Here is a 57,671-nt window from a genome sequence, read left to right as displayed (position 1 = left end):
TACCGGCGATTTTGAATGTGATTCGTTCTATTAAGGATCAGGGTGATAAAACCATTTTGCTGATCGAACACAAAATGGATATGATTCTTGATCTTTCTGATTCCATTATGGTGCTATTCAACGGCCAGCTGCTGGCAGACGGAACGCCGGAAGATATTATGCAAAATGAAACCGTACAGCAAGCGTACCTGGGAGGATATGAGGATGGCAAATCTGTTAGAAATGCGTGACGTGCATACCTTTATAGGCGAATACCATATTTTGCAGGGCGTCAATTTCACAGCCCCAAAAGGCCAGGTCAGCGTATTGCTTGGACGCAACGGAGCCGGTAAGACAACGACACTGAAAACCATTATGGGCCTTCATCCCGCAAAAAGCGGAGCTGTTTTATTTGAGGGACAGCCGATTGAAAAGCTGCCTACACACAAAATTGCCAAAAGCGGTCTTGGATATGTACCGGAAGATCAGGGCATCTTCTCCACACTGACAGTGGAGGAAAACATCCGGGTTGCCATGCTGGATCAGTCAGATGCGACAGCGAAGCGGGTTGATTATGTCTTAACACTTTTCCCGGATCTGAAAAAGTTCTGGAAAAAAGACGGCGGCAACCTCTCAGGCGGACAAAAACAGATGCTCTCAATGGCAAGAGCCTTCGTTCAGGACAGCCGGCTGCTGCTGATTGATGAACCGTCTAAAGGACTTGCACCCGTTGTGATCGGGACAGTGATCGAAGCAATCCATGAACTGAAAAAACAATCGACTATTGTACTCGTGGAACAGAACTTCCGGATGGCGTCAATAGTAGGTGATACTTTTACGCTCATTGATGACGGCCGGACTGTTCATACCGGTGAAATGGGCTATCTGGTTGAAAATGAAGAAATGAAACGCAAATACCTCGGGATTGGCTAGGGAGGGAAACTGATGGAACTACTCATTAATTTATTTGTTAACGGCCTGTCAACGGGCATGCTGATTTTTTTACTCGCTGCAGGACTAACGTTGATTTTCGGGCTGATGAGCGTACTGAACTTTGCGCATGGCGGACTGTTTGTATGGGGCGCCTTCTCAGCTGTATGGGTCTATGCCACAACAGGCAGCTTTATGCTGTCGATTCTCGGAGCTGTAGTAACAGGCGTTGTGCTCGGCTTTGTGACAGAAAAGATTATTATCACCCCCGTTTACGGGAATCATGTCCAGCAGATTCTGATCACGCTCGGTTTTATGCTGGTGCTGACAGAAATGATTAAAGTTGTCTTCGGGCCTAATCAGCTTGCAGCCAAGGTGCCTCCATACCTTGACGGTAGCTGGGAGGTTGGTGATGTCATCCTGATTAAGTACCGGATGTTCATTATTTTAATCGGCTTTGCTGTGTTTGGCGTTATTCAGTTCATTTTAAAGCGTACAAAAGTCGGCTTAATTGTACGGGCCGGCGTATTGAATAAGGAAATGGTTCAGGCACTTGGGATCAATATTAAGCAGGTGTTTCTTTTTACCTTTATTGCCGGAGCAGCACTTGCTTCTCTGGGCGGCGCACTGATGGCGCCCTATTCCGGAGTTGTTTATGCCGAAATGGGTCTCGAGTTCGGCATACTGGCTTTTATTGTTGTCGTCATTGGCGGCATGGGCTCACTGCCCGGATCTCTGCTGGCCGCGATTCTGGTCGGCCTTGCCGGAAGCTTTATGGCTTATTATGTTCCCGCTTTATCGCTTGCCGTCAATATGATCCTGATGGCACTCGTACTAATTTTCAGACCGCAGGGATTATTTGCGGCAAAGGGGTGAAAGCATGTCAAAGGTATTATCACTGAATAAAAGCATTTATCTGATCATTGCACTTGCACTGCTGATCTTTCCATTTGTATCAGATTCGAGAACCTGGACGATTCTGCTCACACAGATTTTCATTTTTGCAATCCTGGCGATGAGCTATGATCTCCTGCTCGGTTATACCGGAATTGTATCATTCGGCCATGCAATGTTCTTTGGCATCGGCGCTTACACGACAGGGATTATGTTAGATACATTCGCGCCAACCCTGCTCTATTTTGTTCTTTCGATCGCTGTAGGATTTATTCTGGCTGCAGTTGTCAGCTTCTTCGTCGGCATTTTAACACTGCGACTGAAAAGCCATTACTTTGCTATGCTGACGCTTGCTTTATCCGGTCTGTTCCTTGTGGCAGCTGAGAAATGGCGCAGCCTGACTTATGGCAATGACGGCTTTACGTTCCGCGCACCCGAGATCTTTCAGGACCGGTTAGTCTTTTATCTGCTATCACTTGGCTGCCTGATTGCAGTATTTATCTTTTTAAAGCGATTTGTCTCATCTCCCATGGGACACGTGCTGATTTCAGTCAGGGAAAATGAAAACCGTACGGCCTCTCTCGGCTTTAACACGCTGCACTATAAAGTCATTGCATCCGTTGCAGCAGGTGTGATTGCCTCTCTTGCCGGATCACTTTATGCAGTCTCACTCCGTTTCGTCAACACGAGCGTCATGACAATGGATATTACGCTTGACGCCCTTTTGATGACGATTATCGGCGGGGTCGGTACACTTGTCGGCCCAATACTCGGCGCAGGTGTCATCGAGCTTGCCCAGCATTATCTGTCAGGGCTTGCAAGGGATTATCCGATCTTTGAACGCTGGATTATCCTGTTCGGTATTCTCTATATTATCGCTGTCATCTTCTTCCCGCGCGGCATTGTCGGCGGCATCCAGAGAGTGTTTGCAAAGCTTAGTGGCAAAAAAGTCAAAGCGGCCCGCCCGATCAAAAAGAGCGTGGTGAAATCATGACCGGTATTGCTGGAATCGGAAGCTATCTGCCGGACCGCTATATGACTGCTGACGAGATTGCAGAGCTGTCAGGTGTTCCGGAGACCGTGATCCGTGAAAAGATGGGCATTACAAAAAAGCCGGTTGCAGGACCTGAAGACCATACTGTTGAAATGGGTATACAGGCGGCTGAACAAGCACTCAAACAGGCAGCCATCAGCGCCAAACAGCTGGATCTGATCATTTATATCGGAGAAGAGCATAAGGAATACCCGCTCTGGACAGCTGCCATCTATATGCAGCAGCGCCTTGGCGCCACCCGTGCTTGGGGATTTGATGCGGCTCTCCGCTGCGGTACTACCATCATGGCCATGAAGCTTGCTAAAGATATGATGACAGCAGATCCGTCTATCCGCTATGTATTACTCGCCGGCGGTTACCGGAATGAAGACTTTATTGATTATCAGAATGAACGCACACGCTTTATGTTCAATCTCGCATCCGGAGGCGGGGCACTCGTGCTCTCAAAGGAAATGGCAGATAACGAGCTGCTCGGCAACTCAATCGTCACTGACGGCTCCTTTTCTGAAGACGTGATTGTACCTGTCGGCGGCACGAAAGCACCGCTCACAGCTGATGACCTGGCTGCAAACCGCTATAAGCTTGATGTCCCTGATCCACAGGGTATGAAAGCGCGCCTGGAAGCGAAGTCAATGCAGAACTTTCTGTTTGTCATCCGGGATGCGCTTGAAAAAAGCGGCTTTACACAGGCAGATATTGACTACCTCGGAATCCTTCATATGAAGCGTTCTGCCCATCAGTATGTCCTGCAGCAGCTCGGACTCCATGATGACCAATCAATTTACTTATCAGATTACGGCCATATCGGTCAGTTTGACCAGATTATCTCGTTGGAACTTGCGCTTGCTGAAAAGAAAATCAGACCCGGATCAGTTGTTGTGCTGGTCAGTGCCGGAATCGGCTATGCCTGGGGAGCGCAGGTGATTAAATGGAGGGAAGACGAATGACACTGAAAACTATACACCTGCAAAACGGCGAAGACATCACCTACCGCGTGCGTCCAGGCGGAGAAGAAGTGATCGTACTCGTACACGGGAATATGACCTCATCCAAACACTGGGACCTTCTCATTGAAGCACTCCCGTCAGACTATACAATATACGCTCCGGACCTTCGCGGGTTCGGTGGTTCAAGCTATCATGAACCAATTACATCAATCAAAAGCTTTTCTGAAGATCTTGCAGACTGGCTACAGCAGCTTGGACTGACCCGCTTCCATCTGGCCGGCTGGTCACTTGGCGGCGCTGTTGTGATGCAATATACGATCGATCACCCAGAAGCAGTGGCGTCCCTTATCCTTCTTGCATCCGCTTCTTCAAGAGGCTATCCTTTTGTGCAATATCTGGACCCTGATGACTTAACTAAGGTAAGACGGCTAACTACAAAGGAAGAGATTCAGCAGGATCCCCTCCGTACACAACATATTCAAGGGCTCTATGACAACAAGGACCGTGAAGGATTGAAAGCGGTATGGAATGCAGGCATTTACACACACAAACAGCCGGATGAAACGAGATATGAAGCGTACGTGGATGATATGCTCACGCAGCGTAATCTTGCAGACGTCTATTCAGCACTTAATACATTCAACATCAGTACCGTGTCAAATGAAGCAGCACAAGGAACAGGCGAAATTGATGCGATCAAAGCACCAGTATTGATCATCAGCGGAGACCGTGATCTGATTGTCCCGCAGCAGATGACAGATGAACTCGTCAGTGACTTCAACAGCCGCGCAAAACATGTTCAGCTCACAGATGCCGGGCATTCACCGCTTGTCGATCAGCTCGATGAACTTGTGCGTGTGATGGATGCGTTCATAAAGGAGGAGAAATAATGCGACTTAAAGATAAAACAGCCATCATTACAGGCGGGGCAAGCGGCATCGGCAGGGCAGCTGTTGAACGCTTTCTTGAAGAAGGAGCCCGCGTCGTGATTGCTGATTACAATCAGGACCAGGGTGAGCAGCTCGTCTCTGAGCTGACAGATCATCAGGGACGCGTGGCTTTCTGCCAGACAGATGTCTCAAATGAAGCACAGGCAAAAGCAGCTGTCGCTTTTACATTAGAAACCTTCGGACGCATTGACATACTGGTGAATAATGCAGGTATCACGCGTGATGCAATGTTTACCAAAATGACAGAGGATCAGTTTGATCAGGTGATGGATATTAACGTAAAAGGCGTCTTCCATATGACACACGCAGCGCTCCCCCACCTGATTGAACAGGGTTCCGGAAAGATTATTAACACCTCCTCTGTAAGCGGCGTCTACGGAAATGTCGGACAAACAAATTATGCAGCGTCTAAAGCTGCAGTGATCGGCATGACAAAATCGTGGGCAAAAGAGCTCGGCCGCAAAGGTATTCAGGTGAATGCTGTTGCCCCAGGATTCACCGCCACACCGATGGTTGAGAAAATGCCTGAAAAAATTATCGGTCAGATGACATCTGTCGTGTCCCTTCAGCGGCTCGCCAAACCACGGGATATCGCAAATGCCTATCTGTTCCTGGCTTCAGATGAAGCTGATTATGTACACGGACACGTACTGCACGTAGACGGCGGCATTATGATGTAGAAAGGGTGACTCTCATGAGCGCAACAACTCACTGGCTTCAAAAACGCATCAGCATGACACCAGCGGCTCCAGCGCTCGTGGACATTGATACGCAGGATTCCTGGACCTATCTGGACCTCGGCAGTAGGATTGGCTGCTGGCAGACATACCTCTCCCGCTTCAATATGAAAAAAGGAGATCGAATTGCGTTTCTCGGTGCCAACACGATCCACATGTTCCCGCTGCTTTTTGCCTGCAGCTATATGGGACTCGTTTTCACCCCGCTGAACATACGGCTGCACCCTGCTGAGATAAAAGCAATTCTTCAGGATGCTGACCCTGCGCTTGTCATTACAGATGAAGAGATGAAAAACCATATAGAACACAGCACATACCATGTGATCCAGCTTGATGATATCCTACAGGAAAAGCAGGATCAACCAATGACGGCCGGTGCGGCAGAGCCTGAAGCCATCTCTGTCATGATCTATACAGGCGGCACCACCGGCTCTCCAAAAGGCGTTATGCTTTCTAACCGTGCGATTGAATGGAACGCAATTAACACGATCGTTTCATGGGGACTGACTGAAGCAGACCGGACACTTACCTATATGCCGCTTTTTCATACAGGCGGACTGAATGCACTGGCCATGCCAATTTTAATGGCAGGCGGTCAGGTCATGACCGGCAACAAATTTCAGCCTGAAAAAGTGATCGGTGAACTGAATGATTATCAGATTACGATCGCCCTTTTCGTACCGACCATGTATCAGATGATGATCAATACAGGAAAGCTGGGGAACCGGCCATTTCCTTCAATGAAAACATTTCTCTCAGGAGGCGCACCGTGCCCGCTGTCGATCTATCAATATTTCGAACAGCATCAGCTTCCCTTTAAACAGGGTTATGGATTATCAGAAGCCGGTCCGAACAATTTTATGATGCCGCTTGATGACGCCCAGCGTTATAAAGGTTCTGTCGGCAAACCGATGATCTACGCAGATATCGGGTTATTTGATGAAGAAGGTCATGAAATCCAGACGCCGCATACGCCAGGGGAAATCCGGATTAAAGGACCCCATCTCTTTTCCGGTTACTGGCAGCGCCCGGATGAGTCAAAAGCGGCTTTCCACAATGGCTGGTTCAAAACGGGCGACCTTGCAGAACTTGATACAAACGGAAATTACACCATCAGAGGACGTAAAAAGGAAATGATTATCTCAGGCGGCGAAAATATTTATCCCCAGGAAATCGAAACTGTACTTAATCTGCTGGCAGGCGTCCGCGATCAGGCAGTCATTGGCCGGCACGATGACCAATGGGGTGAGGTACCGGTCGCATTTGTCTCCTTATCTGACCAACACTTAACCGTCAGTCAAATTCGCACGCACTGCCAGGCACATCTGTCCGGCTATAAATGCCCGGCACAGATTTATATCGTTCCGGAGCTGCCCAAAACAGCTGTGGGGAAGCTTGATAAGCGGATGTTGCAAAAGTGGAGTGAGGATGGTGAAGTAAGAGAAGGGAGAAATTCACTGCCGATTGATGCGTGAGTGCGGAATTACCTGCAGAGATCTTCATATTTGTCATAGTAAAAACGGAAATGGATATCCAGAGACACATCTCTGAATATCCATTTCCGTTTTTATTCATAAGCACCTACTTTAAATGTAAATGGCAATCGTCATCACCAGGCTAACGACTGTATAGAGAGAAGCTCCATAGAACAATACCCCTATGTAGGCTTTAAACCCTTCATTTTTCTCTACTCTTCCAACTGCCTGACTGGCTTCGAAGGTAAGTCCTCCCGATAAAAAGCCCCCGCTACTGCTGAAAAACAATAATACAGCTGTCAGTCCTACTCCGATGAAGAAGCTCCACTCAACATACGAGTAAGGGATGATTAAACTTCCAATCCATACGACGATCCCGATCAATACTGCAGTAACAATAGACCATAACAATAATTTTTTCAGTTTCACCAACCCCTTATATCATACGTATAAGAAAAAAACTGTAAAATAGTTTCAATTTTCTGCATATGTCCGTAAGGTTGATGTCGGTCGGGCTGGTAAACTTTAAAGTTCCAAAACAGGAAAACGCATGTCAATCTGATTATTTCTATGTATAAATTGAAAAACAGGACACAACAAGCCCAATACTGATGACTCCCCAAATAGTCGTTGCCCTAATGTACCAAATCACCGGTTTTACCGCAGCCGGATCGGCATCAGGGTTATTTTTCACGTACGCAAGCCTAGCTTTGACAGATCTTGAAGCAGCTAGGAGAACAATCAATCCAATCATAAAAAAAGCAATTGTGATCCACCATAATAAGTTCATTTGTGAGCCTCCCGGGTAATTGATTTTAAACGTTATGACTTTGGAAAAAATGGCTTATTAAATAACTTACACTTCATGCCTCATGCTTCTTAACCCTGTCGAGCAGCATTCTGAAAAGCACAATAATCGTATTGATCACAAAGATAACCACTGCCACAGCCAGTGCGCCTAATAAGTAATTAAAATCACCAGGAACAGTGATCTGCATGCCAATTGCAACACCTGTGAAGGACAATAGAGCATACCAGCTATATTTCCAGCGGGATTCTAAATGATGCTTCATGCGTCATCCTCCTGAAGTTTATATATAAAATGTCTTTATCTCCTGTTTTATAAGAATTTTTAAATACTATACCTGATTATACCATTTAACCTCCTTTTATGAAGGATACCTGGATATAAACGGATGTCAGTTCATCGTTCTCACGGGGTCTGATATGATAGATACAAAATCGCAAAAACATAGAGGTGCGCATGGAAACTGTACACTGGTTAATCAAAAAAGCACGTCAGAAAATCATGGACCATCAATATTTGATCAATGAAGTTCTGGCTGACCGATATAAAATTGAAAAGGTACTGCAGAATGGAAGCTACGGAATCATTTATTTGTGTGAGGACCTGCACACCGGCACACAATGCGTTGTCAAACAGATGCGTAAAAGCAAGGGAAAAGAAAACACAGAGAATTACCACCAGGAGACTACGATCCTGCAGCAGCTGAGTCATCCGGGGATCCCCGCACTCATCGAAACTTTTTCATTTGAGGATAAACAGTTCTTTTCAATGGAATTTGTTGAGGGAAAAAATGTAGAGGATACATTATTCGCAACAGGACAGCAGTATACAGAGAAAGAATGTCTGGAAATCGTTCGCAAGCTGACCGGAATCGTTTGTTATATACACCAGCAGGGCGTGTACCATGGCGATATCAGAATTCCGAATGTACTACTTCATCACAGCCACCTCTACCTGATCGATTTTGGCCTCGCCAGCAATCTCCATACAGATAAGAGGCTGAAAAAGCAGCAGGCACTGCTTGCTCAGGATGATTTTTTTGACGTAGGCGATTTTCTGCTTTTTCTTCTTTACTCCTCTTATGACGGCAAAATAAAAAAGAGAGGCTCCTGGACTGAAGAGCTCAGCCTCCACCCACAAACAACACTGCTGCTGAAACGGCTGCTGAATATAACCGAACCGTACCAGCAATGTGAAGAGATTCAGTCTGATCTAGAAAAGGCGATCAGCCAGCTTACCTGATAGACATGAAAAAACTCCACTTTGCAGAGCAGAGTGGAGTCTCTTTCAGCTGATGTGATGATCAGCTGCTGGAATAATGTCTATTGTTTTTGTAACGGCCTGAACCACCATACGGGTTGCGTCCGCGCCGGCTGCTACTGCTGCTCCCGCGATAGCCGCGCCTCTTCCCGCTGCTTGAACCGTGACGGTAATGCCTTCTGCGTCCACTGCTGCTGCCACGCTTTTTCAGTTCTTTGGAAATGCCTTTAAGAATTTTCTTAAACATTGAGCATCCTCCCTTTTTGAGGTGTTCCATATTTACAGGTAAAGACACCTTCTATCTAAAGCATAAAGCGGCGGGTGATTTTGCACAACTAATATCCTTTAGATATAGTTCTTGTCACAAAGGCTTCAAACACCATTACCACGGAAGATCAGCATTCCTGACCTCTCTTCTCCAAAAAACCTTTAATTCACTGATGATTTCCGGTGATAAGCGGCCTTCTGAAGCAGAACGATTCTGATTGAATTGCTGAATATCTTTTGCTCCGGGAATGATGGTGGAGACTTCTGTATGAGACAGAATAAACTGCAGTGCAGCCTGTGCCATAGAAACATCTTCACCTAAAATTGTCCGGACCTGTTCGACCAGCTTTCCTCTTTGCTCAATCTCATCAGCGCTCCATCTGCTTCTGATGCCACTGAACGTGCTGCCGGTATTATATTTACCACTCAGCCACCCTGAATCAAGTGGAACCTTGGTAATCACGCCTACACCTTTACCCGCAGCCGATTTCATCGCGTCAGCAGGCTCCTGATGAAAAAGATTAAACATCACTTCAATTACCTGACTATCCGTTTTGTTCAACAGCTCATACATCTCTTTTCCTGTATCCACGGAAGCCCCGTACGCTCTGATTTTCCCCTGACTTTTCAATTTTTTCAGCACTTCAAACTGCGGGCTATCACCATCGAGACTTGAAAATGGCGGGTTATGAAGCAACAGGCTGTCAAGATAGTCTGTCTGTAAACGCTGCAGACTGCCTTCCACTGATTCGATCAGCTTGTCAGGATCAAAGCTTTGTTCCCCGTTCTGGTGGTGGCCGCATTTACTGCTGATGATCACCTGATCCCTTTTTCCTTTAAAAGCTTTTCCAAGCAGTTCTTCACTTTTCCCCGAACCATAGTTAGGTGCGGTATCAAAAAAGTTACATCCGGCATCCATTGCCTCACTTACTAAATGAATCGCTGCAGCATCCGTCATGCTGCCCCAATCTTTTTCATTCCCTAACTGCCACGCGCCAAATCCCACCTCTGACACCTGAATTCCTGTGGTTCCCAAGTACCGTTGCTTCATATCGTTTTCCCCACTTCCTTTTACTTCTTTACTGATCTACTCGTTCCCGGTATTTATTCAACAGCTCATCGGAAATATGACAATAATCATCCGGACACTTATCGAGCCGGTCCTGATGCTCCTCTGCACTCCGAACATAATTCGTGAGCGGCAGTACTTCAACCGCAATACGGCCAGCATCATCTCTCTTTTTGATAAATGTCCGCGCCACTACGAGATGCCGTGGATCTTCACTATATACACCTGTTCTGTATTTCTCGCCAACATCAATCCCCTGTTTGTTCACACTATACGGATCAATGATTTCAAAAAAGTAGCCCATCAGTTGTTCCATCGTGACGACCTCTGGATCAAACTCAGTTTTTACGCATTCCGCAAACCCGTCGTAGTCACCATCAAGTGTACCCGTTGATCCGTTCGCTCTTCCCGCCTCAGTTGAAGTCACGCCGGGCAGCGTTTTGATAAATGCCTGCACACCCCAAAGGCAGCCTCCTGCAAAATAGACAGTTTCCATTTGGTTCACCTCAATATGTAAATGATTAGATACTATAGTTAATTGTATCATTCCTGCGATTCATCTTTTCAAAACGATCAATCACATCATTTAATAAAAAAGATCAGGCATCACATTCATCTGCCTGATCTCTACTCACTATGTTATTTGCGTGCCCATGCAGCAATCACTCTAATATCCTCAGGTGTAGTTCGGCAGCAGCCGCCAATGATCTGCGCACCTGCTTGATGCCACTTCTTTGCATCCTCTGCAAACTGATGTGACGAGGATTCTCCGCCCCACACCTTAGTCACTGCATCATACTCTTCACCTGAGTTCGGGTACACAATTACCGGTTTGTCCGTCCAGGTTTTTACTTCTTTAATCAGGGACTCAATCGTCTCCGGTGCTGAGCAGTTAATGCCGACTGCCACCACCTGGCCCTGATCATTCAGCCACTTCGCACAGTCAGCTATTTTTTCACCGTCGCTGATATGTAAGTGATCCTTCGCGCTGAAGCTGACCCATGCAGTCACATCAGGGAATTCCTTCAATACCTCAACGATCGCTTTCGCTTCCTCAAGACACGGAATCGTTTCGCACGCTAACAGATCAGCACCTGCTTCAACTAACACTTTGATTCTGTCTTTGTGAAAGGCAACCAGTTCATCAAAGCCTGCAGCATAATTACCACGGTATTCTGATCCGTCTGACAGATAAGCGCCATATGGACCGACTGAGGCTGCGACTAAAGGCTTTGGACGGTCCGGCTGCCCGGCCCAGAATTCATCGCGCGCATCTGCTGCAAGCTGCACTGACTTCATAATCAGATCGATGGCTTCCTCCTTGGAAAGTCCCCTTCGCTGGTACCCTTCAATCGTTGCCTGATAGCTGGCTGTGATCGCACAGTCTGCGCCTGCTTCAAAATAATCAAGGTGAACTTTTTTAATCAGCTCCGGATTTTCCATCAGAATTTTTGCTGACCACAGCTGATCATTCAAATCACACCCATAGCCCTCAAGCTCTGTTGCAAGAGCACCATCAAGAATGATGATGGGATAGTCTTTCAATATATGTTCAATCGGGTTCACGCCAAACCATCCTTTCTATCGCCAGATCTATTCCTCTGACCGCTTTGATCTTTTTAAAAATTGGTTCGTTCTTTCCATTTTCGCATAATTGAACATCTGATCAGGCATTCCTTCTTCTACAATCAGACCATCCTCCATAAAGACCACCCTGTCAGAGATTTCACGCGCAAACTGCAGCTCATGAGTCACAATGAGCATTGTTTTCCCTTCTTCAGCCACACTCTTAATCGTGGCAAGCACACCGTCCACGAGCTCCGGGTCGAGCGAAGAGGTTGGCTCATCAAATAATAAAACCTTTGGATTCAGGGCCATCGCCCGTGCAATGCCGACCCGCTGCTGCTGACCGCCTGAAAGCTGTGCAGGATAATGATCGAGCCGGTTGGATAGCCCGACTTTTTCAAGGATTTCAAGACTTGTTTCTTTCGCCTGCTCCTTTTTCAATTGTTTCACACTTGTTAAGCCGACCATCACGTTTTGCAGCACAGTCAGGTTTTTAAACAGGTTATACTGCTGAAAAACCATTCCGGTTGCCGTTCTTAAAGCCAGAACTTCGGACTTCCCTGCTGATTCAGCGTTCACTTTTTTACTATCAAGCTCAACAGTTCCGCTCGTCGGCTGCTCGAGAAAGTTGATACACCTCAGAAGTGTTGACTTCCCTGAACCGCTCGGCCCTAAAATCGATACAACCTCTCCTTCATGAATGTTCAAATCTATTCCTTTCAGCACATGCTGACTATCGTAATACTTATGAATGTTCTCAAGTTTAATCATCACGCAATCCCTCTTTCATATCTGCGGGCCCGCTTTTCAAGTCTGACCAGCAGCCGTTCGACAACGATACAAAGAATCCAGTAGACAATTGATACCGCGATATACACTTCAAAAAATGCCAGACCGCGTGATCCGAGAATTTTCGCCTGTCCCATCACGTCCACGACACCAATAATGAATACAAGGGACGTATCCTTAATCGTGCTGATGAACATATTTCCAAGGTTAGGAATCGCAACTGTCAAAGCCTGCGGGAAAATGATTTTCGTCATCATCTGCACCGGGCTCATTCCGATTGCTTTCGCCGCTTCAAACTGCCCGCGATCAACCGATTCAATTGCAGAGCGGATTGTCTCTGACAGGTAAGCTCCCAGGTTGATTGAAAACGCCATTAACGCGTACATCTCAGGTGATATACTGTTCACATCTGCCGATAAAAGCACACCGTATTCAATCTGCAGGTAATAGATCACTTTCGGTATCCCGTAAAACACAAGGTAGATCTGAACGAGTAAAGGCGTTCCCCTGATAAACGAGACATAGATTGATGTAATAACGCTCAATACAGGCACCTTATAAATTTTAATTAATGCCGTCGCAAGCCCGATGAACAGGCTGATCACCATAGAGCCCACTGCGATGCCAATCGTAATGGGCAGACGCGACAAAATCGTGGGAAAGCTCTCTATGATAAAGCTGATATCCAGTAAATTTTCCATTCTCTCGTACCCTCCGGACGCTTATTCAGGAATGTATTCTCCGCCTGTCCATTTCTGTGACAGTTCAGCTAATGTACCATCCTGCTTCAGTTGCTTTAGAATCGGGTCAATTAACGCCTTAAACTCCTCGCCTTTTTCCCCGTGCTTCAGCACAATGCCCATCTGATCATTCACAAGAGACTGTCCGACGATCTCAACGCCAAGTTCATTTTTCTCAAGTACAGCATTCATCATAATCGGGTCATTCACATACGCATCCACGCGTTCATTCTGTACATCCTGTAAAATCTCAGCAGGCGTTCCGCTTTCACTGTACGTTAACTCAATCGGAGTATCTGCAGTCTCGTTATACTCTTCAAGCAGCAGCGTATAGGAATCACCCGCGAGCGCACCAACCTTCTTTCCTTCAAGATCCTCAATGGTCTGAATATCCTCTCTGCCTTCCTTCACCGCAATGACTGTTTCAGCTGCAAAGTAGGACTCATCTGTAAATAAATACTTCTCCTCACGCTCAGGTGTTTTGGCTACTTGATCAGCAACCGCCTGAATTTTATTGGATTCAAGCGAAAGAAACATACTGTCCCACGGAACCGCAGTGAACTCGAATGTATAACCATCCAGCTCTTCATCGATGGCTTTCACCACATCAACGTCATAGCCTGTCAGCTCATTATTGTCATCTGCAAATGCAAATGGCGGATAATCATTCTGTGTCCCGACGATAATGACCTCATCACCGTTTGCCGCCGTGGTCTCCTCTGAAGAACAGCCGCTTAATACAACGGCCCCGGTTAGTAAAAATAGTGATAAAAATAAAGGTTGATGTTTTTTCATTATGTACGCTCCTTTTATACAGGTAATGTCAGTTCAAATGATGGTTCATCCCTAAAAAACAGTCTTCTTTTTGCGAAAGTCATTGCGCCCCTTTCGATATGAAAATTGAAGTGATATCTCCTGAAAAACACAAAAAAACCACTTCCAATAAGAAAGAGGTTTTAATCTGCTTCTTATCTCTCAGAATGACATCATTCTGCAGGAATTAGCACCTCTCATAAACATGATGGTTGCTGGACGTCATCGGGCCTGTCCCTCAGTCTCTCTGGATAAGTTATTTAGTTTTTTGATATGTACGATCGTATTGGACATCGCCCCTTCTGTCAACCAGATTTTTCAACAGTTTGCCAATTGCAATCAGTTTTCCACATTCAGGAATCCGTTTTCATTGCTTATAGAACGGCACTGATTTAATTTGTGAGTTCCGCAAAAAAATTTTACCGATTCGTCGCCTCTACAGACCCATTTGCAAAATAAACCATACAAGCTGCATCACATTGTTTTTCATCATAAGTTAAATAAACTGAAATGGAGGAGGGATTTTTATGTATGGCCACCAACCCTATCATGTCCAGTATCCTCACGACTTCTACCAGATGACCCCGGATCTCCAAAAGACAGCACCCATGCTTAGACAAACCGAAAACTACGGTGCGATAGCTGCGCTGAACGCTGCTTCCCTGACCTTACCTCAAATGCTGACTTATGCTTTGCAGGATGAGTATCTGGCGCAGGCAAGATACAATAACGTGATTGAGACTTTTGGCAATATAAGAACGTTTGAGCAAATCCGAGCAGCTGAAGTGAGACATATTATGGCGCTGTTGCCACTTTTTGAACGGTATCAGATACCCTTACCAATAGACGAATCCCAAAATTTCATTACAACCCCTGTCAGTCTGAAAGCTGCATTCGCATCAGGCGTTCAAGGGGAGATCGATAATATAGCGATGTACGACCGATTCCTGGCATTTAACATTCCAATTGATGTTAGTTTTGTCTTCTCCCAGCTGCGCAATGCTTCTTTGAATCATTTGGCCGCATTTGAAAGAGGGCTGGCCAGAGGGTAAGGAAGTGCAGTCTGGGTCAGACCCAAACTGCGCTCCAGCATACCCAGCGAAAAGCCGGACATAATAATGCTATCTAACATACTTTTTAGGAGGCTCCATATGAAACGTCAAACCGGTACCTATTACTGGCCGACCACCTTTCCTGATGCTCCGGCTTATCCGGCATTAGAAACAGACCTGTCCTGTTATGTGTTGATTGTTGGCGGGGGCAGCTCCGGCGCTCAGTGCGCATATTACCTTGCTGAACATGATCTGGATGTCATTGTGATTGAAAAATCAACGATCGCCAGTGGCAGTACAGTCACAAATACTGCGATCCTTCAATATTCCGGTGAAAAGATGTTTACCAGCCTGGTAAATACATTTGGTGAAGCCTACATCGCAAGGCATTTGCAGCTATTAAAAAAAGCGATTGATGACATTGAATCAGCAGCAAAAAGCAGTACGATTGATTGTGAATTCACCAGAAGAGATACCCTCTATTCCGCAAGCTGCCCTGAAGACGTGGACAAGCTGAGAAAGGAATATGATTATTTAAAGCAGCATGATTGTGAAGTGACTTTTTTAGAAAAAGAGGAGATTGAATCAAAGTATCCTTTTAGACGGGAAGCTGCGATTTATTCTTACAACGATGCGGAAATTAACCCATTCATCTATACCCATGCGTTATTTGAAGAGGCAGTCTCACAAGGTGTGCGTGTATATGAACGCACTGAAATGAATGGCCAGCACTTTGATCAGGGAACCGGCAATATGATTGTGACCACAAAGAACGGCTCTACAATAGAGGCACGGCACGTAATTTTTGCCACGGGATATGAAGGCATGGATATTAAAAATGAGAAAAAAGCTTCTTTTGAAAGTACCTTTACCGTTACCACAAATCCTGTTGAAGATCTGTCAGAATGGTATAACCGGACAATCCTCTGGGAAACCGCGCGTCCTTATTTATATCTTCGTACTACAAAAGACAACCGGGTGATCATTGGCGGTCTGGATGAAAACACAAATGAAGAAAGAGACAGAAAAAGTAAATTAACTCATAAAAAATATCAACTGATTGAGGAATTTAATAAACTGTTTCCTACTATCAGTGTAGAGCCTGAATATTATCTGGCTTCTTCTTACGGCGGGATTGTCGATGGGGTGCCAGTGGTCGGAAAATATGAAGAGTTTCCGGGATGCTATTTTATATTTGCATTTGGCGATAATGGCATGGTGTATGGGCAAGTGCTGGCGAAGCTTGTGGCAGAGGAAATTGCGAAGGGACCTAGTCCGGATCTGGGGTTGTATTTGCAGGAGCGGCCTCTGGTGAAGTCAATTTAAAACAAAGGGCAGTTTGGTTGTGTAGCAAACTGCCCTTTGTTAAAATCATCCTATTTATACCCCAAATGTATTTCCACCATTCACATTAATATTTTGACCTGTTATAAAACCTGCCTCTTCACTTGCTAAAAAACAAACCATATTCGCAATATCATCAGGTTTTCCCAGTCGGTTCAGAGGAACACCTTTGAGGTAACCCCTGGCGTTTTCTTCTGTTACTTCACCGTGACGTTCAACTGGAGTGAACCCGGGATGAACAGCATTAACAGTAATATTATGTGTTCCTAATTCATTCGCCCATGACCGGGTCATTCCAACAACTGCGGATTTTGCTGTAACATAATTTGAAAATTCAGGATTGCCTATTTCAATCACTTCACTGCCGATATTAATCACTCTTCCCCACTGTTTTTCCTTCATCGATGGCATAATTTCTTTTAAGAGAAGTAAGGGTGCTTTCGCTGTAAAGTGCAGCTGATCTAGATAATCTTCCCAGGATACATTTTCCAGAGATAACTCTGGCTGTGGACCTGTCGCATTATTTACAAGTATATCAATCGTCTGACCAAAAGCTTCCTGTGAACGACTAACCAGTTTTTTTACATCATCTTCACTTGTCACATCAGCCTGGATTGCGATTGCTTCTCCACCAGAATGCTGAATATCATAAACAATTGATTCGGCCTTTTCACGATTACTGTTATAATTAACCACTACCTTTAAACCATCTTCTGCCAGCTTTATCGCCATGCTTTTTCCAATCCCTCTAGAAGCACCTGTCACGAGAGCAACTTTACTTTTCATATACATCCTCCTCCAGTAGATGAACTTAGATATTGAATAGATATGACTTCATAAGTTCAATCAATTGTTTTAAATTTTTGTACCCATTCTTTCGCTAAAACCACATTTCCTCTATCTGTCATATGTACACCATCTGTAGTTAAAGGATCACCTCCATTATCTATCTCTTTTAAAAATGACTGGTGAACAGGGACCAGATTCACATGATATTCATCAGCCATCTTCTTCACAATTTCAACGTATGTTTTAAGTAGTTGATTACCTTTTGATGACGGATCCTCTTCGATGATTGAGGGTTCCATCAAAAAGATTAACGTTTCAGTTGAATGAATGAGTCGTTCTAATAACTTTCTGTAAATATGTTCGAACTTCTCTGGAGTAACCTGTTCTAAGCCCGGTGAATCCAGCTGCCTCCATACATCGTTTATGCCTATAGAGATGGTTGTATAGTCAGCTTTAGCTGAAATCACATCCTCGCCCCATCTGTTATCCAGATCAGTTATTCTATTGCCACCGACCCCCTTATTTACAACCTGAAAACTGTCGTTAGGATAGTCAGTCAATAATTGATCTTTAATCATCCTCACATATCCATTACCAATATGCTCAGGATCCTGCTGGCGGCCGCTTTCTGTAATACTGTCACCAACAAATAAGAAGGTTTTATTTTTTATCATATTTTTCTCCTGTCATTGACTGAGTCATATTACGTTTTTATCTATTAAATATCTGCTTCAAAGCTGTAATTTCACATTCTTCAAAACTGTTCATATGGATCGCTTCAATATTTTCCTCCAGCTGCTGAGTATTGCTTACTCCTATTAATGCAGAGGACACTTCTTGCCTTCTGAGTACCCAGGAAATGGCAAGCTGGGCCACTGACTGTCCTCTTTTATCAGCCAGATCTTTCAGTTCACGGACTTGCTTGAGATATTCATGTGTTACATCTTTTTCCGTCAGAGAAGCTGCTGGATTCGTAACTCGTGACCGTTCAGGTATACGAGCCAGGTACCGCTCTGTCAGCAAACCCTGATTGAGCGGCTGAAACACAATGGACCCTAAACCTTTTTCCTGTAGTACAGGGAATAGGGAATTCTCAGGAGACCTTTCCATCAGGGAATATTTTGGCTGGTTGACAACGAAAGGAGTCCTCATCTCTTTAAAAATGTCAGCCATTCGTCGCGTTGTCTCTCCTGAATAATTTGAAAGTCCAATATATAGTGCTTTTCCCTGTCTTACCGCCGAATCCAATGCATAAGCCGTTTCCTCTAAAGGTGTCTCAGCATCATAACGATGTGAATAAAAAATATCCACATAATCAAGATTCATCCGCTTCAGACTTTGATCAAGACTTGAAAGTAAGTACTTTCTTGAACCTCCATCTCCATATGGGCCGTCCCACATCTGGTAGCCTGCCTTTGTAGAAATCAGCATCTGATCGCGATGTGCAGTCAGTTCATCCTTCATCAGCCGTCCAAAATTCTTTTCTGCACTACCTGGAGGCGGCCCATAGTTATTGGCCAGGTCAAAATGTGTAATACCTCTGTTAAAGGCTTTAAGTACGATGTCTTTTGAATGTTGATAATCATTTACATCTCCAAAGTTGTGATACAGGCCGATAGAAATCGCAGGCACTTTCAGTCCGCTTTTTCCAAGGCGTCTGTAGATCATTTGTTCAGTCACCCATATTACCTCCGATGTATAAAGAAAGCGAAGTTTCGGACGCTGCCAAACTTCGCTTTCACATATTGTTTACTCCACTAAAAATGAAGCGCCGATGACGCCGGCATTTCCCTCTAAAGCAGCAGGTCTGATATTAATTGCATCTTTTAGTCCTGGGTATACATAATTTTTAACTTTCTCTTTTACCGGCTCTAAAATCATTTTTTCAGATTTCATCACACCTCCACCAATTACAAATACTGCCGGATTAACGATGTGAGTAATGTTTGCGATTCCGATAGCCAGTGCATCAACTGTTTCTTCAATCAGCTGCAAAGCACGGGTATCTCCTGATTCTGCGAGTTGAAAAACTTCTGCTGTACCTCTGGCCTGGAAACGTTCCTTACCTATTCTTCCAATTGCTGTACCGCTCGCATGCCCTTCCCATGATCCCGGATTTAAATTTGAGTGCTTGTATCCGTTGGGGTTAATAATCATGTTTCCAACTTCTGCTGCATAACCCTGGGCACCCTCAAAGATTCTTTCATTGATAATGAAGCCACCGCCAATACCTGTGCTGATGGTCAAGTAAAAAACACTCTCAAAACCTTTTCCACTTCCTGCTTTTGCTTCTGCTAAAGCAGCAGCGTTGGCATCATTCGTCAGGAATACTTTTGTATGAAAATACTCCCGGATCATATGAACGATTTGTACCTCATTCCATCCGGGTAGATTAGGAGGACTGAGGATCACTCCTTTTTTTGGGTTCAATGGACCCGGAGCACCAATCCCAATTCCCTTGATTTCCCTGCCTTCAGCAATTGCTTTAATCATTCTAATCATTTTCTGAATAGTATGGTTGAACCCAAATTCTGCTTCAGTCGGCTCAGACAGAATCTGAATGATCTTACCACTTTGTTCTACCTCTGCAACACGCAGATTAGTCCCTCCAAGATCAACACCGATTGTGACTGTCATTTAGCGAACACCTGCCTGTATTTTTGCAGATTTTTGACCGGACCCGCCATGCTCACTCATGTCATAAATACTTCTGATTGAGAGTTGTTCTTTGAGTGAATCAAGCGTCATTTCTTTCCGAAGCCTGCTTTTTTCTGCTTTCACTCTGACTGATTTCCCTGGTGAAAGATCAAAATAATTATCGCTGAATACACAGTCATTGTCACTCAGGTCAAGCTCAATGAATTTCGCAAAAGACTGTGATGTCAGTTCAATTTCGAAAGCGTCTGATGTTTCGTTAACAGCAGCTTTAATTGCAGGCTCTGTAAACTGAAAGTGTTTCGGTTTTACAAATAGATGTGTGATCGTCTTCACCTCGACTCCATTGACTATGAGGGTGCATTCCAGATAAGTGTGCTGTTTCTGCTGTTCAGTCAGTTGTCCCAATAATGTAAGAGTCGCACATTTTTCAGCTGTCAGTTGCTGAACTTCATGTGTCAGACTACCACTTCTGAGTTCATTTCCAGTATGGGTTTTAAGCTTCCACTCTACTTCTGCTCTCACTGCTTTAAGACTGTCATTTGTTACATGAATTTCTACGTCGTTCCCTTCTTCACGCACAGACAATAAAACAGGCGCATAAAAGTTTTTGGCAAAATAGTGAAGGGCTTTCCACCGGCCATAGTAGTCAATAGAACTCCATGATGCAACCGGCCAGCAGTCGTTAAGCTGCCAGTAAAGTGAACCCATGCATCTTCCGCGGTTCCTTCTCCAATGCTCAACACCATACTTAATTGCTTCAGCCTGCAGAAGCTGTGATGCATAAATCATTGAGTCAAAATCTTTCGGATACAGGAAATTTTCTGATAGATAATATAGAATTTTCCCGTTAGCAGCTCCATTTTTCTGATGCTTTTCCATAATATAAGAAAAAATATTTCGATCATCCGGTTCTGTAAAGGTTTTTACTGTTTTCAAAGAAGGAAATGATTGAAAACCGAATTCTGAACAGAAACGGAAATGATATTTTTCATACTCAGTGAACGGCTTCAACCCATGCCATACTTCCCAATAGTGAACGTCTCCTCTATCAGGATTTCGCGGTTCATCAAAGCCACCGCCTGAAGATGGTGAAGATGACCAGTAGAATGTTTCAGGATCGTGCTCTTTTAATAGTTCAGGAATGATATATTCAAAAAGCTTTATATAGTCTGCTTTTCGGATCGGATCTTTTGACATATCTCCCCAATGTTCCCAGGCTTCTTCAATCTCGTTGTTCCCGCACCAGATTCCAAGGCTTGCGTGATGACGGAGCCTCTTTACATTGTCCACTACTTCCTGTACGACTGTGTCTCTGAATTGTTCATTCAAATCGTATGAGCTGCAGGCAAACATAAAGTCCTGCCAGACAATCAGGCCATGTTCATCACAAAGCTCGTAGAAATATTTTTCAGGGTAGATGCCGCCTCCCCAAACTCGAATCATATTATAATTCGCTTCTACACAGTTCTTAATTAAGCGTTCTGTCTTATCACGTGAATTTCTTGGAAGAAGATTGTCTTCAGGTATATAGTTCGCACCCATTGCAAATAAGCTGAGACCATTCACTTCGAATTCAAATGATTTTCCCCACTGATCCTCTTCATGCCTGACCCTTATCGTACGCAGACCTGTCTTCAATGTTTCCTGATGAACTGCTTGTCCCTCTGAAAGCAGTGTTACTTCTATTGTATATAACGGCTGCTCTCCATATCCATTTGGCCACCACAACTGTGGTGAATGAATAAATGCCTCAACATGCGAGATGGCTTCAACATCTTCTTTTTTTACAGATTGAGACTCTCCGGCAGGGTCAGTAATTTTGACCAGCACATCAAACTGAGAACCTGAAAGCTTTTCCATCCCGATTCTTAGTTTCAGCTTAACTGAATCGTTATGTTCCTGTGTGATATACACATCATCAATGCGCCCCTTAGAATAAGAAGACAGCGTCACACTTCTCCAGATACCAAGGTCTGGCATACGCGGTCCCCAGTCCCATCCGAACATGCTGTGACCCTTTCTCAGATGTGGGTATCCTGATTCTGCATCAGATACACCAAAAAGCGGTAATTTTTTCTGTTTCTCATAAATATAATCCAGTGGTGACTTCAGCCTGATAGACAGTTTATTTTCATCCTGATTCAACAGGTCCTTTACTTCAAAGCTATAAGTGCGGTGCATATTGTCTGTTGTTCCAATTAATGATCCGTTCAGTGTAATCTCAGATAATGTATCAATTCCTTCGAATGTCAGCCTCACTGAATCTTCTTTTAACATAGCTTCTTCTACTTTAAAGACGGTTTCATATAAATAATCACGAGCTGCTATTTCAAGAGCCTGGTCTTCATTATCGCGGTAAAAAGGGTCTGGAATATCACCGTTGTTTAAAAGGTCGTTCATTACTGAGGAAGGCACTTCGGTCTTAATCGACTGACTGCTTCTCTCGTGTGTCATTGTCCAGTTGCTGTTTAATTTAATCGTGTCCATTGGATGACCTCCATTTGACTTGTATGTTAACAATATTTTTTGAGTGAAATGCTATTTTAAAGTCATTAAAAAGTTTTATTTTGTATGCTGCTTTTCTATCTGTTGCAAACCTGTCCCTCGTATCGCCCTTACATACTTAACCCCTTATCGCGAAATATGTTTAAAGTGACAATAGTCTGTAAGATGGCTAACGGAATTATTCCCAGCACAATCATCAAAGGAGGAAGGTAATACACCGTTAATAAATAAAGCCCTGTAAACAATAGTTGAAGAATGAGTCCCCAAACGGATAAAAATCCGGTTTTAACTACTTCTATAGAATAAGCAATCTTTTTTGTAAATTGATAATGAACTAATACTGGAAATAAGAACATCCATAAAATGATTAGGATAAACATTATAAAGAATAAAACAGCGTACATAGTAAGCCTTAGCCATTCAGAACTGTAAATAGGAATATATAAAAAATTAATTGCACTGATAAATGTCAGCACAAGAATAGTCCATCCCAATGCATTAGATGTTTTGAACAGGCTGCTGTATGACCTTTTAAACGATCTGAACATATCTACTTCCCCGCCCTTTAACTGCCAGTCTCTCACTACGGCATAAACTGCAGAAGTGGAGGGGAAAACACCTAATAGAATTCCCCCTCTTAAACTGAATGCGATCCATAAAGCATGTAATATCAATAAATTCCACAGCCACTTTGTTGCATGATTAATTTTCTCCAATTAGATCCCCGCCTTATTAATCATTGTAAGGACTTTATCTAATTAATTTTTTGTAGCGCCTTCAGTAAGACCTGCTATAAATTGCTTATTAAAAATTAAGAATACGATCAGTATAGGAACAGTAGCCATAAAAGTACCAGCCAGAATCATAGAGTAATCCGTAGAATATACGTCATTTAATGTTCTCAAGGCAATTTGTATCGTATGTACACTTTTATCTTTTAAGACAACCAACGGCCAAAGGAAGTCGTTCCAAGTCATCATAAATGTGAAAATCCCAAGTGTCGCCAATGCAGGACGAATAATCGGAAGCACAATACTCCAAAAGATTCTAAAGTGTGAACAGCCATCTACCCGCGCAGCTTCAATTAGTTCATACGGTACTGACGAGCCGATATATTGTCTCATCCAAAAGACACCAAACGCACTAACCATTGAAGGAACAATGACTGCACTGAAACTATCAATCCAACCCAGCCAGCTGATCAGCATAAAATTTGGAATTAACCCAAGCTGAGGCGGAATCATCATAGTCGCAATAACGAAAACAAAAGCAGCATCTCTTCCTTTAAATGTTAATTTAGAAAATGCATAGCCTGCTAAGGAAGAGAAAAATAACACAGACAGCGTCACCGAACCGGAAATAATGAGTGAATTCATCATCACTCCAATAAAATCAATCCGCTCAAATACTTTTTGCATGTTTTCTATGAAACTGTTGCCAGGAATCACTGCAGGTGGAAATTGATTAATGGCTGATGTATCATTTGAACCTACTACAAACATCCAATAAAAAGGAAAAATAGATACTAAGGTTACAATAATCAGAAATAAATACACCAACGTGATCCCAAATTTATTTTGACCAACTTCATTCATATCAATTCACCCCTTATGCTGACTTAATCCTTTGTGAAATAAACAGATTAACTAGAGAAATAATAATAATGATGAAGAATATCATCCAGGCAATTGCAGCTGCGTAACCAAATGAGAAACGGGTAAAAGCTTCCTGATATAGATAAAGAGTCATCGTTAACCCCTGATAATTTCCTCCTTCACCAAAAATCAATGGTTCAGCGAAAAGCTGCAAGCCACCAATAGTTGATTGAATAACGGTAAATATGATAATTGGACGCAGCATGGGAATTGTAATATAGATTAACTGTTGGAATTTATTCGCCCCATCAATCGTAGAAGCTTCATAGATATCTTTGCTAATGCTTTGCAATCCGGCAAGATAAATAATGGTGTTATACCCTACCCAACGCCATAACACCATTGCGGCGATCGCTACATGAGTACCTAAATAAGAACCTTTCCAGTTAATCGAGTCCAACCCTACTAAATTAATTACATAGTTTATAACCCCAAATTGAGTTCCAAACATTGCTGAGAAAACGATTCCGACAGCAACTACTGATGTGACATTTGGAACAAATATACCAAGTCTGAAAAGCGTTTTTCCTTTAAGAAAAGCTTGATTCAAGAAAAATGCAATCATAAGGGCAATAATTAATTGAGGTATGGTTGACATGAGCCAGATACTAATTGTATTACCTAAAGTTTTCCAAAATAACGGGTCATTTACGAATAAGTTAATGTAATTTTCAAAACCGATAAATTCTCTTGTACCTAAGATGTCCCATCTGTGGAGAGAAAGAAATGCAGTAAAAATCAGAGGAAAAACACCAAAGATTCCAAACAAGATAAAAAATGGTGAAATAAATAACCAGCCGGTGTTACGATCAGTTTTCTTTTGGTTGTAGACCTTAACCTTATTACGCTTCTCCTGCTTTACAGCAATATTATTAGTCATATTATACTCCCCCATAGTTTCCAATAGACTACCTGTCAAACAAAATAGAGACCGTTATTATCAGCCTCTATTTTGTAAGAATGCTTGTTATCTGTTGATCTGTCTTTCAGCTTCTTCCATCGCTCCGTTCCAGGCTTCTTCTTTTGAATTTGTTCCATCCTCAATTGTTTGTAAAGCATCACGGAATAACGTTCCTACCGGTTCATGTAAAGATCCTTTATATCCATAAACGATTTCTTCGGCAGCTTCAGCGTATAATGCACCTAAATCATCACGTAAGAAGAAATCATCCTGCAGTTCTTGAATTGCCGGATCATCGTATACTTCAGGAGTTGAAGGAAATGGACCATTTTCTTCAAAGATTCTCAATTGCTGCTCTGGTGCCATCAACCATGTTACAAGATCATATGCTTCTTCCGGATGGTCACTTTCTGAAGGAATGGATAAGAATGAACCTCCAAAATTTCCTGATCCTTCGGGCATATTCGTAATATTCCAAAGGCCTGAAGTATCCGGCGCATCATTTTTAATGTTCTGCAGCATCCATGGCGGTAAGAAAACAGTCGCAAATTCGCCTGCAGCCACGCCGGCTCCCCATTCTGTCGTACTTCGATCAATACCTGCACTAATGTCAACAGCAGAAGTTGCAAGGTCCCATGCGTATTGATTACGTTCACTCTCTCCTGCAATAAAAGTTCCATCATCTTCAAAGTATTGTGGTGAACCCTGTTCCAAAATTGCTGTATAAAGATCTGACAAATTGTTAAACATAAAAGAGCCCGTTTCCTCTTGAAGCTGCTTACCTGCTTCTATATATTCCTCCCAAGTGCCCATTTTTTCGGCTACCTCATCAGGATCCGTTGGTAACCCAGCTTCTTCAAAAATATCAGCTCGATAAGCCATGACCATAGGGCCTACATCAGTTGGAACTCCAATTAAAAAGCTTTCGTCAGCGTTAGTACCCTGCTGCCATTTAAAATCCAGGTATTGATCTTTTAATTCTTCCCCGCCTAAGTCCATTAAGTTATGGAAATGATCAGGATTTTCCATAAAACGATCTAAATACCCTTCATCTATTCCTGAAATGTCAGGTGCTCCTGAACCAGCAGCTAGTGCAGTAATCAGATTTTGATGAATATCAGCATATTCAGCTTCCTGAAGGTTAACTTTAATTCCAGGATTATTTTCCTCGTATTCTTTTAATAGATTTTCTAAGCCAAAGCCCGGCCACAGCCACATTGTCAGCTCAACATCTTCACTATTGTTACCGCTTTCATTATTTCCATTACTACTCCCTGTATCGGCACAACCAGCTAACGCCATCCCCATGACAGTTACACCTACCAGAGCTCCCATTTTCATCCTCTTTAATTCTCTCATAACATTTCCCCCTTTGTTATTTTTGTTATTAAAAAGTTATTTACAAATTTGATTTTACCACAGCACACCATTATGTAAATACTTTTATTTTTTAAAATTTTCTAATATATCAATCTTTATAGAGTTATTTTTGTTATTTATTATTGTTATATAGGATTTTTATCAATAAATAACAAAAAAACCCTGCTAATTGTTAGTAATAAACCAGCAGGATTTTTTAACGTATCTATTAAATTAAATAGGTGCTTTTTCAACATTAACTTTTTTTGGCGTTGTTACTGAAGCTCTAATAATTAAGTCCGTACTAATTGAAACCTTTTCAGAGGGGTATTCAGTATTTTTGATTCTCCATAGTAATTTACTGACAGCTCTTTTTCCAATTGTTTCTTTCATTACTTGAACTGAAGTAAGAGGAGGGTCTAAAAGCATAGATTTTTCCAAGTTATCAAACCCTGTAATAGACACATCATACGGAATTTTGTACCCCCTTCCTTTTACTACATTCATCACTCTTTCACCAATTTCATCATTAGCACATACAAAAGCAGTAGGAGTTTTATTGACCTTCTCCATCTGCTCTAAATATTGATCAATGCCATGATCTATTTCGTTAAAGCTATATGGAATATTTAAAAGATGCATTTTAGGATCAAAATTGGGAGATGTTTTTTCCATTGCTGTTCGAAATCCAAGCCATCTGTCATAAAAGCTGCTGGCATAATAAATATCTCCGACAAAAATTACTTTTGTATGACCTAATCCTAATAAGTATGAAGTAAGCTTGAACAACCCTTCAAAATTATCCATAAAAATTGAATCTGCTTTAATGAGTGAATCATGATGATCAATCATTACTAAAGGTACCTGATGTTTATTTAACTCAAGAAGCATTTCTGTAGATACCAGACCGACCGTGATGATACCTAAAATATTAGAAGTATTCACACTTCCTGATGAATAGTTTCTACTGGAGATGACAACTACACCTATACCACATTCTTCAAGATAATCCACTACTCCATTAAAAATGATGCTCCAATAGCTGGATTCAGAATTTTGATGACGGTGATTAGGCATAACAACTAATACAAAACTATCTGATGATGATTCAGCCTTAATTGTATCAATTTCCAGTGAGGTCTCAGTCTTAAGGTACCCTAATTGCTTGGCAATAAATATAATCCTTTTACGTGTAGCATCACTCACACCTGGTTTTCCATTGAGAGTCTTTGACACCACATATTTAGAAACTCCAGCCTTATCAGCTATTAACTGCATTGTGACCTTTTTCTTTTGCAAAACCCCACCCCCTCTATCTTCCAAAAGTTATTTTTGTTATTATCATATCACGAAATGAATAACTCTTTAAACTAATATTATTATGAGAACATTTTGCTATATAAAAGAGGTACAGAACACCCATTGGTGCTCTGTACCTCTTTTTAGCATTCCTATTTTTCCATACTTCTCATCTCAAAACATCTTGAGCCGCACTATTTTTTATCCACTCATTGATTTCTTTTTCTGTAAAAGAACTGTAGTCTCCCTTAGTTGTATGCTTCAAAACACAGGACGAGATTCCAAATTGCAAAGTTGCTTCCTGACTTTTTCTTTCAAGCCAACCGTGCAGAATTCCAGCTGCAAAACTGTCTCCACTGCCAATTCTATCAAGGACCTTTATTGAATAAGAAGGTGTTTCGAGAAATTTTCCACCTGTATAGAGAAACCCCTGCAGATGATGTGCTTCTGAAGTATGGACTATACGATTCGTACAGGCAAACATGCTGATGCCGTACTCACTGGCTGCTTTTTTGTAATATTGATGAAGTGTCTCTGGTGAAAAATCCTTTTCATGACCCCACTTTAAGATATGAGTGAAATCTTTTTGCCCTGCAAAGCATATATCAGTCAAAGGCAGAATCTGTTTGTAAGCTTCAGCCGCTTCTTCAGGAGTCCACAACTTGCTGCGGTAGTTACAATCAAAGCTGATCGTGATTCCGCGTTTTTTTGCTTCATTTACAACTCTGATCGCAAGGTTACGTAGTTCAACTGAAAGCGCAAGCGTGATCCCTGTGATATGTAAAAGGTCACGATTTTCAAATAAGTCATCCCAATTTATATCCTTTTCATCCAAGTGTAAAACGGATGTGCCAGTCCTGTCATATAAAACTTTAGATGGACGCACCCCAAATCCTTCTTCAGTGAAGTAAAGACCAAGTCGGCCCGGTTTGTCTACAACAAAAGTATGATCAATTCCATGAGTTTTTAAGAAAAGCTTTGCTTTATCCCCCAAATCATTATCAGGAACTGCTGATACCAGTGCAACGGAGTGACCAAAGTGTGAAAGTGAAACAGACGTGTTCAGTTCGGCCCCTCCCACAAATGTCTGAAAGTGGTCCGCTTCTTTTATTTTCATAAAGTCAGGTGTGGTTAACCTTAATAAGATCTCACCCATTAAAATAACACTACTCATATTGACACCTCACTCACAGCCTGCATGAATTCGCGGGCTTTAACGACGACTGCTTCATAGTTGCCGTTTACCGCATCTTTTGTAATGCCTCCGCCTACTCCCACATGTATCGCACCGTTTTCAAACCAGTCCTTTACATTGGAAAGAGTCACACCTCCTGTAGGCATCACATCTACCTGAGGAACAGGACCTTTGACAGCTTTAATAAATGAAGGTGAAAACATCTCACCCGGAAACAGCTTAATGATTGAGACGCCCATCTCCAAAGCATCAAGTATTTCCTTAACCGTCATACAGCCCGGCAGGTAAGGAACCTGATAACGGTTACAAAATTTTGCGACTTCCATGCTGAAATGCGGCCCCACAATAAATAAAGCTCCAGCATGAACTGCCAATTTTGCCGTTTCAGAGTCAATGACAGAACCTGCTCCTACAATTATATTTTTGTTATCAGCAAAATGTTTGATCGCCTTGTCAGCTTCTGGATTAGTAAAAGTAAATTCCAGACTTCTGATTCCACCTTCAAGACATGCTTCCGCTGTCTTCACAGCCTCCTCTGAACTTGAACCTCTTATGACTACGGTAAGCTTCGCGTCAAGCAACTGTTCAAATGCTCTCATTTTTTTCATTAAAATCTCACCCCTGGTTTTTGGTGTGCCATGTGTCAATGATTCCGTTCAAATAAGCTGCTCCAAGTGCCCTGTCATAAAGGCCATAACCCGGTCGCCCTTCTTCACCCCAAATCATTCTGCCGTGATCGGGACGGATTGGCCCCTGATAACCACAGTCAAGGAGCTTTAATATGATCTCAGTCATTGGCAATGAGCCGTCATGAATAGAATGAGATGTTTCCTGAAAAGACTTTTCGCCAGTTCTGATTATATTTCTTGCATGAACAAAGTGAATATGAGAGCTAAAAGTCTCAGCCATCTCAACTAAGTCATTCTTCTCCAAAGCACCAAAAGAACCTGTACAAAATGTTAATCCGTTGGATGGACTTTTCACACGATCTAATATATAAGCTATATTTTTTTTATTCGTCACGATTCTTGGAAGACCAAAAATCTGCCATGGTGGATCGTCCGGATGAATTGCCATACGAATACCGCACGCTTCAGCAACCGGAATGATTTTTTCAAGAAAATAAACCAGATGAGCCATAAGCTGCTCATCATTAATTTCCTGATATTCTGCCATGATCATACCAAGTGCTTCTGATTGATAGGATAAATCCCAACCGGGCAGTGTCAGGGACCCTTCAAGTAAATTAATTGCCCTAGCAGCCTCTTCCTCATAAGCAAGCGAATGTGAGCCATCTTTCAATGAAGCCGTCAGATTGGTACGTGTCCAATCAAAAACCGGCATAAAATTATAACAGACTGTCTTGACACCAGCGTGCGCAAGGTTTCTTAACGTTTGTTGATAGTTTTCAATTAAACCATCTCTGGACGGCTTCCCCATTTTGATATCTTCATGCACTGGCACACTTTCAATCACAGATAATTCAAATCCGAAAGAACCAATCTGTTGCTGCAGCTGTTCGATTCTCTCAAGCGGCCAGACCTCTCCCGCCGGAATATCATACACAGCAGAAACAATCCCCTTCACTTGAGGAATCTGTCTAATATGGCCAAGCGTAACAGGGTCATCCTCTCCATACCACCTGAAACTCATTAGCATAATTGATCTCAACACCTTTCAGTATCCAATAATGGGTAAGCCTTTTAACACGGCTTGCCCCCGCACTTAGACGGCCTTGTGTTCTTTTAAGCTAACCGGTTTATAAAGCTTAAAATCATAGAGTGATTTAACTTCTTTATGCCTTACTATTTATTGCACGTACCCCGATTTTATCTATTTCCACCTCATGACCATTTAATGAAGTAACTTGAACGGTCTTTTCATCCCCTGCTTTCAAGTCAAAGAAATTATCAGAGCAGAGCACTTCTCCCTCATGAATATCAAGCGTGATAAATCTCGCAAACCGGTCTGCTTTCAGTGTGATCGTCTGTGCTGCCTGATCCGATTTGATTGTAAGGTGCGTTTCTTCATAGTTCATATCTTTAAAGTCTCTTAAATGGATGACATTCTCCGGGAAAACATGGTGTGCAGACTGCAAAGTTAAAGATACTTTTTCCGGCGGCTGCCCCTGAAGAAGTTTAATTTCTTCGATTTCGTCCAGTATGACTACACTGTTTTTCTCTACTTCATAGGGGATTTCCTTAGTAAAGACAACTTCCCCCACAAATGTCTCAACGGTTAATGTTAAAGTATCTTTGATTTTTTTATTCATGTCATTAATGACCGTAATGATTGCAGGCTTGCCGGGGTCATGATCTACAGTTGCAATAACAGGTGCAAAGAATTTCTTTGCGTAATAAAATGAAGCTTTGGGCAGAAGTTCATAATCAATCAGTGACCAGCTTGTACCCGGCCAGCAATCATTATGCTGCCAGATCAACGCACCACTTGTAAAAGGCTTGTGCCGACGGTAATGTTCAATACCATATTTCAAACCTTCAGCCTGCGTCAGCATTGAAAAATCCATATATTCTTCGATCGTAGATGGAATCCCTGTGAACCCTTCCATCAGCAAAATGCCTTTTTCATGGAAATGATCTTTATTCCGGTAAGACATCTCTTCGCTTTTCCAGTAAAATTCACCTTCCGGAATATATTTTTGCAGCGTATATCGATTAGATGAAGCGTGCATACCGAACTCACTTGAAAAACGTGTATAGTCAGATTTATATTTTTTAAATGATACGCCCTCTTGCGAAATATCCTGAACGACTGGCTCTCCGATTTTTCTGGGCTCTACATTGCCATGCCAGACCTGCCAATTATGCTTGTCACCAATACTCTCTGCATCAAGGTCCTCTTCTCCATCCGTGCCAAATGGTGAACTTGGCCAGTACAGCCTGTTTGGATCAAGATCATGAAGTATTGCCGGAATTAAGTCATGATAAATCTTCTCACCAAAAAATGGTGTGGTAATTTCTCCACTTGAAGATTTTCTATCATAAATCCAATCAATTTCATTGTTTCCACACCACAGCGCCAGACAGGTATGATTACGCAGCTTCTTCACTACAAATTGTATTTCTTCTTCAACCTCCATCATAAAGTTGTGGTTATAGTCCGGATACAGCGCATTGGCAAACATAAAATCCTGCCACACAAGCAGTCCCAGCCTATCGCACTCTTCATAAAAGACGTTCTTTTCGTAAATTCCGCCTCCCCAGACACGAATCATATTCATGTGACTTTCTTTTGCCAGATAAAGCAGCTTCTTATAGCGATCATTATCAGTCGCACCGAGGAAATTATGGACCGGAATCCAGTTAGAGCCCTTAGCAAAAACTCTTATACCGTTCAGATTAAAAGTGAAGAGCTTCTCTCCATTTTCATGCTCCATTTCAACATCAATCATACGGATGCCAAATTTCTGTTTGTATGAATCGATCGTTGAACCCTCTTCATTTTTCAGCGTAACGGTCAAATCATAAAGAAATGGCTCCCCGAGATCATGCGTCCACCACAATTTTGGATTGTCGACTCTCATCTCAAGCTTTCCTGATGAACGATCGATATCGATAGAATCCTCGACCTCGTTTATTCCATCAAATAATGAAACTGTGGCTGTATAAGTACCCCGCTGTTTAAAAGATTTTTTCAACTCCATACTTACTTCAATATTTGCAGTTGCTTCATTTATTTCAGAGGTATGCACAAATACTTGATTCAGTCTTGTTTTGCTTTTACGTTTCAGCGTAACTTCCTTCCATATTCCTGCTGTTACAAGTCTTGGACCCCAGTCCCAGCCAAAATTCATAGAAGACTTTCTCGCCCATAGCCTCTCTTTGCCATAACTGCACCAAACATCTTTTTCTTTATCTTCAACGTGTTTTGATAAAGGATCAAACCTTACTGCAATGGTGTTTTTGCCATCCTCCAGCTCACGGCTTACATCAAATGTATGGCTGATAAACATATTTTGAGTAGAACCGATTTCTTTTCCATTTAAATATATGGTTGCGTATGTATCCAGTCCTTCAAATGCTAATTCTGTTATTCCCTCATCAGAATCGTCTAAAGTCCATTCAAATACAGTTCTGTACCACCATTCTTTCTCTTCCACCCATCTGCATTTCAAATCATTATGACCTGCAAAGGGATCTTCAATCAGCTTCCTGTCTATCAGAGTTGAATGTACATCCCCCGGTACTTTAGCAGTCATCCAGAAATGGTCAATATAACTCGGCGCAGCAATGGTCAGCGGGTTTTCACAACCTGGTTCAAACCAATGCAGCTTCCATTCTGATAGCGTTTTCATAAAATCCTACTTTCTATTGCTGTTATAGTCGTACGACAGATTTTCTATATTGTGTAGGAGATTCCCCGATATTTTTTTTAAATATATGAACAAAGTATTTATAATCCTTATAACCAACCATTTCTCCTATTTCAAATACTTTATAAGAAGTTTCTTTTAGCAGTTTTTTTGCATGTTCAAGACGGATGTGATGCAGGTAATCGTTAAAATGCATACCTGTTTCCTGTTTAATTAACTGACTGAAATAACCTGCTGAAATATTAATGACATTGGCGACTTCACTGGCCTTCAGATCATACTTGAAGTGTTCTTTTATATAATTGGAGGCCTGAACCATCAGCCAACTTGTACCCCCATCTTGAAAGTCTTGAATTAATTGGTGATGAATACCTTCAAAATAGAAAGTGATTGTTTCTTTCAAATAACTTTTTGTATTGATTACAAATTCTCTCTTGATTTCATGTGCCGGCTCAATTCCCAGCTGATCTTTTGTGATTTGACTGACATGCTGAATCAGCTTAGAAACAGTCCAACCGGTTGTGGAGGCATACGCTGTCAGTTCGCCTGCTACTTCATTGAATGCAGACTGCTCACTCTTCATCAGAGAGACTATGTTCATTATTAACGAGTGAGGCAGTTCTTCTATTTCAACAGGTTGGTGCTGTTCACAGTCAAGCACGGTCCGGTCCAAAAATGCGGACCTCCCAAGTGTGTTAATCAGCAGGTCAAAGTCAGACTTAAGCTCTTCGCCTTCTGAAATATAGCTGATATAAGCTGTTACAAACTCAGCCCCTAAAAGCTTTGTCAGGTTTCTATTCAATCCGCTCAACTCTTCATGCGACAATACTTTCCTGTCTGAACGAATATATGTAATCAGCTGGTTGTCCGCTGAAAACACTGACACAGCTTGACCAGCTAACGAGCAAATTGTCTCCACTTCAGCTACCCATTGACCTTTAACTTGACCAATCAGCTCCTCATGAATCGTCTTTTCAAAATCACAATCTCTCATTTCAGTTCCGATTAAAAAACCTGATGGCAGACTGCTGGACTTTCTTTTTTTATAAATAAGATCAGAAAGCTGTGTGCGCAGCTGACTTTTATACATACCGGTCCGTTCTGAGATAATTTCTTCGGTTAGTTTGTTAACACGTTTAAGTAACTCATCAATATTGACTGGCTTGAGAAGATAATCCTTTACATTAAATCTCATTGCACCTTGTGCATATTCAAATTCATCGTAGCCGCTTAAGACAATAACTTTAATATGAGAGTGATTTTTCATGATCTCTTCAGCCAGTTTAATTCCGTTCATTTCAGGCATATTAATATCTGTTATGACAATATCGATATCATTGTGTGCAATGATATCGAGAGCTTCTATTCCGTTTTGAGCTGTATGTGTCACAATCACTCTGTGCTCTTCCCACTCAATCGTTTCGGCAAGTCCTCTAGTAATCATCTGTTCATCATCTACTACCAGCAGCTTACAGAACATCTTAATTCACCCGCCTTTTAATGATATATGAGGATTTTCATTCTCGTAAGGTAGCCTGATACGGACCCAGGCACCTCCTAATTCATGATTCTGCATTGTCAGGGATGCCCTTTCTCCGTACGCAAGAGACAACCTTTCAATCATATTCGCAAGCGCTGTCCCATCACTAATGACTTTATCAATGTCAGACGGAAAGCCTTTCCCGTTATCCATCACATCGATGATTAAATCATCCTCTTCTGTGAAACAGCGCATATAAATGCGCTTGGGAGAAGCTGCATTACCATCTGTGTATTGAATACTGTTTTCGATTAATGGCTGAATCATTTGTTTTAGAATCATGGCACGGTCAATTCCTGCTTCACAATAGACTGCTATTTTTAACGATGTCCCAAGCCGATATTGCTGTAATTGAAGATAAAGAGAGCAATACTCAAGTTCGTCCTTTAGATGTATCCAGTCATTCCCCCGATTCAAACTGAGGCGGAACATTTTAGAAAGCATTTCAATCAGTCTGCCTGTTTCTTCAGGATTGCCAAGCCTTGCTGTCCAGCGGATCATGTCTAAAGTATTGTAAAGAAAATGAGGATTGATCTGACTTTGTAAAAGTTTCAGTTCAGCATTTCTGGTTTGCAGTTCCATTTTGTATTTTGTGTTAATGAGTTGATTGATCTGATCTACCATTTGGTTAAAACGTGAAGCGAGCATGCCGATTTCATCAAGAGATCCCGCTGTCACCTTGGCACTGAAATCTCCTCTTTCTACTTTCTCCGTCTGGTCTGTCAGTTCGATGATCCGCTTAATGTTAAAGTGATAAAACCCGATCATCGCAGCGATTCCAAGCAGAATTAACACAATAATCATCAACTGGATCATTGTTCTGAGCCCTGATAGACCCTGTTTGATACTACTGTTATCAACTGTTGCAATCAGTGTCAGATTAGTATGATCAAGAGGCTGAATCACCGCATGATAGGATTCCCCATCCTGTTCGTAAGTAAAGTCACTGGCCTGATCCAGATCAGATAGTGGTATTTCATATTTATAGGATGATCCAATGATTTCTGCGTCTTCATGTAATACAACATTATACTTTTCATTTAATACTACAATTTGATCCAGATCAGGGTTCTCAAGCTCAATCAGTTCATATAACTTACTCGAGTCCAATCTGATTGTCACCATACCCAACTCTCTGGTTAAGTCGTTTAAATCATTAATGACACGAAAAAGACTAATGACCTTAGAGTCATTCCCCGAGTATTCAGTAATTGTATAAGACCCACTCCAGAACGGCCGTCCATCAAGAGTCATAGCTTCAAGTTTATTCCCTATTTCATTTTGCTGACGTTCTTCTATTAACTTTCCAATGTGAAAGGTATTGTCATATTCAGATTCCAGTGTAATAGAGTGTAAATAGCTGCTTTCGTTTAAATGAAATACTGTATATCCACTAATTCTCTCCTCAAGCATATTTAAAGTGTCCTGGTTTTCAGGACCACTTCGAGTGTTAAAGTAGTTTCTGAAATCCTCACTATAGATCATATAAGAAGAAATATCTTCAATTTCCTGAAAGACATTTGAAAGATTTTCAGAAGCTTTTTCCAGGTTCTTTTTTGTATCATTAACAACCTGATTTTGTGCTGCCTGATTTGCCTGATCACTAATGATCAGGCCAAATACAAGCACTGGTATCAGAATTAAAAAGAAAAAAATAAGAAAAAACTTCCACGTCAATTGCCAGTTTGTCAATTTCAAATATTTCTTCATATCCTACCCCAACCTGTTTTCTCCAATCTTATCCTTTTACTGCTCCAGCTGTCATCCCCTTCACAATATGTTTCTCAAGGAACATATAAATGATTAAAATCGGAACAATTGCCATTGTCAGTCCGGCCATTTGGGCACCGTAATCAGTTGTGAACTGTCCAGAGAAGTTGGTCAGACCAAGCGGAAGTGTTTTTAATGACTCGTCATTAATCAAAACCAGGGCAAATGAAAACTCATTCCAGTTATTAATAAAGTTTAGTATCACCACTGTGGCAATTGCAGGCTTCGTCATTGGCAGAATAATCGACCAGAATATTCGGAAAACACCACATCCATCCATAATGGCGGATTCTTCAATATCTTTGGGAAAAGCTCTCATAAAGCTTGTTAAGATAAAAATAGTTAATGGTAAATTAAAAGCAATATAGGGCAGAATTAACCCAATATGTGTATTTAATAATCCAAGCTGCCTCTCAAGAATAAACAGCGGTACGAGCGTAGCATGAATCGGAATCAATAGCCCAAAAACAAAGAATCCATACATCATTTTATTCATTTTAAAGGTGAAACGGGCGAGGAAGTAAGATGCAAGCGCGCCTACTCCCACTGTGATAACAACTGCTCCAACCGATACAATGATGCTATTTAAAAAATAGACGTCGAGCCTCGCTGTTTCCCATGCAGTAGCATAGTTTTCAAACATCCATTCGACCGGTAATCCAAATGGGTTCGCTGCAAAGTCAGCATTATCTTTAAATGAATTTAAAAACATCCAGAAAATCGGATAGGCATTAACAAGTGCAAATAAAGTTAAAAAGAGATATATGAGCGTTTTTTTTGTGAACTTACGTTTTTTTGCCTGCTTTTCATATGCGGTTGCCCTGTCACTCATCGTTGTTTGAACCATGTAACATCTTCCTTTCTATTAGTCTGCAACTGACTTTCTTCTAAGTATTAAAGTTGCAAGATAAACCAGTCCAAGGCTAAAGAAAAAGATAAAGATTGACAATGTACTGCCGTAACCGAATCTTGTAGAAGAAAATGTCTGGTCAAACATGTACATTGCAAGCACTTCGGTTGAATGACCCGGACCACCGGCAGTCATCACATAAATCAGATCAAATGTACGTAGACTTCCACTAATACAAAGAATAACTGCCACAATGATTGTTTCCTTCATCATAGGAAGTGTAATATTTAGTGTCTTCTTCAGCCCGGAAGCACCATCAATTTCCGCTGCTTCGTACAGCTCCTCAGGGATATTCTGAAGTGCTGCCAGGAAAATAATTAAATATAGGCCTACGAATTGCCAGATAATTGTAATACAAACTGAAATCATTGCCCATTTCGGGTCACCCAGCCAGTTTTGTGCCCAGCTTTCCAGTCCGATTGACGTTAAAAGCTGATTAAACAGACCGTTTCTGGAATTGAACATCATTCCCCACACAAGTGAAATAATGACTGTAGAAATAACGACTGGCATAAAGCCAATTGTACGGAATATTTTACCGCCTTTTAACTTTCGGTTTAGTAATAACGCAAAAAACAATGCTACCGGTACCTGACCAAATACCGATGCCGCTACAACAAATAAATTATTTTTTAAAGATTGCCAGAAGATCGGATCCCCAAGCGCCTCCCTGAAATTCGCAAGTCCGATGAATTCCATATCAGTGAAGCCGTTCCATTCCATTGTGGAATAATAGAAAGAAATCAGTATCGGCACGATTGCAAATACCAGATATATGAGGAGAGCAGGAGCCACACCTATTATAATTGGCCATTTATTTTTACTTACTGTATCCATAATGTCCCTCCTTAAGGAAAAAGGAAATCAGCTAGAGAACTGATCTCCTTGGTTGACCATTACAATTTATAAGCCGCTATCCACTATATCCTGAAGATTTTTTGCAAATTGCTCAGGCGTCAATGTACCAATTGATACTTCCTGCAGTCCAGAATTAATTGCATCAGTCAAATCGACCGGTACAGCTGCATCGTATACAGGAGTAGTTTCAGTATTTACAATCTCAGCAACTCTCTTTAAGGAATCGCTTGCACCCTCAGGCATTTCTACATCCGCAGCGACCAGAATATCTGATTCTAAAAGTTCAGTATAATATTCTTCAGAATAGAAGCTTTCAAGAAATTTTTGGGCTGCTTCGAGTTCTTCACCCTCGAGTTCACTATTAATCGCAATTCCAGTTCCTGTTACTGCTGATACAGCTTCAGGATTTCCATCTCCACCTTCCAAGGCAGGAAATACACCGATCCCAAGGTTACCCTCATCTTCAATTGACTCTACAATCGGACCAAGAGACCATGCTCCATCAATCATCATCGCAGCTTCTTTTGATAGAAACAGTTCCCGGTGCTGAATATTATCAAGTGTATTAAAGTCATTATTGAAGGCCTCCATCTCAGCCATCTCCTGAATCACTTCAACAGCCTTCACGAAGCGATCATCCGTGAATTTGGCATCGCCAGCCAGCACATCATTCAGGAAATCGCTGCCCGTCATACGATCCCCGATTGTAGAAATATAGCTGGACTGTAATAGCCACTGCCCCTTGTTACCGAGTGTAATCGGGATATCTCCCTGCGCTTTCAGGTCTTCTATCAGCTGTTTGAATTCGTCGTACGTATCAGGAATCTGATCATAACCGGCCTCTGCCAGCATATCCTTGTTGTAGTAAACAAGGCTTGTTGGCGTTACATTGGCAGGAACAGCATACTGGGTGCCGTCAACATTATAATCAGCAAACATTGACTCGCTGATCATGCCATCCCATGTATCAAGGATGTCATCAATTGGCTGAATCAACTCACCCTCTACCAAAGGTGTCAATTCAGCTCCGGGCCATACCTGCACGAGATCAGGTAACTGTCGGCCTGCAGCCTGTGTCTTTACCTTTACTTTAAACTGATCGTGCGCAATATTTTCCTGCACGATATTTATATCAGGGTTTTCTTCCATGAATCTTTCTACAGCAGCCTTGCTTGCCTCATTCTGTGGTGAAGACTCTGTCCAGATATTCCAAAATGTTAATTCTACCTGGTCTCCATTACTTCCAGATCCGCCGGAGGATTCCGTATCCCCACCACAGGCACCAAGAATTAACATAGCCGAAGCAGCAGTCGCAACCATTCCTCTTGATTTCCAGTTCATTTTTCCATCCCCTTATTATTCTGTATATTCAGTACATTTGTATTGTAAACGCTTTCTCAAAAGCTGATAATCCTAAAAATTTCAGATATTATCCTGCGATTTTAAAAAGAAGCGAAGCGGGATAACTATCCTGCTTCGCTTCTTTTTAAAATTCTACCGCCTTACCTGTTCTCGCTGATTCATATAAAGCTTCCAATATTTTTGTCACAACCAGTGCCTCTTGTGGCTTTACAACTGGTTCTGTATTATGAATCACACTATCAATCCACGTTCTGATTTCCAACTCTGAATCAGTTTCCTGGTGGCCATCAAAGAAGTCTACTCCTCCTGCGTCCAGGCTAATTTCTGTCGTGTGAAGCTTCCCGTACTTTTCTCCATTCAGACGCAGTCCGTCTTTCATATCCGCTCCGCCTTCAGTACCTGATAGTGAGCATTTTGCTTCGTCAACTTCAAGAGAGTTGAGCGCCCAGCTTGCTTCCAGAGAGATAGTGGCGCCATTTTCCATTACAATAAATCCAAATGCTGAATCTTCCACTTTGAACTTTTCAGGATCCCAGGAACCAAATGCATTTGCTGCGTTCTCTTTTTGTCCAAGCTTGTGATAAGTCGTGCCAAGCACTGTTTTAGGTTTATAATTATTCATCATCCAGAGTGTCAGGTCGAGGGCGTGTGTTCCGATATCAATCAGAGGTCCTCCACCCTGCTTATCTTCATCAAGAAATACACCCCAGGTTGGAACTGCTCTTCTTCTGATGGCATGTGCTTTCGCATAATAAATTTCTCCAAGTTCACCGTCAGCACAGACTGATTTCAAATACTGGCTGTCCGGTCTGAAACGGTTATTGTAACCAATTGTTAACTTCATTCCTGTTTCTTTCTGTGCATCAAGCATAGCCTGTGCCTGAGCAGATGTTTTAGCCATCGGTTTTTCACACATCACATGTTTACCTGAGCGCATAGCTGCAATTGAAATATCTGCGTGAGAATCGTTTGGTGTACAAACATGAATGACACTAATTGACGTATCTTTCAGTAATTCTTTGTAATCCTTATAAACTTTTGCATTGTCTGAACCGTACTTTTCAGCAGCTTTTTGTGCTTTTTCCACTTCGATATCGCAAAAAGCAGCAATCTCTGCCTGATCCAGCCTTGCTAATGCAGGAAGATGCTTGCCATTTGCGATCCCGCCGCATCCGATAATACCAATTTTAACTGAAGATTCCATCACGACATCCTTCTTTCTGGTTTAGATTTGAATGACTTGTTCATTATTATAGCTGAATACAGCTTATTCGATAGACTTATGTAAACCTGAAGACTGATTTTCCTACTTCTGACACGCTGTTATGAATGTGATGTCACCATCGACCGTAATGGTTCCACTTTTTCTCGGCACCAGCAAGTGGTCCCCTTTACTTACTGCCATTCCACCAGCTTTATCAGCCAGCTTCCCGCTACCATTAATCACTGTAAGTAAAAGAAATTCTTCTGAATCAGGTAATGTATAACCTGTGTTGGCCTGATGATGAATAACAGTAAATTCTTTTCTATCAATCAACTGCGTGACCCGACCATGTTCAGCTTTTAATAAAATAGGCTTAACATCCGGTTCTTTATATGGAATTGCAGAAACTTTGATCGCTTTATCAATATGCAGCTCACGCTTCTTTCCGTTAGTATCTTTTCGATCAAAATCATAGACACGGTAAGTTATGTCGCTTGACTGCTGAATTTCAAGGATGAGAATGCCGGCGCCGATCGCATGAATCGTTCCGCTTTCCACAAATACAAAATCACCAGTCTGGACAGAGTGTCTCTGAAGAAGCTGATCCCACTCGCCAGCCTCCACTCTTGCTCTGAATTCCTCTGCAGTCAATGCTGAATGCCCAATAATAAGTTCGGCACCAGGTTCAGCGTCAAGTATATACCAGCACTCTGTTTTTCCGTATGGCTCACCTTCAAGTGCCAATGCCTGCTGATCATTAGGATGTACCTGGACAGATAGATCATCTTTTGCATCCAGAACTTTTACAAGCAACGGAAACTCATCTAAATCATACTGTCCAAAAACTTCTTCTCTATGATTTTTCCATAGTGAAGCGAGCGTCCGGCCTTTAAACGGTCCATTTTCAATCAGGCTCTGACCATTGGGATGAGCAGATATGCCCCAGCATTCTCCAACCGGTCCATCCGGGAGGACGTAACCAAAATCTGTTTCCAGCTTCCGGCCACCCCATATTCTATTTTGGAATGTTGGCGTTAACTTATAAATGGTCATCATTCATATCCTTTCATTTAACGTCGCATCACGTACATAGATCATTCATGAACCCTGAATCCGCAAGGATTCTAACATGCAAAAAAGAGAAAAGGGTGCGTATATATTAGAGTGTAATAAATGCGCCTTTTTCATTTGACTCCAGTGCACCAAGTATCACCTGCAATGATTTCATTCCTTCACCCCCGTTAATGAGCGGCTCTTTATTCAAAACAAGTGATTCAATAAAATGATCAATCACATGTGTGGTCGATTGCCCGCCAGCTTCATTAGATTGAATTTTCTTAAGCTGATATTTTACGGTTTCACCGTTACTGTAGTTCACAATCAAAGGATACTCAGGGTCGTTTTCAATCAGCAGTACACCATTTTCAGCATATATAATTGTTGAATTATCACTACCACCAGTGTAAGACCAGCTAGCAGCGAGGGACCCAATCACCCCTGATTTCATCTTCAGCATACAGATGGCATTATCATCTACTTTTGTATCAGTCTTTGCACTTGTATCAATGAAGGCTCCTACCTGGTCTACTTCACCCAGTAAATAGCGGATTAAATCAGATTTGTGTACGCCTAGGTCACCAAGTGCCCCAATAAAGGCCTCCTGCTTATTAAAAAACCAGCTGTCTCGTCCATCAATGCTCCAATTTTCCGGTCCGGAATGTCCAAATGTTGTTTTGAAGCTGTATACTTTTCCTAGTTCACCACTATCAAGAATTTTCTTTGCTTTCTGATGCGAAGAAACAAATCGCTGATTATGTGCAATCATTAATGTCTTATTATTATCAGCAGCTGTAAGGATCATTGCTTCTGCCTCTTCTCTGGATGTAGCCATCGGCTTTTCACAAAGAACGTGCTTGCCTGCATTTAGTGCATCAATGGTGACTGAGGCATGAAGGTAGTTTGGAAGGCAGACACTAATCGCATCCACTTCTTCATCCAATAGCAGTTCCTTATAATCTGTATAAGACTTTGTCTGATATAGCGATGCCATATCATCTGCACGTGATTGGACAAGATCAACTACACCTGCAATTTCCGTGTGTACATTTTCCCGATACTCCGGCAGATGGCGTTTTTGAGCGATACTGCCGCAGCCAATCACCCCAACCCTCACTTTATGCATTTGTATTCCTCCTATTTAAATATCGAAGACTCTCCTCAATGCTCTCAAATGGGGTTTTTCTGCTTTGGTCCTGTTCGACAATCCACCAGTCAAGCGGAATGGACTCAGTCTTTTTACAGATTTCTTCTATATTAAGACCACCTGTACCAAGTTCTGCAAAGAATTTTTCACCATCTGTTGTCATATCCTTAAGGTGGATCAGCTTCATTCGGGATTGATATTTATCCAGCCATCCAAGCGGGTCACTCCCTCCCTTTTTGAGCCAGTACACATCAAATTCCGCCTGCACCCAGTCAGGATTTGTATTGTCAAAAAGGTATTCAAGCGGAACCGTGCCGTCAGGTAAAGGATGAAGTTCAAAATCGTGATTGTGATAAGAAAGCGTGATCCCTGATCTCCCAGCTTCTTCCCCAGCTTTATTCAATATATTAACTAACTCTTCATAACCTTTTTTATCTCTAACATCCTCCTGAATAAATGGACATACAATATGGTGGCAGTTCAGTGTTTTCTGTTCTTCAATGACTGACTGAATATCGTTTTTCAGACGATCAAGCGGAATATGGCTGGCCGCTGCCTGTAAACCAAGAAAATCAAGCTCTTTCTTCAGCTCATCTGCTGTGAGTCCACCATAACCAGCAAGTTCAACTCCGTCATAACCAATTTCCGCCACTCTTTTTAACGTACCTGTATAGTCCTGTTCCGCTTCATTTCTAAGCGTATACATCTGTACAGCTATTTTCATTTTGCTCTCTCCTCATTGAATAGATTGAAATACCTTCTTATAACCCGTGGCTGATCGCTGGAGCAGTTCCTCGACTGTCTCTTCCTCGGATACTGCCCTTAAAACCTCCTGCGTGACCGGACCGGTGTATCCTGTATTCGTAACCGCTTTCAAAAATGCTTTCAGATCAATTACACCTTCCCCCGGGTAAAGTCTTTCGTTATCTTTAACTTCATCTATTGGGATTGAAGGGGCATCATTTAAATGGACGTAAATGATCTGATCCGCCGTTAAGGAAGTAATATCCTCTGTGTCCATTCCATTGGTATACCAGTGGTAAGAATCCAGTACCAGACCAACATTAGGTGATCCGATTGCCTGGATCATAGCCAGCGTTTCTTCCTGTGTCCAGATAAATGGATTTTTCATCATACTACGCAAATGTTTTGGTCCTACGTACTCCAATCCAAGCTTAAGATCATATACTGCAAGAATTTCAGCACATACTCTTAATCTGTAAATAGAGGCAGCCATGAATTGTGCTGATGGCTCATCCGTAGAAGGCAGAATGTAAGTCATACACCTGGTACACCCGAGATCCTGAGCCGCCTTCGCTGCTGACGGAAGCTTTAATAAGTCTCTATTAAATTCTTCCTTTGTCCCTCTCCATTCAACAGGCAGTGCTATTGAGCCGAGTACTACCTGGTTGTCACTAAGAATCTTTTTAGCTTTTTCAAGTCCATACGCTTCTACAAAGTCCTGGGCATCAAAATCTACTGCTTCAAATCCAAGACTTGCTGCCTGTCTGATATACTGTTCGTCATTTCTTATATCTCCCAATCCTGCTTTTGAAATTCCTTTTAATACCATAAAATATCCTCCTTTCTGTCATTATATTTTCCAATCTAAAACAACTTCTCTTCCTGTACGGGAAGACTCATAGATTGCATCAAGGATTAAGTTATTTGTTAATCCAGTCATAACTGAAGGGAATGGTTCTTTATCTTCTAATATGCACTGGATAAAATGCTCACTCAGCTTCACACGCTCGTCAACTTCCTTTCCGGTACTTGTCAGTTCAATATCTACTGGTCTGTCAAACTGCTCTGTCAAAATTTTCGCATGGTCTCCTGATATAGAAACACCAGCCTCTGAACCCATCAGGTCAATAAATGGATCATTTGTTGTGTTCTGATGTACCGCCCAGCTGACTTCAAGTGTAAGTGTGGAACCGTTTTCCATTTTGATCAAAGCAGTGGCGAGGTCTTCAACATCAAATGTTCCGTTCCAATTTGGTGTTCCCCACGTGCCTATACCTTTTTTCTTAGGTCCAAATTCTGCAAACGTTGCACCAGTGACTGTCACAGGCTTTGGATTGCCCATTAAGAAAAGTGACAGATCGAGCATATGAACACCAATATCAATCAGCGGACCGCCGCCTGATTCTGACTTTTGAGTAAACCAGCTGCCCCAGCCAGGAATGCCTTTTCGTCTGTACCATCCCGCTTTTGCATGATAAATGTGACCAAGCGCTCCTTTTTCAATTTGCTGCTTCGCCTGCTGAATATGCCATTGCCACCGCATTTGATGACCAACCATTGCTACCTTCCCGGACCTGCGCTGTGCCCTGACAATCATCTTCGCCTCTTCACTGTTGATTCCCATCGGCTTTTCAATCAGTACATGCTTTCCGGCATCCAGCGCTTTCACTGCATAAATCGCGTGCAGCTTATTCGGAATCCCCAGAACGACTGCATCGATCTGAGAATCATTAATCAATTCTTCTACGTCTTCGTATACATTTGGAATTTCATATTCTTCTGCCCTTTTTTCAGCTAAAGGACGGTATACATCAGTAATCCCATGAAAGCTGACCTGTTCCCCGAAATGACTAAATGTTTCTAAGTGAACTCCGGCAATGGCACCTGCTCCCACCATACCGAATTGAAGTTTTTTACCCATTATTTTTCCTCCTGCTGAATCCATTCTGAATTTTTGAAAATTTCCCTATACATTTATGATAAAATGAATAAATATATAATGCTTCGTGATTTTTAACGGATCTATCTCATTTTTTCGGAAAAGGTGGCTACAGATCATGCATGTACCGATTAACATCTCTGAATATCCCAATATGAATGCCCGCTTTCCTTTTCATATCTCAGTAAATACAATCAACAAGCACTTCCCCACACACAGACACCCTCACCTTGAGCTATCACTGGTTATTGAAGGGAGTGGCTATGAGGTCATCAATGGAAAAAGCCATATGATGAAACCAGGCACATTCACATTTATCCTGCCTTACCAGACACACGCTATATCTGCTGACAAAGATAATCCTTTACGTTTAATTAACTGCAATTTTGAACTGGAATTATTGTATGAAACCGGCTTGCACGGTTTCCTGGAAATCGAGGAACCTTCACATACTGAGCCCTTTACAAACATGAGAGGAAGTCAATTAGACCATTGCTGTACATTATTAATGTCGATGATTGAAGAGTATAAATCAGACCGTCCTTATAAGAACGCACTGATTAAATCAAGGTTTACTGAGGTCATGGTAAAATTTGAAAGAATCAGACGTGCTGAAGAAGTGGATAGAAGTGTAATCCCGGAAGACTTATCCTTCAAAAAAAGTATCATCTGGGATATCGTGAAGTATGCACATCAGCACTACAACGAAGATATATCCTTAACGAAGCTTTCCAAAAAGTTTCACGTGAGTACGTCCCATTTAAGTGAGCTTTTTAAGAATCAGCTAGGACTTAATTATCTCCACTTTGTTCAGGAGCTTCGTATCAGACATGCCTGTAGCCTGCTGTCGTCAACTGACATGCCGGTAACAGACATTTCTCTCGAAGTCGGATATAAATCATTTCAGACATTTTCACGGGTATTTCGTGAAATCAAACAAAACACACCAACTGGTTATCGCAAAAACCTCCAGACAGCAGAACATTCAAGACTTAACTGACATCACCCAAAGTTTTTAAATAAACTTTGGGTTTTTTAATGCCGTCTTTTATTTTTCGTCCTACCTTTTTTGAGCTTCATCTTCATTCACAGATTGTATAGCCGTCTGTTTTGTATCATGTTGAATACGTGCAGGACAGAATATTGTTTGTATAGTTGGAATAAATGGCGTGGAAATTGTATTTGTTGCGGGAGAGTTTTAAATGATAGACGTTTCACACGTTTTCCCCCATTCATTGACACAAATGAAAGTCTAAAGAATAGGGACGATCTTGTATTCAAATATATGGTAAACGCAAAACAAACTTGAAACGATCCATAAACTGATCATCCAGCTTTCAGCATCCATATCGACTGATTAACAGAAATAACCATGGGACAGACCCCATACGGCCTTTACGCCTGGCGATAACAGGAGGATGTATAGACGCAAGTACTGGACAAGCTCGTTACAGAAGAAATAATAAAAGGGAGTAGTTCTGATCTGGCAATGTATTTGTAGGAGCGTTCTTTGTTGAACAAGATATAAAGCGAAGGCTGGAACGCGTCCAGCCTTCGCTCATTTTAATCTTCATCAGTTGTTACTTCCACAAATATACCAGTTGCTAAAATGATGACCAGAAAAAAGAAAATTAACGTTAATACCATGTCACTCAACTCCTACCATGTAATAAATCCCCGTGACCCAGGTGGTGCGTGCTGGATCATCTGGGCAATTGGAATTGCGTATGCAATGATAATTAATAAGAATGCGATGCCAATCCACAGTAACCAGTTTTCCAGAAATTTCGGTGTGGCTCTTTTGTCACTTTCAGCGAGCGGAAACTCAACAAATTCGTGTGGCTGCACGGCTTTTGGTGAGACGAATGCGCTCATGATCACGATGTAAAGTAACAGCATCGCAGAAAGGAAGAGAATGCTTCCGCCAACCGCCATTGTGACGTGGTTTGTTAAGATGCCATCAAACCATTCCAGGGCAGATTCGTGACCGTTGTAGCCTGAATAGGCAGTGCGACGCGGAGCACCAAGCAGTCCGAGAATATGCTGTGATGTACTCATTAACAGCATTCCGACTGACCATAATCCAATTTGGATAAAGCCTAATTTTTTCATCGTGTTCGAGAATTTTCTGCCGGTCAGATAAGGGATTAACCAATACGTCAGTCCCATGAAGGTCATGGCAACAGGCGTTCCGACGGTAATATGGAAGTGTCCAACGATCCATAGCGTGTTATGCACAATTTCATTCAGCTGAAAGCTGGCATTGATGATTCCGCCGGCACCCCCAGGAATGAAAAAGGCCATCGCGATAAAGATTGATGTAAACCGGAGATCCTTCCACGGGAGCTTAGTGAACCAGCCGAATAAGCCTTTCCCGCCATTTTTACGTCCGGCTCTTTCGAAGTTTGCAAACATAGAAAAGGCCGTCATCAAAGATGGAATAATGACCATGAACGTTAATACAACCTGCAGGAACTTCCAGAAGTCAGGAATACCAGGCTCCACTAATTGATGGTGGAAACCGACAGGGATTGAAAAAAGAATAAATAATACAAATGCCAGGCGTGCAAGCGAATCACTGAATACCGGTACACCAAGGATTTTTGGCACCACCACATACCATGCCATATAAGCCGGCAGCAGCCAGAAGTACACCAGCGGATGCCCGAAATACCAAAACAGTGTACGGCTTAACTCAACATTAATCGTATCCACCCAGCCAAATGCCCACGGAATGTACTGGAATAGGACTGTCGCAACCACACCGAGGCAGGCAATCACCCATAATACAATCGTCGTTACTGTCATAAATGCAAATAGTGGACTGAGCTCACCACGGTTTGCTTTTCTCCATTTCATGTAGTGACCAACGAGCGCAAATCCCATGATCCAGGAACCTACCACAAATAGCGCAAGACCTATGTAATACCACGGACTTGCCATTAACGGTGCATAAAATGTATAAAGAACGGATGCTTCCCCGATCACAATCATGACTGTTGCAAGAATCGTCCCTGCAAGCATGACGAGAAATCCGATCCAGTTCCAGAGCAGCACTTTCGGTCCGAATGTGCCAAGACTTTTACTCATACCTGAAATGAAAAATGCAAAAATAAAGAATGTCGTAAAAATAAGGGCAAGTAATACGCCGTGGGCCGTTAAAATCTGATAGTAATCCAGCCATGCCGGAAGTTCTAAGCGGTCATTGCGGATAAACACCTGAAGCAATCCGGCAAGTGTTCCAATTAAAAAAGCTGTATACGCTACACCAATATTCCAAAGCGCTAATTTACGGTCTGCAGCTGCTAACATTATTCTGTCACCTCAATTTCTGTGTACATATAATGGTGACCTGTTCCACAATATTCGTTACAGATAATCAAATACTTCCCCGGTTCTTTAAATGTGTAAGATTTTGTCGTCACCTGGCCCGGCACCACCATCATATTCACGTTCGTGTTATCAATGGTAAAACTGTGTACCACGTCTGTACTTGTTACTTTAAAAATGATTTCTTTCCCCGCAGGCACTTGTAGCGCCTCTCCCTCATCATAGGCGAAAGCACTCGCAACAATCGTTGCCTGGTAGGTATCATCATCCAACTGCTTTACACCCGGTTCATTAAAAGGAGCGGTTTCCCTGACCTTTTCCGGATCAATCGTGTGCATTCCTCCGGCAGGCGTATGGTCTTGCGCGAATGCACTCACACCCACGATACTTAAGAATGCAACCAGACATACTATGCCGAATGTTAACCATATTTTTTCATACTTATGAAGATGCATTGTGATTCCCCTTTATGCTTATTGTGATAAATACATCAGATAAACAGCTACCCACATTGCGACGATGACAAATCCGACAAAAAACACACTGATTAACGTGCCTTTCAGGTTTTCTTCGTGTTCCTGTTTCTTTTTAGTCACTTCATTTCACCCCGCCGATCTTTTATATTGTGTTAAGCGTAAAGGAATCACGTAATGATCACTGTGATAAAAGTCACATCTGTGACAAAAATTTACCCGGAACTTTGATTCTTTCATTTTTTCGCCAAATTTCTCTAAAAGAGATAGGAGTAAAACGTTGTTCAATCTATCTAATCGTTTCGCTGCGCTTCGGGCGGATGCTTTCCGGACGGTGGTTGCTGAGCCTCCTCACCTTCGGTTGCGGGGTCTCAGCTTCCCACTAATCGTCCCGGAGTCACCGTCCTACGCTTCGCTGCACTTTGACTTTCATTAATATATTGAATGACTTTATGAAATAGATCGTTTGATTACAACTTCTGCTTAATTTAATTTAAAAATGGCAATAAAAAAACTACTATCCTCTGGTGTGAGAATAGTAGTTCATTAATCTATCCGGCAAAGTGTCACAGGACAGTTTTCACATTGAATTTCGTTTTTTAAATAGGTCAGGTCTCGGATTAAGATTTTTCCATCACATACAGAAATGACTTCCTGTTTTTTCAGCTCGGATAACATCCGGTTCGCCACTTCACGCGCCATTCCGCAAAAGTTGGCCAGATCCTGGTTGGTGAGCGATACGTCAATTAACAGCCCCTCTGACTTTTGAATCCCGTAGCTGTTGGATAAACGGATTAACGTAGAATAAAGCGCACCTTTCTTACCATGAAGCAGCAGATCACGGAATCGGGTCTGTGTCTTCCGCTGATTCAGGCACATCCATTTCATAAATGCAGCAGCAAGCTTAGGGTTTTGATTAAACTCCACCTCCAGCTCATGAATCGGATATAAGTAACACTCCACGTCCTCTTTCACCTTTGCATCCAGCATATAAGTCGCATCGTCAGCGTACAGATACACTTCCCCAAGCAGCTGATTTTGCCCGCAGATCCGAAGCGTCAGCTCACGTCCATCTGAATTCATTTTACTTAGCTGGACCTTTCCTTTCGTGATAAAAAACAGATGCTGAATCTGTTCACTTTCACGGAATAAATAACGATCTTTAGCAAAGGTCTTTACATGATGAGGCAGGGACAGTAATTCTTTCAGATCATCTGAAATTGTTTGAGTTTCTGCAAACATGTGGTCGGGCCCCCTAAAGATGTATTTTTAATATTTGTTTAAGTATAGCATAGGTCTGGTTGGCCGGGAGAAAGATTTTGGAAAATCTTTATAAAGGGATTTCATGAATCTGATCTTTATTCCAACACATTCAGCGGCTCAATTAATTCCTCTCCATCCGTATTATAGAACCGTACGTTCACATTGCCTGGCAAGTATGCTTCGTCAATCCCGTTTTGAAGAGAGATGTCTTCGCTGGCTGTGAATTCCTGATCAGACTGAAACGTGAGCTCACCTGATGTTTCCCCGGAAGCACCTTCTGCAGAACATGCCACCAGATATCGTTCATAAGGAAACGCGTCCCATAATTCCTCGTGATCAAAAAGAAGCTCCACACAAAAATCGACTGGCTGATCAGACTCACTCTGATATGTGACAGACACCTCCAGTTCCTCCTGCTCAGGCCAGTATTTAATATAGCTATCCTCACTATCCATGGTGATTGCTGGTTCATTGCTGCGGCAGCCTGCAAGGAAGATAGAGATGAAGATGAGAATTATGAGGGGTTTTTTCATAGTGAATGCTCCTTTATATATGTGAATAGTGATTTCTATTATACCTTTTTTGAACGTGTAAAATGTAAGAAAGGTTTGTGATCATCACAGCCTGTCTTTTACAATTGTATAAAACATTGAGTGTACTGGAGGCAGAATATGAATGCTTATTGGATTGTGAATGCAACGATTGAAACCGGATTTAATCACGATAGCCGGGTGACTGAAACATGTACAGAAACGGCGCATCTGAAAATTGAGGATGAGACCATCATTGAGCTGATGTCAGCTTACCCTGCACAAACCAATCTTCCTGTAATCGATGCAAAAGGTGCACTGTTGCTGCCTGCCTTCCGGGAGATGCATATTCATATTGATAAGACGTATTACTCAGGACCCTGGAAAGCTGTGGAGCCTGCTGTTAACGGGATCTTCACGAGGATTGAAGAAGAACAGACCATCCTGAAAGAACAGCTTCCTGTAGCAGAGGAACGTGCAAAAAAGATGATTGAACTGCTTTTGCAAAATGGTCACACCCATATCCGCACGCACTGCAATATTGATCCGGTTACCGGGATTGAAAATCTAAAAGCTACAGTCCGCGCGCTCAAAGCGTACGAGGCATACCTGACTTATGAGATTGTCGCTTTCCCGCAGCACGGTCTCTTAAGAAGTAATGCTGAATCTCTTGTCCGTCAGGCGATGGAGCACGGGGTCACTCATGTAGGAGGCGTGGACCCTGCAACCGTGGACAGAAACATCAATCAGTCTCTTGAAACGATGTTTGCGATTGCGCGGGATTATGAGAAAGACATTGATATTCACCTGCATGATCCTGATTCACTCGGCGCTTTTGAAATGGAGCAAATCGCTGACTTGGTCAAAAAGAATAGATATGAGGGACGCGTCACAGTCAGTCATGCACTGGCGCTTGGAGATCTGAATGAAAAACGTCTGCAGCAGCTTACCCGGATACTCAGTGACGCAAAAATCGATGTGACGACCACTGTACCAATCAATCGCCCCACGATTCCGATCCCGTCCTTATGGGAAGCAGGGATTCCAGTCTCAGTGGGCCATGACAGCATCACCGATCACTGGTCACCTTTTGGCACCGGCAATACGATCGACAAGCTTGCCACACTCGGAGAACGCTTCGGGATCAGTGATGAAGTGGGGTTAAACCAGTTACTGAAATATGCAACTGGCGGTATCACCACTCTATCAGCAGAAGGTCAGCAGCAATGGCCAAAGCCAGGTGATACTGCTTCCTTTATGTTTATTGACGCGACGTGCAGTGCAGAAGCGATTGCGAGGAGGAAGTCTATACAGTTGGTGTTTGGGAAAGGGAAGCAGTTTTTAATGGAAAGATCATTGTAAAGCCGATGATGAACCAATATAGCTTAAAAAGCCCGGGACCGCTCCGCTTAATATGGAGGTGGGTTCCCGGGCTTTAAATAAAATTCTCATCGTTACGATTATGACGAATAGCCGTGCAGGCTGGTTCATCAGCTATCATTCATGAATGGGTTTCCTGGTAGAATGAATACGTTTATTGATGTACTACTTGTTAATCACAATGGATAATTTGTAGCTTACCACATTGCTCAACCTTGTTAGGAATTCATCTAATATTTGATTATCCGGGAATTTGCATTCAAGAAGATAACAGGTTTCTCCACTGATTTTATAGTTGCTGATGACATATTCATCCCGTTCTTTTATAAACGACAGATATGGTTGATGATTTGTGCTTTTTGTATAGATGTGGATAATTGCGTGAACAAGATACCCCATCTTCTGCTGATTCACTTTAATGGTGTACCCCTCAATTATGCCCTTGTCCTCTAATTTTGCCACTCTGGCTGAAGTAGCTGGTCCAGTCAAATGGACTTTTTCACCCAATTCCTTCATTGTAATCCGGCTGTTCTCAGTTAGTTCCTTCAGGATATGCATATCAGTGTGATCTAACATTCATTTAACTCCTTTATAAGTAAAGTCAAACCGCCAAAAGACTTTACTTCATCTATGTATGCATCATATATCTATAGTTTAGACTATACATTGTTCAGAAAAAATTTCAAAAGATAAAGGAGTTCATCGTTATGAATATACAACACATTCGCAATGCCACACTGGTCGTTGAATATGCAGGAAAGAAGTTTTTAATAGATCCAATGTTATCAGAAAAAGGGACATACCCTCCTTTTCCCAATTCATTAAGACAGGATCAAAACAACCCTTTGACGAGCCTGTCCGCATCCATCGAAGACATCATTAACGTGGATGCAGTGATTGTTACTCATCTCCATATCGACCACTTTGATGATAAGGCTAAAGAGGTCCTGCCAAAAGGGATCAAAATGTTTGTTCAAAATGAAGAAGATGCTGAAGAAGTGAAAAAAGCCGGCTTTCAGAATGTAGAGGTACTGCAGGAAGATACTGATTTTGAAGGGATCCGGTTAATTAAAACTAAAGGCGAGCATGGAAGAGGAGAAATCCTGAAGGTCGCTGGTCATGTTTGCGGTGTTGTTTTCAAGGATCAAGACGAAAAAACATTGTATGTGGCAGGGGATACGGTGTGGTACGAAGCTGTTCAGGAAACGCTTGATACCCATCAGCCTGACATCATCGTAGTAAATGGCGGTGACAATCAATTCCTGGAAGGCGGCTCTCTCGTAATGGGGAAAGAAGATATCTATGAAGTGCATAAAGCGGCTCCTGACGCTAACATCATTTCTGTTCATATGGAAGCTGTTAACCACTGGACACTATCGAGACAGGAATTAAAAAGCTTCGCTGAGGAAAAAGGATTTTCCCGGAGCCTCTCAGTACCGGAAGACGGCGAATCTTACACATTTTAAACTGAAGGACGTCCAGACACCGGCATGTTCATTTTGTTTTATCCCATTTTTTAATCATTCATTTACTCTTTAAACCTATAAGAATCTCGTGATGATATTTTTCAAAATCACGAGATTCTTATTTATTTCATGATCAGCGGGCTGCGGTGATCTTCTAATAGAGAATGAACACCAGACAGCTTAAAGCTGAAATGCATATTTACAAATGTACGTCTTTTAACAAAACTCAGATTGGAGTGACAGGATATGGCTTTAGAATTAAAAAAGATCAATGAAGAAAATATGGAAGGGATTAAAAAAATCTATCACGATTCGTTTCCTATAGAAGAGATGATGCCATTCGACAAATTGGTCTCTCTCAGTAATGATACCGATCACTTATTTTACGGGTTATATGATGACAATATGCTGGTTGGAATGAACTATCTGATCATTAACGAAGACATGGTCTATGTTTTATATTTGGCAATCAGCAATGCTTTTCAGAATAAAGGGTACGGGAAAGTGGCGATTAACAGGATACTTGAGCAATATTCCGGCTATCGGATTAGTCTGAATATCGAGGAAGTAACTCCTGAAAGCCTGAACTATAATCAGCGCCTCAGAAGAAAGAGTTTTTATGAATTCTTCGGGTTTGAATCTCAACAACATTTAATCTCAAATGGTGAGGTAACCTTCGAAACGATGGTATTAAACGGCGATGTATCCTATCAGGAAATTCGCAGGATCTTTGACGACTTACAAAAACATAAATCAGATTGGTACAGAGAAGTTAACTAACACATCCAATACTTGTCGAGTAGGTACAGAAATCATAGAAAGAGGATATGAAATGACTACAGATAAGATTTGGACTAAAGATTTTATCAAACTTTCAGCAATGAACTTCCTGTTAATCCTCGTCTATTTTCTTTTAAATGCTACGATCACCACTTATGCTGTGAATAAATTCCATGCTACGACAGGTGAATCTGGTATGATAGCTGGGGTATTTATCATTGGTGCATTAATAGGCAGGCTCATTACAGGCCGATTAGTCCTATCAAAAACAATATTAACGTATGGATTACTATTGTTTTTAGTAACAGTGTTACTTTATTTCCTTAACTATGGCATTTACTTCTTAATGTTGACCCGGTTTCTCAACGGATTATCGGTGGGTATCGCTACAACGGTTGTAGGAACTGTTGTAGCGATCGTTATTCCCAAATCACGTCGGGGAGAAGGGATTAGTTATTTTGCAGTGAGTACTGCACTGGCTACGGGTATAGGTCCATTCATTGGCCTGATGTTAACACAAAATGGTCATTACAATCTGATATTTGTATTTAGTCTAGTGCTTGGGTGCATAATTTTAGGAACATCTTTTATTTTAAATGTTCCGCAGGTTCCTACAGAAAGTGTTGCGGGAAAGAAGCCACTATTCTTTTGTTTAATTGATTATAAAACAATACCCATTGCGATAGTCTTATTTATTATGACTTTCTCGTTTTCAAGCATTCTCTCTTATATTAACCTGTATGCCATAGAATTGAATTTAGTCAGTACAGCAAGCTTCTTTTTTATGGTATATACAGCATCAGTTCTGATCTCGCGGCCATTTACAGGGAAATTGGTGGACAAAAAAGGCGAAAATATAATGATGTACCCAGCTATTATTCTTTTCGGGCTTGGAATGATGCTGCTAAGCTTTACGGAGACTAGTGTGACTTTACTTTTGTCCGGTGTATTGGTTGGTCTCGGTTTTGGTAATATTTCATCCATTTCGCAAGTAGTTGCCATCAGCCAGGCGTCACCACAGCGTGTAGGTTTGGCTACAGCTACATTTATGATTTTTTATGACTTAGGCAATGGGATTGGTCCAACCTTACTTGGCGCGATGATCCCTTTCACAGGCTATAGCGGAATGTATCAAATTCTGGCCGTTACTATTTTCTTATCATTGATTTTGTATTACTTGCTCCATGGAAAAAAGGTAAGAGGCGAACGAGGAAGTGAACAGCTGGATGACGGGAAGTCGTATACGTATTAGCGAGGAGATCGGCGACTCATTCTCTATCAGAAGATAAATCATCTTCCTGAGTGCCAACTTAACTGGATACGTCCTTTTTTGGTCATGGCATATTCATTTGATTAAAACAGGATATAAAGAATTGCGTGTGAAAGTCATCATGCAGGTGATTAAAAAACCGGTATGCATCTATCCAGACACCGATACGGCAGGACACATATTTTAAAGCACCTGTAGCTTAGCCCTGAAAAGCAGAAACAATATTATTACGCCTGCTTCTGCTCAGGAAATGCTATAAAGTGCTTTATTCACTTACTTTTGACTTTCACTTACGCGATGGACTTGATATGAATCATCTAACCATGATCTGGTTACCGTACACTTTTTCTCCTCATCCACTGTGTTGCAACCCACTTTTCTCCTTTTATAACAGGTGCTCCACCATGAAGTGTCTTTTTGTTCAGTTCTTCATCGTTGTAAAAGTATTCGAAATAGACGGCTGACCCTTTTTGAGGCGTAATAGAGATATTTAATTCAGGAAAGTAGGTTTCTCCTCCCTCTTCCACCTCATTCAGATAGACGACCATTGTGCTGATGCGATTATTTGAAGCTGCTTTACTCGTTGGCAAAAAGTAATCATGATGTGCTTTGTATTCCTGCCCTGGCGTATATTTCAAGATTTGCAAACCCTCTGCGTGTTCAATAGGGACATTCATCATCTTAGCAAGACGCTTTTCAATGGTTTGGATCAGATCATTTTCCGACTCCTCAAAGAACATGCCACTGCTTGTTCTCATTTGATTGACCACACGATCACTACTTATTTTTGAACGTTTCATTCGATCGCTCGATAATTGAATCAGCTGATCACATTCCTCGTTGCTTAGTACATCCTCCAACACTACAACCAGAGGCCACGTATGCCGCTTCGCAAAAGGGATCGCCATATCTCCGACTGTCATGACAGACCCAACGGCATCAAAAAGGTGCTGTTCTGCCGCCTTTTCGGGCTCTGTTTTAAACCCATCCATAAACTGTTCTTCCACATTAATTAAATCATGGTTAGGCGTACTATTCATTCGTCATCCTGCCTTTTCAAATATTTAGTATATAAACTTTATATTACTATTATTTTCAAAAAAGTGTTAGAAGAAAATATTTTTTTATCAAATATGATCTGTACGCAAGAATCTTTATCTCCGGTCTACTTATAAACATTTACACCTGAATGAATTTCATAATTCTCAGCCCAACGCCCACAAGCGTTTTAGCGCATAAAAAAAGGAGAACCTCCCCAAACAGTCGAAAAGAGTTAGCGAC

The 57,671-nt window shown here is 42.0% G+C and carries 58 protein-coding genes and 1 riboswitch (1 of these 59 running past the window's edge); of the genes, 16 read left to right on the top strand and 42 right to left on the bottom strand.

Features of this window, described 5'->3' with window-relative positions:
* The 8 genes in view from JOD21_RS11575 to JOD21_RS11540 are tightly spaced (at most 14 nt apart) and all read left to right on the top strand, a layout consistent with a single transcriptional unit that may run on beyond the window.
* On the top strand, positions 1-230 hold the 3' end of the coding sequence (locus JOD21_RS11575; protein WP_204729772.1) for an ABC transporter ATP-binding protein. The gene continues 544 nt to the left of window position 1, outside the view; the window shows 230 of its 774 coding nt (coding positions 545-774); its start codon lies off the left edge, out of view; its stop codon occupies positions 228-230.
* Positions 205-912 carry an ABC transporter ATP-binding protein gene (locus JOD21_RS11570; protein ID WP_204729771.1) on the top strand — a complete coding sequence of 236 codons (708 nt, stop codon included), beginning with the start codon at positions 205-207 and terminating at the stop codon, positions 910-912. The genes JOD21_RS11575 and JOD21_RS11570 overlap by 26 nt, the downstream gene beginning before the upstream one ends.
* 12 nt (positions 913-924) lie before the next feature.
* Positions 925-1,785, top strand: a complete 861-nt coding sequence (locus JOD21_RS11565; RefSeq protein WP_204729770.1) for a branched-chain amino acid ABC transporter permease — start codon at positions 925-927, stop codon at positions 1,783-1,785.
* 4 nt (positions 1,786-1,789) lie between these two features.
* Positions 1,790-2,797: a branched-chain amino acid ABC transporter permease gene (locus JOD21_RS11560; RefSeq protein WP_204729769.1), complete on the top strand. Its 1,008-nt coding sequence runs from the start codon at positions 1,790-1,792 to the stop codon at positions 2,795-2,797.
* Positions 2,791-3,804, top strand: coding sequence for a 3-oxoacyl-ACP synthase (locus tag JOD21_RS11555; protein ID WP_380269690.1), 1,014 nt, complete (start codon positions 2,791-2,793; stop codon positions 3,802-3,804). Before JOD21_RS11560 ends, JOD21_RS11555 begins: the two co-directional genes overlap by 7 nt.
* Complete coding sequence (phaZ, locus tag JOD21_RS11550; protein WP_204729767.1) at positions 3,801-4,694, top strand: intracellular short-chain-length polyhydroxyalkanoate depolymerase; 894 nt, start codon at positions 3,801-3,803, stop codon at positions 4,692-4,694. Before JOD21_RS11555 ends, phaZ begins: the two co-directional genes overlap by 4 nt.
* Entirely contained in the window at positions 4,694-5,434 is a 741-nt protein-coding gene (gene fabG / locus JOD21_RS11545) for a 3-oxoacyl-ACP reductase FabG (protein ID WP_204729766.1), read from the top strand. Before phaZ ends, fabG begins: the two co-directional genes overlap by 1 nt.
* Before the next feature lie 14 nt (positions 5,435-5,448).
* A complete protein-coding gene (locus JOD21_RS11540) occupies positions 5,449-6,966 on the top strand; it encodes a class I adenylate-forming enzyme family protein (protein ID WP_204729765.1) in 1,518 nt (505 codons plus the stop codon).
* A gap of 111 nt (positions 6,967-7,077) precedes the next feature.
* Here JOD21_RS11540 and JOD21_RS11535 read toward each other — a convergent pair whose 3' ends face one another.
* The 3 genes from JOD21_RS11535 to JOD21_RS11525 all read right to left on the bottom strand — a co-directional run bounded on the left by JOD21_RS11535 (position 7,078) and on the right by JOD21_RS11525 (position 8,039).
* Positions 7,078-7,395, bottom strand: a complete 318-nt coding sequence (locus tag JOD21_RS11535) for a hypothetical protein (protein ID WP_204729764.1) — start codon at positions 7,393-7,395, stop codon at positions 7,078-7,080.
* Positions 7,396-7,534: 139 nt separating this feature from the next.
* On the bottom strand, positions 7,535-7,756 hold the full coding sequence (locus JOD21_RS11530) for a hypothetical protein (protein ID WP_204729763.1): 222 nt from the start codon (positions 7,754-7,756) through the stop codon (positions 7,535-7,537).
* Positions 7,757-7,829: 73 nt separating this feature from the next.
* Entirely contained in the window at positions 7,830-8,039 is a 210-nt protein-coding gene (locus tag JOD21_RS11525; protein WP_204729762.1) for a hypothetical protein, read from the bottom strand.
* 191 nt (positions 8,040-8,230) lie between these two features.
* On the opposite strand from JOD21_RS11525, the gene JOD21_RS11520 reads away from it, so the two are divergent.
* Positions 8,231-9,016, top strand: a complete 786-nt coding sequence (locus tag JOD21_RS11520) for a serine/threonine protein kinase (protein WP_204729761.1) — start codon at positions 8,231-8,233, stop codon at positions 9,014-9,016.
* 61 nt (positions 9,017-9,077) lie between these two features.
* Here JOD21_RS11520 and JOD21_RS11515 read toward each other — a convergent pair whose 3' ends face one another.
* From JOD21_RS11515 to JOD21_RS11485, 7 genes are all read right to left on the bottom strand, one after another.
* Positions 9,078-9,281 carry a hypothetical protein gene (locus JOD21_RS11515; RefSeq protein ID WP_204729760.1) on the bottom strand — a complete coding sequence of 68 codons (204 nt, stop codon included), beginning with the start codon at positions 9,279-9,281 and terminating at the stop codon, positions 9,078-9,080.
* Positions 9,282-9,416: 135 nt separating this feature from the next.
* Positions 9,417-10,352 (bottom strand): aldo/keto reductase, encoded by a 936-nt coding sequence (locus JOD21_RS11510; protein WP_204729759.1) that lies wholly within the window; start codon positions 10,350-10,352, stop codon positions 9,417-9,419.
* A gap of 28 nt (positions 10,353-10,380) precedes the next feature.
* Positions 10,381-10,866, bottom strand: a complete 486-nt coding sequence (locus JOD21_RS11505; protein WP_204729758.1) for a peptide-methionine (S)-S-oxide reductase — start codon at positions 10,864-10,866, stop codon at positions 10,381-10,383.
* A 143-nt stretch (positions 10,867-11,009) separates the two neighbouring features.
* Positions 11,010-11,936 (bottom strand): homocysteine S-methyltransferase, encoded by a 927-nt coding sequence (gene mmuM / locus JOD21_RS11500; protein WP_204729757.1) that lies wholly within the window; start codon positions 11,934-11,936, stop codon positions 11,010-11,012.
* Positions 11,937-11,963: 27 nt separating this feature from the next.
* On the bottom strand, positions 11,964-12,707 hold the full coding sequence (locus tag JOD21_RS11495) for an amino acid ABC transporter ATP-binding protein (protein WP_204729756.1): 744 nt from the start codon (positions 12,705-12,707) through the stop codon (positions 11,964-11,966).
* The gene (locus JOD21_RS11490) at positions 12,707-13,426 is read right to left on the bottom strand and encodes an amino acid ABC transporter permease (protein ID WP_204729755.1); all 720 of its coding nucleotides are present in this window, start codon (positions 13,424-13,426) and stop codon (positions 12,707-12,709) included. Before JOD21_RS11490 ends, JOD21_RS11495 begins: the two co-directional genes overlap by 1 nt.
* A 21-nt stretch (positions 13,427-13,447) precedes the next feature.
* Positions 13,448-14,260, bottom strand: coding sequence for a transporter substrate-binding domain-containing protein (locus tag JOD21_RS11485; protein ID WP_204729754.1), 813 nt, complete (start codon positions 14,258-14,260; stop codon positions 13,448-13,450).
* Positions 14,261-14,430: 170 nt separating this feature from the next.
* Positions 14,431-14,536, bottom strand: a riboswitch (SAM riboswitch).
* Positions 14,537-14,805: 269 nt separating this feature from the next.
* On the opposite strand from JOD21_RS11485, the gene JOD21_RS11480 reads away from it, so the two are divergent.
* Both JOD21_RS11480 and JOD21_RS11475 read left to right on the top strand, forming a co-directional pair.
* Positions 14,806-15,330, top strand: coding sequence for a hypothetical protein (locus tag JOD21_RS11480; protein ID WP_380269648.1), 525 nt, complete (start codon positions 14,806-14,808; stop codon positions 15,328-15,330).
* Positions 15,331-15,429: 99 nt separating this feature from the next.
* On the top strand, positions 15,430-16,656 hold the full coding sequence (locus JOD21_RS11475; protein WP_204729753.1) for an NAD(P)/FAD-dependent oxidoreductase: 1,227 nt from the start codon (positions 15,430-15,432) through the stop codon (positions 16,654-16,656).
* A gap of 54 nt (positions 16,657-16,710) precedes the next feature.
* Here the strand turns inward: JOD21_RS11475 and JOD21_RS11470 are convergent, their stop codons facing one another.
* From JOD21_RS11470 to JOD21_RS11350, 25 genes are all read right to left on the bottom strand, one after another.
* Complete coding sequence (locus JOD21_RS11470) at positions 16,711-17,460, bottom strand: SDR family NAD(P)-dependent oxidoreductase (RefSeq protein WP_239581559.1); 750 nt, start codon at positions 17,458-17,460, stop codon at positions 16,711-16,713.
* A gap of 56 nt (positions 17,461-17,516) precedes the next feature.
* Positions 17,517-18,137 carry an SGNH/GDSL hydrolase family protein gene (locus JOD21_RS11465; RefSeq protein ID WP_204729751.1) on the bottom strand — a complete coding sequence of 207 codons (621 nt, stop codon included), beginning with the start codon at positions 18,135-18,137 and terminating at the stop codon, positions 17,517-17,519.
* 37 nt (positions 18,138-18,174) lie between these two features.
* Complete coding sequence (locus tag JOD21_RS11460) at positions 18,175-19,131, bottom strand: aldo/keto reductase (protein WP_204729829.1); 957 nt, start codon at positions 19,129-19,131, stop codon at positions 18,175-18,177.
* Positions 19,132-19,212: 81 nt separating this feature from the next.
* Positions 19,213-20,100 (bottom strand): ROK family protein, encoded by an 888-nt coding sequence (locus JOD21_RS11455; RefSeq protein ID WP_204729750.1) that lies wholly within the window; start codon positions 20,098-20,100, stop codon positions 19,213-19,215.
* Positions 20,101-22,608, bottom strand: coding sequence for a beta-mannosidase (locus tag JOD21_RS11450; protein WP_204729749.1), 2,508 nt, complete (start codon positions 22,606-22,608; stop codon positions 20,101-20,103).
* A 128-nt stretch (positions 22,609-22,736) separates the two neighbouring features.
* Positions 22,737-23,342: a YesL family protein gene (locus tag JOD21_RS11445; protein ID WP_204729748.1), complete on the bottom strand. Its 606-nt coding sequence runs from the start codon at positions 23,340-23,342 to the stop codon at positions 22,737-22,739.
* Between the two features lie 42 nt (positions 23,343-23,384).
* Positions 23,385-24,221: a carbohydrate ABC transporter permease gene (locus tag JOD21_RS11440; RefSeq protein ID WP_204729747.1), complete on the bottom strand. Its 837-nt coding sequence runs from the start codon at positions 24,219-24,221 to the stop codon at positions 23,385-23,387.
* 13 nt (positions 24,222-24,234) lie between these two features.
* A complete protein-coding gene (locus tag JOD21_RS11435; RefSeq protein WP_239581558.1) occupies positions 24,235-25,161 on the bottom strand; it encodes a carbohydrate ABC transporter permease in 927 nt (308 codons plus the stop codon).
* An 87-nt stretch (positions 25,162-25,248) separates the two neighbouring features.
* Positions 25,249-26,541 (bottom strand): ABC transporter substrate-binding protein, encoded by a 1,293-nt coding sequence (locus JOD21_RS11430; protein WP_204729746.1) that lies wholly within the window; start codon positions 26,539-26,541, stop codon positions 25,249-25,251.
* 234 nt (positions 26,542-26,775) lie between these two features.
* Positions 26,776-27,840 (bottom strand): LacI family DNA-binding transcriptional regulator, encoded by a 1,065-nt coding sequence (locus JOD21_RS11425; RefSeq protein WP_204729745.1) that lies wholly within the window; start codon positions 27,838-27,840, stop codon positions 26,776-26,778.
* A 169-nt stretch (positions 27,841-28,009) separates the two neighbouring features.
* Entirely contained in the window at positions 28,010-29,014 is a 1,005-nt protein-coding gene (locus tag JOD21_RS11420; RefSeq protein ID WP_204729744.1) for a sugar kinase, read from the bottom strand.
* Positions 29,011-29,643 carry a bifunctional 2-keto-4-hydroxyglutarate aldolase/2-keto-3-deoxy-6-phosphogluconate aldolase gene (locus tag JOD21_RS11415; protein ID WP_204729743.1) on the bottom strand — a complete coding sequence of 211 codons (633 nt, stop codon included), beginning with the start codon at positions 29,641-29,643 and terminating at the stop codon, positions 29,011-29,013. Before JOD21_RS11415 ends, JOD21_RS11420 begins: the two co-directional genes overlap by 4 nt.
* Positions 29,644-29,650: 7 nt before the next feature.
* Positions 29,651-30,694 (bottom strand): mannonate dehydratase, encoded by a 1,044-nt coding sequence (uxuA, locus tag JOD21_RS11410; RefSeq protein ID WP_204729827.1) that lies wholly within the window; start codon positions 30,692-30,694, stop codon positions 29,651-29,653.
* Positions 30,695-30,830: 136 nt separating this feature from the next.
* Positions 30,831-33,350, bottom strand: a complete 2,520-nt coding sequence (locus JOD21_RS11405) for a beta-mannosidase (RefSeq protein ID WP_204729742.1) — start codon at positions 33,348-33,350, stop codon at positions 30,831-30,833.
* Positions 33,351-33,372: 22 nt separating this feature from the next.
* Entirely contained in the window at positions 33,373-34,848 is a 1,476-nt protein-coding gene (locus JOD21_RS11400) for a response regulator transcription factor (RefSeq protein ID WP_204729741.1), read from the bottom strand.
* 6 nt (positions 34,849-34,854) lie between these two features.
* Positions 34,855-36,618, bottom strand: a complete 1,764-nt coding sequence (locus tag JOD21_RS11395) for a cache domain-containing sensor histidine kinase (RefSeq protein WP_204729740.1) — start codon at positions 36,616-36,618, stop codon at positions 34,855-34,857.
* 28 nt (positions 36,619-36,646) lie between these two features.
* The gene (locus JOD21_RS11390) at positions 36,647-37,525 is read right to left on the bottom strand and encodes a carbohydrate ABC transporter permease (protein WP_380269640.1); all 879 of its coding nucleotides are present in this window, start codon (positions 37,523-37,525) and stop codon (positions 36,647-36,649) included.
* 18 nt (positions 37,526-37,543) lie between these two features.
* Positions 37,544-38,425, bottom strand: a complete 882-nt coding sequence (locus JOD21_RS11385) for a carbohydrate ABC transporter permease (protein ID WP_204729739.1) — start codon at positions 38,423-38,425, stop codon at positions 37,544-37,546.
* Positions 38,426-38,491: 66 nt separating this feature from the next.
* Entirely contained in the window at positions 38,492-39,787 is a 1,296-nt protein-coding gene (locus tag JOD21_RS11380; RefSeq protein WP_239581557.1) for an extracellular solute-binding protein, read from the bottom strand.
* 145 nt (positions 39,788-39,932) lie between these two features.
* A complete protein-coding gene (locus tag JOD21_RS11375; protein ID WP_204729738.1) occupies positions 39,933-41,012 on the bottom strand; it encodes a Gfo/Idh/MocA family protein in 1,080 nt (359 codons plus the stop codon).
* 102 nt (positions 41,013-41,114) lie between these two features.
* On the bottom strand, positions 41,115-42,065 hold the full coding sequence (locus JOD21_RS11370; RefSeq protein ID WP_204729737.1) for a type I phosphomannose isomerase catalytic subunit: 951 nt from the start codon (positions 42,063-42,065) through the stop codon (positions 41,115-41,117).
* Positions 42,066-42,171: 106 nt separating this feature from the next.
* Entirely contained in the window at positions 42,172-43,194 is a 1,023-nt protein-coding gene (locus JOD21_RS11365; RefSeq protein WP_204729736.1) for a Gfo/Idh/MocA family protein, read from the bottom strand.
* Entirely contained in the window at positions 43,187-43,939 is a 753-nt protein-coding gene (locus JOD21_RS11360) for a sugar phosphate isomerase/epimerase family protein (RefSeq protein WP_204729735.1), read from the bottom strand. Before JOD21_RS11360 ends, JOD21_RS11365 begins: the two co-directional genes overlap by 8 nt.
* Before the next feature lie 12 nt (positions 43,940-43,951).
* Complete coding sequence (locus JOD21_RS11355) at positions 43,952-44,788, bottom strand: sugar phosphate isomerase/epimerase family protein (RefSeq protein WP_204729734.1); 837 nt, start codon at positions 44,786-44,788, stop codon at positions 43,952-43,954.
* Between the two features lie 21 nt (positions 44,789-44,809).
* Positions 44,810-45,880 carry a Gfo/Idh/MocA family protein gene (locus tag JOD21_RS11350; RefSeq protein WP_204729733.1) on the bottom strand — a complete coding sequence of 357 codons (1,071 nt, stop codon included), beginning with the start codon at positions 45,878-45,880 and terminating at the stop codon, positions 44,810-44,812.
* Positions 45,881-46,016: 136 nt separating this feature from the next.
* On the opposite strand from JOD21_RS11350, the gene JOD21_RS11345 reads away from it, so the two are divergent.
* On the top strand, positions 46,017-46,898 hold the full coding sequence (locus JOD21_RS11345) for an AraC family transcriptional regulator (RefSeq protein WP_204729732.1): 882 nt from the start codon (positions 46,017-46,019) through the stop codon (positions 46,896-46,898).
* Positions 46,899-47,557: 659 nt separating this feature from the next.
* Here JOD21_RS11345 and JOD21_RS11340 read toward each other — a convergent pair.
* The 5 genes from JOD21_RS11340 to JOD21_RS11320 form a co-directional block, all read right to left on the bottom strand.
* Positions 47,558-49,210, bottom strand: coding sequence for a b(o/a)3-type cytochrome-c oxidase subunit 1 (locus JOD21_RS11340; protein ID WP_204729731.1), 1,653 nt, complete (start codon positions 49,208-49,210; stop codon positions 47,558-47,560).
* Positions 49,210-49,683 (bottom strand): cytochrome c oxidase subunit II, encoded by a 474-nt coding sequence (locus JOD21_RS11335; RefSeq protein ID WP_204729730.1) that lies wholly within the window; start codon positions 49,681-49,683, stop codon positions 49,210-49,212. Before JOD21_RS11335 ends, JOD21_RS11340 begins: the two co-directional genes overlap by 1 nt.
* A gap of 18 nt (positions 49,684-49,701) precedes the next feature.
* Positions 49,702-49,824: a hypothetical protein gene (locus JOD21_RS11330; protein ID WP_041123940.1), complete on the bottom strand. Its 123-nt coding sequence runs from the start codon at positions 49,822-49,824 to the stop codon at positions 49,702-49,704.
* Between the two features lie 423 nt (positions 49,825-50,247).
* The gene (locus JOD21_RS11325) at positions 50,248-50,943 is read right to left on the bottom strand and encodes a Crp/Fnr family transcriptional regulator (RefSeq protein WP_204729729.1); all 696 of its coding nucleotides are present in this window, start codon (positions 50,941-50,943) and stop codon (positions 50,248-50,250) included.
* A 116-nt stretch (positions 50,944-51,059) separates the two neighbouring features.
* Positions 51,060-51,497: a hypothetical protein gene (locus JOD21_RS11320; protein WP_204729728.1), complete on the bottom strand. Its 438-nt coding sequence runs from the start codon at positions 51,495-51,497 to the stop codon at positions 51,060-51,062.
* 138 nt (positions 51,498-51,635) lie between these two features.
* Between JOD21_RS11320 and JOD21_RS11315 the strand changes: the two genes are divergently transcribed.
* Complete coding sequence (locus JOD21_RS11315) at positions 51,636-52,856, top strand: amidohydrolase (protein WP_204729727.1); 1,221 nt, start codon at positions 51,636-51,638, stop codon at positions 52,854-52,856.
* A gap of 183 nt (positions 52,857-53,039) precedes the next feature.
* Here the strand turns inward: JOD21_RS11315 and JOD21_RS11310 are convergent, their stop codons facing one another.
* Complete coding sequence (locus JOD21_RS11310) at positions 53,040-53,450, bottom strand: Lrp/AsnC family transcriptional regulator (RefSeq protein ID WP_204729726.1); 411 nt, start codon at positions 53,448-53,450, stop codon at positions 53,040-53,042.
* 131 nt (positions 53,451-53,581) lie between these two features.
* Here JOD21_RS11310 and JOD21_RS11305 point away from each other — a divergent pair, with 131 nt between their 5' ends.
* The 3 genes from JOD21_RS11305 to JOD21_RS11295 all read left to right on the top strand — a co-directional run bounded on the left by JOD21_RS11305 (position 53,582) and on the right by JOD21_RS11295 (position 56,372).
* Complete coding sequence (locus JOD21_RS11305; RefSeq protein ID WP_204729725.1) at positions 53,582-54,340, top strand: MBL fold metallo-hydrolase; 759 nt, start codon at positions 53,582-53,584, stop codon at positions 54,338-54,340.
* 246 nt (positions 54,341-54,586) lie between these two features.
* Positions 54,587-55,120, top strand: coding sequence for a GNAT family N-acetyltransferase (locus JOD21_RS11300; RefSeq protein WP_204729724.1), 534 nt, complete (start codon positions 54,587-54,589; stop codon positions 55,118-55,120).
* Between the two features lie 52 nt (positions 55,121-55,172).
* Positions 55,173-56,372 carry an MFS transporter gene (locus JOD21_RS11295; protein ID WP_204729723.1) on the top strand — a complete coding sequence of 400 codons (1,200 nt, stop codon included), beginning with the start codon at positions 55,173-55,175 and terminating at the stop codon, positions 56,370-56,372.
* Positions 56,373-56,722: 350 nt separating this feature from the next.
* Here JOD21_RS11295 and JOD21_RS11290 read toward each other — a convergent pair whose 3' ends face one another.
* Positions 56,723-57,313 carry a 2OG-Fe(II) oxygenase gene (locus JOD21_RS11290; RefSeq protein ID WP_239581561.1) on the bottom strand — a complete coding sequence of 197 codons (591 nt, stop codon included), beginning with the start codon at positions 57,311-57,313 and terminating at the stop codon, positions 56,723-56,725.
* Positions 57,314-57,671: the final 358 nt, after the last annotated feature.

This window comes from Jeotgalibacillus terrae (assembly GCF_016908195.1).
GTDB lineage: Bacteria > Bacillota > Bacilli > Bacillales > Jeotgalibacillaceae > Jeotgalibacillus > Jeotgalibacillus terrae.
Note: the sequence above shows the minus strand (reverse complement) of the source record. Positions and strands in the feature narration are given on the sequence as shown.

Bases quoted from the DNA above. Each gene is read 5' to 3' on its own strand.
- JOD21_RS11570 (WP_204729771.1), top strand. From the start codon at position 205: ATGGCAAATCTGTTAGAAATGCGTGACGTGCATACCTTTATAGGCGAA.
- JOD21_RS11565 (WP_204729770.1), top strand. From the start codon at position 925: ATGGAACTACTCATTAATTTATTTGTTAACGGCCTGTCAACGGGCATG.
- JOD21_RS11560 (WP_204729769.1), top strand. From the start codon at position 1,790: ATGTCAAAGGTATTATCACTGAATAAAAGCATTTATCTGATCATTGCA.
- phaZ (WP_204729767.1), top strand. From the start codon at position 3,801: ATGACACTGAAAACTATACACCTGCAAAACGGCGAAGACATCACCTAC.
- fabG (WP_204729766.1), top strand. From the start codon at position 4,694: ATGCGACTTAAAGATAAAACAGCCATCATTACAGGCGGGGCAAGCGGC.
- JOD21_RS11540 (WP_204729765.1), top strand. From the start codon at position 5,449: ATGAGCGCAACAACTCACTGGCTTCAAAAACGCATCAGCATGACACCA.
- JOD21_RS11530 (WP_204729763.1), bottom strand. From the start codon at position 7,756: ATGAACTTATTATGGTGGATCACAATTGCTTTTTTTATGATTGGATTG.
- JOD21_RS11525 (WP_204729762.1), bottom strand. From the start codon at position 8,039: ATGAAGCATCATTTAGAATCCCGCTGGAAATATAGCTGGTATGCTCTA.
- JOD21_RS11520 (WP_204729761.1), top strand. From the start codon at position 8,231: ATGGAAACTGTACACTGGTTAATCAAAAAAGCACGTCAGAAAATCATG.
- JOD21_RS11515 (WP_204729760.1), bottom strand. From the start codon at position 9,281: ATGTTTAAGAAAATTCTTAAAGGCATTTCCAAAGAACTGAAAAAGCGT.
- JOD21_RS11510 (WP_204729759.1), bottom strand. From the start codon at position 10,352: ATGAAGCAACGGTACTTGGGAACCACAGGAATTCAGGTGTCAGAGGTG.
- JOD21_RS11505 (WP_204729758.1), bottom strand. From the start codon at position 10,866: ATGGAAACTGTCTATTTTGCAGGAGGCTGCCTTTGGGGTGTGCAGGCA.
- JOD21_RS11495 (WP_204729756.1), bottom strand. From the start codon at position 12,707: ATGATTAAACTTGAGAACATTCATAAGTATTACGATAGTCAGCATGTG.
- JOD21_RS11490 (WP_204729755.1), bottom strand. From the start codon at position 13,426: ATGGAAAATTTACTGGATATCAGCTTTATCATAGAGAGCTTTCCCACG.
- JOD21_RS11485 (WP_204729754.1), bottom strand. From the start codon at position 14,260: ATGAAAAAACATCAACCTTTATTTTTATCACTATTTTTACTAACCGGG.
- JOD21_RS11480 (WP_380269648.1), top strand. From the start codon at position 14,806: ATGTATGGCCACCAACCCTATCATGTCCAGTATCCTCACGACTTCTAC.
- JOD21_RS11475 (WP_204729753.1), top strand. From the start codon at position 15,430: ATGAAACGTCAAACCGGTACCTATTACTGGCCGACCACCTTTCCTGAT.
- JOD21_RS11470 (WP_239581559.1), bottom strand. From the start codon at position 17,460: ATGAAAAGTAAAGTTGCTCTCGTGACAGGTGCTTCTAGAGGGATTGGA.
- JOD21_RS11465 (WP_204729751.1), bottom strand. From the start codon at position 18,137: ATGATAAAAAATAAAACCTTCTTATTTGTTGGTGACAGTATTACAGAA.
- JOD21_RS11460 (WP_204729829.1), bottom strand. From the start codon at position 19,131: ATGATCTACAGACGCCTTGGAAAAAGCGGACTGAAAGTGCCTGCGATT.
- JOD21_RS11455 (WP_204729750.1), bottom strand. From the start codon at position 20,100: ATGACAGTCACAATCGGTGTTGATCTTGGAGGGACTAATCTGCGTGTT.
- JOD21_RS11450 (WP_204729749.1), bottom strand. From the start codon at position 22,608: ATGGACACGATTAAATTAAACAGCAACTGGACAATGACACACGAGAGA.
- JOD21_RS11440 (WP_204729747.1), bottom strand. From the start codon at position 24,221: ATGAATGAAGTTGGTCAAAATAAATTTGGGATCACGTTGGTGTATTTA.
- JOD21_RS11435 (WP_239581558.1), bottom strand. From the start codon at position 25,161: ATGACTAATAATATTGCTGTAAAGCAGGAGAAGCGTAATAAGGTTAAG.
- JOD21_RS11430 (WP_204729746.1), bottom strand. From the start codon at position 26,541: ATGAGAGAATTAAAGAGGATGAAAATGGGAGCTCTGGTAGGTGTAACT.
- JOD21_RS11420 (WP_204729744.1), bottom strand. From the start codon at position 29,014: ATGAGTAGTGTTATTTTAATGGGTGAGATCTTATTAAGGTTAACCACA.
- JOD21_RS11415 (WP_204729743.1), bottom strand. From the start codon at position 29,643: ATGAAAAAAATGAGAGCATTTGAACAGTTGCTTGACGCGAAGCTTACC.
- uxuA (WP_204729827.1), bottom strand. From the start codon at position 30,694: ATGCTAATGAGTTTCAGGTGGTATGGAGAGGATGACCCTGTTACGCTT.
- JOD21_RS11405 (WP_204729742.1), bottom strand. From the start codon at position 33,350: ATGAAAACGCTATCAGAATGGAAGCTGCATTGGTTTGAACCAGGTTGT.
- JOD21_RS11400 (WP_204729741.1), bottom strand. From the start codon at position 34,848: ATGTTCTGTAAGCTGCTGGTAGTAGATGATGAACAGATGATTACTAGA.
- JOD21_RS11395 (WP_204729740.1), bottom strand. From the start codon at position 36,618: ATGAAGAAATATTTGAAATTGACAAACTGGCAATTGACGTGGAAGTTT.
- JOD21_RS11390 (WP_380269640.1), bottom strand. From the start codon at position 37,525: ATGGTTCAAACAACGATGAGTGACAGGGCAACCGCATATGAAAAGCAG.
- JOD21_RS11385 (WP_204729739.1), bottom strand. From the start codon at position 38,425: ATGGATACAGTAAGTAAAAATAAATGGCCAATTATAATAGGTGTGGCT.
- JOD21_RS11380 (WP_239581557.1), bottom strand. From the start codon at position 39,787: ATGAACTGGAAATCAAGAGGAATGGTTGCGACTGCTGCTTCGGCTATG.
- JOD21_RS11375 (WP_204729738.1), bottom strand. From the start codon at position 41,012: ATGGAATCTTCAGTTAAAATTGGTATTATCGGATGCGGCGGGATCGCA.
- JOD21_RS11370 (WP_204729737.1), bottom strand. From the start codon at position 42,065: ATGACCATTTATAAGTTAACGCCAACATTCCAAAATAGAATATGGGGT.
- JOD21_RS11365 (WP_204729736.1), bottom strand. From the start codon at position 43,194: ATGCATAAAGTGAGGGTTGGGGTGATTGGCTGCGGCAGTATCGCTCAA.
- JOD21_RS11360 (WP_204729735.1), bottom strand. From the start codon at position 43,939: ATGAAAATAGCTGTACAGATGTATACGCTTAGAAATGAAGCGGAACAG.
- JOD21_RS11355 (WP_204729734.1), bottom strand. From the start codon at position 44,788: ATGGTATTAAAAGGAATTTCAAAAGCAGGATTGGGAGATATAAGAAAT.
- JOD21_RS11350 (WP_204729733.1), bottom strand. From the start codon at position 45,880: ATGGGTAAAAAACTTCAATTCGGTATGGTGGGAGCAGGTGCCATTGCC.
- JOD21_RS11345 (WP_204729732.1), top strand. From the start codon at position 46,017: ATGCATGTACCGATTAACATCTCTGAATATCCCAATATGAATGCCCGC.
- JOD21_RS11340 (WP_204729731.1), bottom strand. From the start codon at position 49,210: ATGTTAGCAGCTGCAGACCGTAAATTAGCGCTTTGGAATATTGGTGTA.
- JOD21_RS11335 (WP_204729730.1), bottom strand. From the start codon at position 49,683: ATGCATCTTCATAAGTATGAAAAAATATGGTTAACATTCGGCATAGTA.
- JOD21_RS11325 (WP_204729729.1), bottom strand. From the start codon at position 50,943: ATGTTTGCAGAAACTCAAACAATTTCAGATGATCTGAAAGAATTACTG.
- JOD21_RS11320 (WP_204729728.1), bottom strand. From the start codon at position 51,497: ATGAAAAAACCCCTCATAATTCTCATCTTCATCTCTATCTTCCTTGCA.
- JOD21_RS11315 (WP_204729727.1), top strand. From the start codon at position 51,636: ATGAATGCTTATTGGATTGTGAATGCAACGATTGAAACCGGATTTAAT.
- JOD21_RS11310 (WP_204729726.1), bottom strand. From the start codon at position 53,450: ATGTTAGATCACACTGATATGCATATCCTGAAGGAACTAACTGAGAAC.
- JOD21_RS11305 (WP_204729725.1), top strand. From the start codon at position 53,582: ATGAATATACAACACATTCGCAATGCCACACTGGTCGTTGAATATGCA.
- JOD21_RS11300 (WP_204729724.1), top strand. From the start codon at position 54,587: ATGGCTTTAGAATTAAAAAAGATCAATGAAGAAAATATGGAAGGGATT.
- JOD21_RS11295 (WP_204729723.1), top strand. From the start codon at position 55,173: ATGACTACAGATAAGATTTGGACTAAAGATTTTATCAAACTTTCAGCA.
- JOD21_RS11290 (WP_239581561.1), bottom strand. From the start codon at position 57,313: ATGACAGTCGGAGATATGGCGATCCCTTTTGCGAAGCGGCATACGTGG.